General features: G+C 71.4%; 54 protein-coding genes (1 of these 54 cut by a window edge). 34 read left to right on the top strand and 20 right to left on the bottom strand.

The window, feature by feature from the left end:
- A protein-coding gene (locus IE263_RS43395) for a hypothetical protein (protein WP_189943645.1) crosses the window boundary here: on the top strand, positions 1-494 show its final stretch. It extends 1,021 nt beyond the left edge of the window; only the last 494 of its 1,515 coding nucleotides appear in the window; the start codon falls outside the window, past its left edge; the stop codon is at positions 492-494.
- Positions 495-703: 209 nt separating this feature from the next.
- Here the strand turns inward: IE263_RS43395 and IE263_RS43390 are convergent, their stop codons facing one another.
- Together IE263_RS43390 and IE263_RS43385 are read right to left on the bottom strand one after the other, a co-directional pair.
- Positions 704-2,050 carry a PH domain-containing protein gene (locus IE263_RS43390; RefSeq protein ID WP_189943644.1) on the bottom strand — a complete coding sequence of 449 codons (1,347 nt, stop codon included), beginning with the start codon at positions 2,048-2,050 and terminating at the stop codon, positions 704-706.
- A complete protein-coding gene (locus tag IE263_RS43385; protein WP_189943643.1) occupies positions 2,047-2,550 on the bottom strand; it encodes a PH domain-containing protein in 504 nt (167 codons plus the stop codon). Before IE263_RS43385 ends, IE263_RS43390 begins: the two co-directional genes overlap by 4 nt.
- Positions 2,551-2,581: 31 nt before the next feature.
- On the opposite strand from IE263_RS43385, the gene IE263_RS43380 reads away from it, so the two are divergent.
- Complete coding sequence (locus IE263_RS43380) at positions 2,582-3,733, top strand: NADH-quinone oxidoreductase subunit D (RefSeq protein ID WP_189943642.1); 1,152 nt, start codon at positions 2,582-2,584, stop codon at positions 3,731-3,733.
- Positions 3,734-3,744: 11 nt separating this feature from the next.
- On the opposite strand, the gene IE263_RS43375 is transcribed toward IE263_RS43380, so the two are convergent.
- Entirely contained in the window at positions 3,745-5,037 is a 1,293-nt protein-coding gene (locus IE263_RS43375) for an SAM-dependent methyltransferase (RefSeq protein WP_189943641.1), read from the bottom strand.
- A gap of 118 nt (positions 5,038-5,155) precedes the next feature.
- On the opposite strand from IE263_RS43375, the gene IE263_RS43370 reads away from it, so the two are divergent.
- The 3 genes from IE263_RS43370 (at position 5,156) to IE263_RS43360 (ending at position 7,781) form a co-directional block, all read left to right on the top strand.
- A complete protein-coding gene (locus IE263_RS43370; protein ID WP_189943640.1) occupies positions 5,156-6,358 on the top strand; it encodes a sensor histidine kinase in 1,203 nt (400 codons plus the stop codon).
- Positions 6,359-6,429: 71 nt separating this feature from the next.
- Complete coding sequence (locus tag IE263_RS43365) at positions 6,430-7,098, top strand: response regulator transcription factor (RefSeq protein ID WP_189943639.1); 669 nt, start codon at positions 6,430-6,432, stop codon at positions 7,096-7,098.
- Between the two features lie 50 nt (positions 7,099-7,148).
- Positions 7,149-7,781: an AAA family ATPase gene (locus IE263_RS43360; protein ID WP_189943638.1), complete on the top strand. Its 633-nt coding sequence runs from the start codon at positions 7,149-7,151 to the stop codon at positions 7,779-7,781.
- 83 nt (positions 7,782-7,864) lie between these two features.
- Here the strand turns inward: IE263_RS43360 and IE263_RS43355 are convergent, their stop codons facing one another.
- Positions 7,865-8,974: a DUF5937 family protein gene (locus IE263_RS43355; protein ID WP_189943637.1), complete on the bottom strand. Its 1,110-nt coding sequence runs from the start codon at positions 8,972-8,974 to the stop codon at positions 7,865-7,867.
- 159 nt (positions 8,975-9,133) lie between these two features.
- On the opposite strand from IE263_RS43355, the gene IE263_RS43350 reads away from it, so the two are divergent.
- Positions 9,134-9,349: a hypothetical protein gene (locus tag IE263_RS43350; RefSeq protein ID WP_189943636.1), complete on the top strand. Its 216-nt coding sequence runs from the start codon at positions 9,134-9,136 to the stop codon at positions 9,347-9,349.
- Here IE263_RS43350 and IE263_RS43345 read toward each other — a convergent pair.
- Positions 9,339-10,526, bottom strand: coding sequence for a threonine aldolase family protein (locus IE263_RS43345; RefSeq protein WP_189943635.1), 1,188 nt, complete (start codon positions 10,524-10,526; stop codon positions 9,339-9,341). The two genes, IE263_RS43350 and IE263_RS43345, sit on opposite strands and share 11 nt — an antisense overlap.
- Positions 10,527-10,709: 183 nt before the next feature.
- Here IE263_RS43345 and IE263_RS43340 point away from each other — a divergent pair, with 183 nt between their 5' ends.
- From IE263_RS43340 to IE263_RS43295, 10 genes are all read left to right on the top strand, one after another.
- Positions 10,710-11,639, top strand: coding sequence for a Rossmann-like and DUF2520 domain-containing protein (locus IE263_RS43340; protein WP_189943634.1), 930 nt, complete (start codon positions 10,710-10,712; stop codon positions 11,637-11,639).
- A complete protein-coding gene (panC, locus tag IE263_RS43335) occupies positions 11,636-12,628 on the top strand; it encodes a pantoate--beta-alanine ligase (protein WP_189943633.1) in 993 nt (330 codons plus the stop codon). The genes IE263_RS43340 and panC overlap by 4 nt, the downstream gene beginning before the upstream one ends.
- Positions 12,625-14,340 carry an L-aspartate oxidase gene (locus IE263_RS43330; protein WP_189943632.1) on the top strand — a complete coding sequence of 572 codons (1,716 nt, stop codon included), beginning with the start codon at positions 12,625-12,627 and terminating at the stop codon, positions 14,338-14,340. The genes panC and IE263_RS43330 overlap by 4 nt, the downstream gene beginning before the upstream one ends.
- 5 nt (positions 14,341-14,345) lie before the next feature.
- Entirely contained in the window at positions 14,346-15,347 is a 1,002-nt protein-coding gene (nadC, locus tag IE263_RS43325) for a carboxylating nicotinate-nucleotide diphosphorylase (RefSeq protein ID WP_189943631.1), read from the top strand.
- Positions 15,348-15,362: 15 nt separating this feature from the next.
- Positions 15,363-16,160, top strand: coding sequence for a type III pantothenate kinase (locus IE263_RS43320; RefSeq protein WP_189943630.1), 798 nt, complete (start codon positions 15,363-15,365; stop codon positions 16,158-16,160).
- Between the two features lie 703 nt (positions 16,161-16,863).
- Positions 16,864-17,559, top strand: a complete 696-nt coding sequence (locus IE263_RS43315) for a hypothetical protein (RefSeq protein WP_189943675.1) — start codon at positions 16,864-16,866, stop codon at positions 17,557-17,559.
- A 76-nt stretch (positions 17,560-17,635) separates the two neighbouring features.
- Positions 17,636-17,815: a hypothetical protein gene (locus IE263_RS43310; protein ID WP_189943629.1), complete on the top strand. Its 180-nt coding sequence runs from the start codon at positions 17,636-17,638 to the stop codon at positions 17,813-17,815.
- 142 nt (positions 17,816-17,957) lie between these two features.
- Complete coding sequence (locus IE263_RS43305; RefSeq protein WP_189943628.1) at positions 17,958-18,380, top strand: BlaI/MecI/CopY family transcriptional regulator; 423 nt, start codon at positions 17,958-17,960, stop codon at positions 18,378-18,380.
- A gap of 9 nt (positions 18,381-18,389) precedes the next feature.
- Positions 18,390-18,923, top strand: coding sequence for an amino-acid N-acetyltransferase (locus IE263_RS43300; RefSeq protein ID WP_189943627.1), 534 nt, complete (start codon positions 18,390-18,392; stop codon positions 18,921-18,923).
- A gap of 226 nt (positions 18,924-19,149) precedes the next feature.
- On the top strand, positions 19,150-19,485 hold the full coding sequence (locus tag IE263_RS43295) for a histone-like nucleoid-structuring protein Lsr2 (RefSeq protein WP_189943626.1): 336 nt from the start codon (positions 19,150-19,152) through the stop codon (positions 19,483-19,485).
- Here the strand turns inward: IE263_RS43295 and IE263_RS43290 are convergent.
- Positions 19,464-20,036 carry an SCO3374 family protein gene (locus tag IE263_RS43290; RefSeq protein WP_189943625.1) on the bottom strand — a complete coding sequence of 191 codons (573 nt, stop codon included), beginning with the start codon at positions 20,034-20,036 and terminating at the stop codon, positions 19,464-19,466. The genes IE263_RS43295 and IE263_RS43290 overlap by 22 nt on opposite strands.
- Before the next feature lie 430 nt (positions 20,037-20,466).
- On the opposite strand from IE263_RS43290, the gene IE263_RS43285 reads away from it, so the two are divergent.
- Positions 20,467-22,992 carry an ATP-dependent Clp protease ATP-binding subunit gene (locus IE263_RS43285; protein ID WP_189943624.1) on the top strand — a complete coding sequence of 842 codons (2,526 nt, stop codon included), beginning with the start codon at positions 20,467-20,469 and terminating at the stop codon, positions 22,990-22,992.
- Positions 22,993-23,086: 94 nt separating this feature from the next.
- Here the strand turns inward: IE263_RS43285 and IE263_RS43280 are convergent, their stop codons facing one another.
- Entirely contained in the window at positions 23,087-23,734 is a 648-nt protein-coding gene (locus IE263_RS43280) for an HAD family acid phosphatase (protein WP_189943623.1), read from the bottom strand.
- Positions 23,735-24,253: 519 nt separating this feature from the next.
- Between IE263_RS43280 and IE263_RS43275 the strand changes: the two genes are divergently transcribed.
- Positions 24,254-24,832 carry a M23 family metallopeptidase gene (locus IE263_RS43275; RefSeq protein WP_189943622.1) on the top strand — a complete coding sequence of 193 codons (579 nt, stop codon included), beginning with the start codon at positions 24,254-24,256 and terminating at the stop codon, positions 24,830-24,832.
- Between the two features lie 19 nt (positions 24,833-24,851).
- Here the strand turns inward: IE263_RS43275 and IE263_RS43270 are convergent, their stop codons facing one another.
- Complete coding sequence (locus tag IE263_RS43270) at positions 24,852-25,442, bottom strand: TetR/AcrR family transcriptional regulator (RefSeq protein WP_189943621.1); 591 nt, start codon at positions 25,440-25,442, stop codon at positions 24,852-24,854.
- 170 nt (positions 25,443-25,612) lie between these two features.
- On the opposite strand from IE263_RS43270, the gene IE263_RS43265 reads away from it, so the two are divergent.
- From IE263_RS43265 to IE263_RS43255, 3 genes are all read left to right on the top strand, one after another.
- Entirely contained in the window at positions 25,613-27,202 is a 1,590-nt protein-coding gene (locus tag IE263_RS43265) for an MDR family MFS transporter (protein WP_189943620.1), read from the top strand.
- Between the two features lie 131 nt (positions 27,203-27,333).
- Positions 27,334-27,828, top strand: a complete 495-nt coding sequence (locus IE263_RS43260; protein WP_189943674.1) for a helix-turn-helix transcriptional regulator — start codon at positions 27,334-27,336, stop codon at positions 27,826-27,828.
- Complete coding sequence (locus IE263_RS43255; protein WP_189943619.1) at positions 27,825-28,259, top strand: VOC family protein; 435 nt, start codon at positions 27,825-27,827, stop codon at positions 28,257-28,259. The genes IE263_RS43260 and IE263_RS43255 overlap by 4 nt, the downstream gene beginning before the upstream one ends.
- A gap of 36 nt (positions 28,260-28,295) precedes the next feature.
- On the opposite strand, the gene cseC is transcribed toward IE263_RS43255, so the two are convergent.
- The 5 genes from cseC to IE263_RS43230 all read right to left on the bottom strand — a co-directional run bounded on the left by cseC (position 28,296) and on the right by IE263_RS43230 (position 33,140).
- Entirely contained in the window at positions 28,296-29,639 is a 1,344-nt protein-coding gene (gene cseC, locus IE263_RS43250; protein WP_189943618.1) for a two-component system sensor histidine kinase CseC, read from the bottom strand.
- Positions 29,640-29,651: 12 nt separating this feature from the next.
- Positions 29,652-30,353: a two-component system response regulator CseB gene (gene cseB / locus IE263_RS43245; RefSeq protein WP_189943617.1), complete on the bottom strand. Its 702-nt coding sequence runs from the start codon at positions 30,351-30,353 to the stop codon at positions 29,652-29,654.
- Positions 30,354-30,597: 244 nt separating this feature from the next.
- The gene (locus IE263_RS43240; protein ID WP_189943616.1) at positions 30,598-31,260 is read right to left on the bottom strand and encodes a hypothetical protein; all 663 of its coding nucleotides are present in this window, start codon (positions 31,258-31,260) and stop codon (positions 30,598-30,600) included.
- A complete protein-coding gene (locus IE263_RS43235) occupies positions 31,245-31,787 on the bottom strand; it encodes a SigE family RNA polymerase sigma factor (protein ID WP_189943615.1) in 543 nt (180 codons plus the stop codon). Before IE263_RS43235 ends, IE263_RS43240 begins: the two co-directional genes overlap by 16 nt.
- A gap of 336 nt (positions 31,788-32,123) precedes the next feature.
- Entirely contained in the window at positions 32,124-33,140 is a 1,017-nt protein-coding gene (locus IE263_RS43230; protein WP_229911494.1) for an HhH-GPD family protein, read from the bottom strand.
- Between the two features lie 315 nt (positions 33,141-33,455).
- Here IE263_RS43230 and IE263_RS43225 point away from each other — a divergent pair, with 315 nt between their 5' ends.
- Complete coding sequence (locus IE263_RS43225; protein WP_189943614.1) at positions 33,456-34,307, top strand: hypothetical protein; 852 nt, start codon at positions 33,456-33,458, stop codon at positions 34,305-34,307.
- Positions 34,308-34,362: 55 nt separating this feature from the next.
- Here the strand turns inward: IE263_RS43225 and disA are convergent, their stop codons facing one another.
- Positions 34,363-35,487 carry a DNA integrity scanning diadenylate cyclase DisA gene (gene disA, locus IE263_RS43220; protein WP_189943613.1) on the bottom strand — a complete coding sequence of 375 codons (1,125 nt, stop codon included), beginning with the start codon at positions 35,485-35,487 and terminating at the stop codon, positions 34,363-34,365.
- An 81-nt stretch (positions 35,488-35,568) separates the two neighbouring features.
- Positions 35,569-36,978: a DNA repair protein RadA gene (gene radA / locus IE263_RS43215; RefSeq protein WP_189943612.1), complete on the bottom strand. Its 1,410-nt coding sequence runs from the start codon at positions 36,976-36,978 to the stop codon at positions 35,569-35,571.
- A gap of 253 nt (positions 36,979-37,231) precedes the next feature.
- Between radA and IE263_RS43210 the strand changes: the two genes are divergently transcribed.
- The gene (locus tag IE263_RS43210; protein WP_189943611.1) at positions 37,232-38,950 is read left to right on the top strand and encodes a hypothetical protein; all 1,719 of its coding nucleotides are present in this window, start codon (positions 37,232-37,234) and stop codon (positions 38,948-38,950) included.
- Positions 38,951-38,955: 5 nt separating this feature from the next.
- Here IE263_RS43210 and IE263_RS43205 read toward each other — a convergent pair whose 3' ends face one another.
- Complete coding sequence (locus IE263_RS43205; RefSeq protein ID WP_189943610.1) at positions 38,956-39,828, bottom strand: DUF3109 family protein; 873 nt, start codon at positions 39,826-39,828, stop codon at positions 38,956-38,958.
- Between the two features lie 95 nt (positions 39,829-39,923).
- On the opposite strand from IE263_RS43205, the gene IE263_RS43200 reads away from it, so the two are divergent.
- The 4 genes from IE263_RS43200 to ilvD all read left to right on the top strand — a co-directional run bounded on the left by IE263_RS43200 (position 39,924) and on the right by ilvD (position 44,235).
- Positions 39,924-40,856, top strand: a complete 933-nt coding sequence (locus IE263_RS43200; RefSeq protein WP_189943609.1) for a Ppx/GppA family phosphatase — start codon at positions 39,924-39,926, stop codon at positions 40,854-40,856.
- A 227-nt stretch (positions 40,857-41,083) separates the two neighbouring features.
- Positions 41,084-41,908 carry a sugar phosphate isomerase/epimerase family protein gene (locus IE263_RS43195; RefSeq protein ID WP_189943608.1) on the top strand — a complete coding sequence of 275 codons (825 nt, stop codon included), beginning with the start codon at positions 41,084-41,086 and terminating at the stop codon, positions 41,906-41,908.
- Positions 41,905-42,240 carry a TetR/AcrR family transcriptional regulator gene (locus IE263_RS43190; RefSeq protein WP_189943607.1) on the top strand — a complete coding sequence of 112 codons (336 nt, stop codon included), beginning with the start codon at positions 41,905-41,907 and terminating at the stop codon, positions 42,238-42,240. The genes IE263_RS43195 and IE263_RS43190 overlap by 4 nt, the downstream gene beginning before the upstream one ends.
- 141 nt (positions 42,241-42,381) lie before the next feature.
- Positions 42,382-44,235 (top strand): dihydroxy-acid dehydratase, encoded by a 1,854-nt coding sequence (ilvD, locus tag IE263_RS43185; RefSeq protein WP_189943606.1) that lies wholly within the window; start codon positions 42,382-42,384, stop codon positions 44,233-44,235.
- A 66-nt stretch (positions 44,236-44,301) separates the two neighbouring features.
- Here the strand turns inward: ilvD and IE263_RS43180 are convergent, their stop codons facing one another.
- Positions 44,302-46,431 carry a serine/threonine-protein kinase gene (locus tag IE263_RS43180; protein WP_189943605.1) on the bottom strand — a complete coding sequence of 710 codons (2,130 nt, stop codon included), beginning with the start codon at positions 46,429-46,431 and terminating at the stop codon, positions 44,302-44,304.
- A gap of 181 nt (positions 46,432-46,612) precedes the next feature.
- On the opposite strand from IE263_RS43180, the gene IE263_RS43175 reads away from it, so the two are divergent.
- From IE263_RS43175 to IE263_RS43165, 3 genes are all read left to right on the top strand, one after another.
- Positions 46,613-46,927: an SH3 domain-containing protein gene (locus tag IE263_RS43175; RefSeq protein ID WP_189943604.1), complete on the top strand. Its 315-nt coding sequence runs from the start codon at positions 46,613-46,615 to the stop codon at positions 46,925-46,927.
- A 46-nt stretch (positions 46,928-46,973) separates the two neighbouring features.
- Complete coding sequence (locus IE263_RS43170; RefSeq protein WP_189943603.1) at positions 46,974-47,498, top strand: EamA/RhaT family transporter; 525 nt, start codon at positions 46,974-46,976, stop codon at positions 47,496-47,498.
- 289 nt (positions 47,499-47,787) lie between these two features.
- Complete coding sequence (locus IE263_RS43165; RefSeq protein WP_189943602.1) at positions 47,788-48,558, top strand: class I SAM-dependent methyltransferase; 771 nt, start codon at positions 47,788-47,790, stop codon at positions 48,556-48,558.
- Here IE263_RS43165 and IE263_RS43160 read toward each other — a convergent pair.
- A complete protein-coding gene (locus IE263_RS43160; protein ID WP_189943601.1) occupies positions 48,522-49,994 on the bottom strand; it encodes a SulP family inorganic anion transporter in 1,473 nt (490 codons plus the stop codon). The genes IE263_RS43165 and IE263_RS43160 overlap by 37 nt on opposite strands.
- 241 nt (positions 49,995-50,235) lie before the next feature.
- On the opposite strand from IE263_RS43160, the gene IE263_RS43155 reads away from it, so the two are divergent.
- The 3 genes from IE263_RS43155 to proC all read left to right on the top strand — a co-directional run bounded on the left by IE263_RS43155 (position 50,236) and on the right by proC (position 52,799).
- Positions 50,236-51,051: an ABC transporter ATP-binding protein gene (locus tag IE263_RS43155; RefSeq protein WP_189943600.1), complete on the top strand. Its 816-nt coding sequence runs from the start codon at positions 50,236-50,238 to the stop codon at positions 51,049-51,051.
- Entirely contained in the window at positions 51,048-51,821 is a 774-nt protein-coding gene (locus IE263_RS43150) for an ABC transporter permease (RefSeq protein WP_189943599.1), read from the top strand. The genes IE263_RS43155 and IE263_RS43150 overlap by 4 nt, the downstream gene beginning before the upstream one ends.
- Positions 51,822-51,986: 165 nt before the next feature.
- The gene (proC, locus tag IE263_RS43145; protein WP_189943598.1) at positions 51,987-52,799 is read left to right on the top strand and encodes a pyrroline-5-carboxylate reductase; all 813 of its coding nucleotides are present in this window, start codon (positions 51,987-51,989) and stop codon (positions 52,797-52,799) included.
- Positions 52,800-52,815: 16 nt separating this feature from the next.
- Here proC and IE263_RS43140 read toward each other — a convergent pair whose 3' ends face one another.
- Positions 52,816-53,400, bottom strand: a complete 585-nt coding sequence (locus IE263_RS43140) for a cysteine hydrolase family protein (protein ID WP_189943597.1) — start codon at positions 53,398-53,400, stop codon at positions 52,816-52,818.
- Positions 53,401-53,475: 75 nt separating this feature from the next.
- Between IE263_RS43140 and IE263_RS43135 the strand changes: the two genes are divergently transcribed.
- Complete coding sequence (locus IE263_RS43135; RefSeq protein ID WP_189943596.1) at positions 53,476-54,495, top strand: GlxA family transcriptional regulator; 1,020 nt, start codon at positions 53,476-53,478, stop codon at positions 54,493-54,495.
- Here the strand turns inward: IE263_RS43135 and trpS are convergent.
- Entirely contained in the window at positions 54,435-55,460 is a 1,026-nt protein-coding gene (gene trpS / locus IE263_RS43130) for a tryptophan--tRNA ligase (RefSeq protein ID WP_189943595.1), read from the bottom strand. The two genes, IE263_RS43135 and trpS, sit on opposite strands and share 61 nt — an antisense overlap.
- Positions 55,461-55,978: the final 518 nt, after the last annotated feature.

The raw sequence follows: 55,978 nt of genomic DNA, 5'->3' as shown, positions 1-55,978 counted from the left end.
CAGGGGCTTCGCAGCCCGCCGAGCCCGCCGAGCCCGCCGAGCCCGCCGAGCCCACGGCCTCCGAGCCCGCCGAGCCCGCCGAGCCCACGGCCTCCGAGCCCGCCGAGCCCGCCGAGCCCACGGCCTCCGAGGCCGGCGCGCTCGTCCCGCGCCCCGCCTCCTCCCTGCAGCGCCCCTCCGGGCACTTCACCGTGCCGACCGCCGTGGCCGTCGTACCGGCCGCGCAGCCGGTGCGGCGTCCGGCGGCCGAGGGCGGGTTCGACTTCTTCGGTACGAAGCAGTCGTCGGCTTCCGACGCGCTCGAGGCGGTGCAGAACGAGGACCTCGCCGACGTCGTCGGCCAGGAGGCGCTCGCGCTGCACAAGGCCGAGTCCGAGGCGGAGTTCAAGCCGGCGGACGAGCAGGCACGCGCCACCGGTCAGGTGATCGACCTGACCGCGCACGACGAAACCGAGCAGATCGACCTCCAGGGGCTGCGCACCGCCGCCTCCTGAACGGTCCACAGGGCTTCCTGAACGTTCCGACAGGGCCTGCCCCGCCGCTTCTCGTACGGCGGGCAGGCCCTTCGTCATGAGTGTGCCCGATACAGGCGGGTACGGGCCGGCGAGCCGTCTCGTGAGGTCCCGGCCGGCCCTTGCACGGCGGCTGCCCGGCCGTCCCCTGAAGGCCGTCCCCTGAAGGCCGTCCCGCTCCGTCCGGCCGCCTAGGCCATCCACCGGTCGGGTCGCGCGTCCCGGCGCCCGGTCCGTGAGCGCTCCGCCTGGCCCCGCAGCAGGTCCTCGGCCTCCTGTACGTCCCGCAGACGGGCCGTCACCGTCCGGTCGGCCCCCGTGTCCACGTGCACGTCGGCGAGGCGCCAGAGCCGCTGCCAGGGCCCCTGCGCGAGCCGCACGCTCTGCACCTTGGCGTGCGGCACGAGCGCCAGGTTCCGGCGCAGCAGTCCGTGCCGGGCGGCGAACACCGCGTCCGTGACGGCGATGCCGTAGCCCCGCCACCACAGGGGGAAGCAGCGCCCGGCCCGGCGCGGGGGCCGGGACAGGGCGCCCGTCGTGGGGACGGCCACCCCCGGCAGCACGCGCGCGACGACGGCTTCCGCCGCCGCGCGCGGGGCGACCGGTACGAGCACCGAGTTGGCCGAGCCGGCCACGTCCAGCTCGACCCGCACCCAGCCGCGCCGCCGCCACAGCAACGGCTCGACGATCCGCACGGTCTGCACCCGCCCCGGCGGCACCGTCTCGTGCGTGCGGTCCAGCAGGCCGTGGTCGATCCGCAGTCCGTCCGGCGACTCGCCGACCGTCCAGTCGTACTCGCCGACGAACCGCCCCACGCTGCTCGCGCCCGCGGCACCCAGCAGGGGCACGCCGGTCGCGAGAACCGTCCACACGCTGTGGGTGGCCAGCCACAGCACCGGCAGTACGACGAGCGCGGCGGCGAGCGCGCCCCAGGTCGCGCCGGTCAGCAGCAGCGCGATCGCCAGCTCGCGCGCCGGCACGCGCACCAGTTCGCGCGCCGGCGCTTCACCGACTTCGTGCGCCGTCTCGGGTGCGAAACCGGCAGCGCGCGCGAGCAGCTCCGCTCGCAGCGCGCGCGCCTCCGCCTCGCCCAGGAAGGCGAGCTCGTCCTTCTTGTCCGCGCCGACGACGTCCAGCCGCAGCTTCGCCACGCCGGCGATCCGCGCGAGCAGCGGCTGGGTGACGTCGACGGCCTGGATGCGCTCCAGCCTGATGTGCGCGGTGCGGCGGAACAGCAGGCCGGTCCGTATGCGCATTTCGGCGTCCGTGACCGCGAAGTGCGTGAACCACCAGGACAGGAACCCGTACAGGGCGGCCGACGGGACGATCACGGCGAGCGCGATCAGCAGCGTCGTCGTGGTCAGCCGCGTCAGCTGCTCCTGCGTCTGGTTCGGGTCGTGCGCCGCCCAGCCGACGATCACCGCGACGGGCGCCCACGCCCGCCGGAACGGCGTGACGGGGTGCAGTCGGCGCTCGGTGACGACGGCCCGCTCCGGAAGTGCGCCGCGTACGCCGTCGTCGACGCCCGGCGCCGTCACAGCCCCGCCGATCGGGCCTCGCCGAGCTCGGTGAGCCGGTCGCGCAGCCGTTCCGCCTCGGCCGGATCCAGGCCCGGGATCGTCGCGTCGGTCGCGGCGGCCGCCGTGTGCAGCTGAACGCTGGCCAGCCCGAAGTGCCGCTCCACGGGACCGGAGGTCACCTCGACGAGTTGCATCCGCCCGTACGGTACGACCGTCTCCTCGCGCCAGAGCACGCCCCGGCTGATGAGCAGGTCGTCGGCGCGCTCGGCGTACCGCCAGGAACGCCAGTTGCGGCCCAGCATGACCCAGCCCCAGACGGCCCCCGCCAGCGGCAGCAGCGCGAACGCGGACCACGCCGGACCGGCGAGCAGGCCGAGCAGTACTCCGAGGCCCACGGCCGCCGGCCCCAGCCACACCACGAGCAACAGCCGGCGCATCCGCAGCAGCCCCGGCGGCAGTCCGATCCACGCCGCTTCGGTTCCCGTCGTCTCCGCGCCCCCCGGGCTCCCCGTTTCCATACGGCCAGCGTACGTAGGGGAGACTGGGGCCATGACTCCTACGACGGAGACCACGGTCGGGATCGGCGGTGCCGCGGAGAGCACCGACATGGTGCTCAACATCGGCCCCCAGCACCCCTCCACGCACGGTGTGCTGCGGCTGCGGCTCGTGCTGGACGGTGAGCGCATCAGGCGCGCGGAGCCGGTGATCGGCTACATGCACCGCGGCGCGGAGAAGCTGTTCGAGGCCCGCGACTACCGCCAGATCGTCATGCTGGCCAACCGCCACGACTGGCTCTCGGCCTTCTCGAACGAGCTGGGCGTGGTCATCGCCGTGGAGCGGATGCTCGGCATGGAGGTCCCCGCGCGCGCGGTGTGGACGCGCACGCTCCTCGCCGAGCTGAACCGGGTGCTCAACCACCTGATGTTCCTGGGCTCGTACCCGCTGGAGCTGGGCGGCATCACTCCGGTCTTCTACGCCTTCCGCGAGCGCGAGGTCCTCCAGAACGTCATGGAGGAGGTCTCCGGCGGGCGCATGCACTACATGTTCAACCGGGTCGGCGGCCTCAAGGAGGACCTGCCGGCCGGATGGGCCTCACGCGCGCGTGGCGCCGTTTCCGCCGTGCGCTCGCGGATGGACGTCTTCGACGACCTCGTGCTGGGCAACGAGATCTTCCGGGGCCGCACGCGCGGCGTCGGCATCCTCACGCCGGCGGCCGTGCACGCGTACGGCGTGAGCGGGCCGATCGCGCGCGCCTCCGGCGTCGACTTCGACCTGCGCCGCGACGAGCCGTACCTGGCGTACGGCGAACTGCAGGACACCCTGAAGGTGGTGAGCCGGTCCGAGGGCGACTGCCTCGCCCGCTTCGAGTGCCTCCTGGAGCAGACGCACAACGCGCTCGATCTCGCGGACGCCTGTCTGGACCGCCTCGCCGACCTCCCGCCCGGCCCGATCAACCAGCGGCTCCCCAAGGTCCTCAAGGCACCCGAGGGGCACACGTACGCGTGGACCGAGAACCCCCTCGGCATCAACGGCTACTACCTCGTCAGCAAGGGTGAGAAGACCCCGTACCGCCTGAAGCTGCGCTCGGCCTCGTACAACAACATCCAGGCGCTCACCGAGCTGCTGCCGGGCACGCTCGTCGCGGACATGGTGGCGATCCTGGGGTCGATGTTCTTCGTGGTCGGCGACATCGACAAGTAGCGAGAAGCAGGTCAGTCGGGCAGGCCCAGCGGGTTCGGAATTCCGACCGGCTGGACCAGCCACCCGAAGTCGCCCAACCCGCCGGGCGCCGTGAGCTCGGCGGCCTCTCCGGCGCGCGCAAGGGCGCGCACGTACGCGGAGGGGTCCGTGGCCGCGAGCGCGAGCGGGGGGCGCACGCCGGCGATCCCCAGCGCGCGCAGAGCGTCGCGCTGACTGAGCAGCCGCATGCCGGGAGGCGTGCATGCCGTCACGCCCGCCGTTCCGCCGCCTGCACCCGCCGGCGCACCGGCTTTCGCGCCCGCCGGCGCACCCGCCTCCGCGCCGGCTGAGGCGTCGTCGTCCGCGCCTGGGGGCGCGTCGGCCTCCGTGCCCGCTGGCGCATCGGCATTCGCTCCCGCCGGCGCACCCGCCTCGGCGCCTGACCCGGCTCCCCTCCCGGTCGCCGCGCTCGCCCGCACTCCCCTGCCCAGCGCTCCCGCCCCCGCTTCAGCGCACGCGTTCAGCACCGCACGCGCCCCCGCTTCCGCGCACGCATCCAGCGCCACATGCGCCGTGATGTCGCACGACCCGTCCGGCACGGGCGGTGTCTCGCGGCCCTCGCGGAAGCCGGTGAGCGTCCCGAACGGGGGGCGCACATCCGCCGTGTGCGCGTAGTCCACCGCCACGGCCAGTCCCCGCGCGACACGGGAGACGGCCAACGCCCACGCGGTGTCGCGGGGGAGGCCGATCTCCGCGCGCAGGCCCTCCTCGTGCGCCGGCGGCCACCAGCGGGCGAGCCATTCCGCCTCCGCGCCGGACACCGGCTCGCCGAGCCGCTCGGTCCCGTCGTCGCGGACGAGCACCAGCCGGGCCACGCCCGCGGAGTCGACCTCGGCGACCTCGACGGGCACGTTGTCCAGCCACTCGTTGGCGAACAGCAGCCCGGTGACCTGCGGCGGCGGCTCGTGCAGCCACTCGATCCGGCGAGCGAGGCCCACCGGGCGGGCGGCGATCTCGACGGCGTACGCGCGCGTGCGGGCGGCCACGTCGGCGGGGAGTGCGGCGAGGACGCCGGTGACCAGTTCGCCGCGTCCGGCGGCCATGTCGACGAAGTCGAGCGACGCGGGCCGGCCGAGCGCCTCGTCGACGCGGCACAGCAGCCGGGCCACGGCCTCGGCGAAGAGCGGGGACGCGTGCACGGACGTACGGAAGTGGCCGGCCGGGCCCTCGGGGCGGCGGTAGAAGCCGTCCGTTCCGTACAGGGCGGACTCCGTCGCCGCCCGCCAGCCGCGCCATTCGCCGGAGCCCGTCACCGTTTCCACCACCCGGCCAGCCTAGGCGTACGGGTGATCACGGCCTCCACCTTGCGGAGTACACGCGGCAGTCGCGGATCGGCCCTCCGGTTGACCCCTGCACGCATCGCGCTTCCCTACTCTGGGTTACGTGCAGCGCCTCTATGACTTCCTCCGCACCCACCCGACCGGGGTCGACGCCTTCTGGGCCGTCGTCCTGTTCGGGATCTCGCTCGTCGCGGAGACGACGAAGCAGGAGGCCACGGGCACGGACGCCCCGGCACTGACCATCCCGGTCGTGCTCCTGCTCTGCCTGGTGATCGCGCTGCGCCGCCGCATGCCCGAGAAGATGCTGCTGCTGGCCGGCGCGATCGGGCTGGCACAGCTGGTGCTGGACGTGCCGACGACGCCCGCCGACTTCGCCTTCGTGGTGATCGTCTACACGGTCGCCGCGACCGGCGCCCGCTGGGCCTCCCGGCTCGCACTGGGCGTGGGCCTGTGCGCCGCGAGCCTGGCGCAGCTGCGCTGGCCGGAGCAGGACTCGAGCATCGCGGGCAACATCGCGATCGTCGTCTTCCAGACGCTGCCGTTCGCCCTCGCCTGGGTGCTCGGCGACTCCATGCGCACCCGCCGCGCCTACTTCGCGCAGCTGGAGGAGCGCGCGGCGCGCCTGGAGAAGGAGCGCGAGGCGCAGGCGAAGGTCGCGGTCGCCGCCGAGCGCGCCCGCATCGCGCGCGAGTTGCACGACGTCGTCGCGCACAACGTGTCGGTGATGGTGGTCCAGGCCGACGGCGCCGCCTACGTCCTCGACGCCGCCCCCGACCAGGCGAAGAAGGCCCTGGAGACGATCTCCTCCACCGGCCGCCAGGCCCTCGCCGAGATGCGCCGCCTGCTCGGTGTGCTGCGCACCGGTGAGCACCAGGAGGGCGGCGAGTACGTGCCGCAGCCGGACGTCGAGCAGATCGAGGACCTCGTCGAGCAGTGCCGCGGCTCAGGACTGCCCGTGGACTTCAAGATCGAGGGCACCCCGCGCCCGCTGCCCAGCGGCGTCGAGCTCACCGCGTACCGCATCGTGCAGGAGGCGCTGACCAACACGCGCAAGCACGGTGGGCCGAACGCGGGCGCCAGTGTGCGCCTGGTCTACTTCGACGACGGCCTCGGCCTGCTCGTCGAGGACGACGGCAAGGGCGCCCCGCACGAGCTGTACGAGGAGGGCGGCGCCGACGGCCATGGTCACGGCCTGATCGGCATGCGCGAGCGAGTCGGCATGGTCGGCGGCACCCTGGACGCGGGCCCACGACCCGGCGGAGGATTCCGCATCAGCGCCCTGCTCCCGCTCAAACCGGCGCATTGACGCCGACGCACGCCCCCTGTTGACACCTGTCACGCCCCCAAGCCCCGCCAGAACCCACGGAAGAGGACCCGATGACGATCCGCGTGATGCTCGTCGACGACCAGGTGCTGCTGCGCACCGGGTTCCGGATGGTGCTCGCCGCCCAGCCGGACATGGAGGTCGTGGCGGAGGCGGGCGACGGCGTCGAGGCCCTCCAGGTCGTGCGCTCGACGGCGGTCGACGTCGTGCTCATGGACGTGCGCATGCCGAAGCTGGACGGCGTGGAGGCCACCCGCCGCATCTGCGCGGAGACCGACCCGCCGAAGGTGCTGATCCTGACCACCTTCGACCTCGACGAGTACGCCTTCTCCGCGCTGAAGGCGGGCGCCTCCGGCTTCATGCTCAAGGACGTGCCGCCCGGCGAGCTTCTCGCCGCCATCCGCTCCGTGCACAGCGGCGACGCGGTGGTCGCCCCCTCCACGACCCGCCGCCTCCTCGACCGGTTCGCACCGATGCTGCCCAGCACCGGCAAGGAGCCCCAGCACAAGGAGCTGGAGCGGCTCACCGAGCGGGAGCGCGAGGTGATGGTGCTGGTCGCCCAGGGCCTGTCCAACGGCGAGATCGCGGCCCGGCTGGTGCTGTCCGAGGCGACCGTCAAGACCCACGTGGGCCGCATCCTGACCAAGCTGGGGCTGCGGGACCGGGTGCAGGTGGTGGTCCTGGCGTACGAGACGGGTCTGGTGCGGGCCGGCGGGCACTGAACCGCGGGGAACGCGACCCGCGCGCACCCGGCGCGCACTAGGGTCTGCGCATGCTCCTGTGGATCAACGGCCCTTTCGGGGGCGGCAAGACACAGACCGCACACGAGATCCAGCGCCGCCTGCCCGGCAGCGTCGTCTGCGACCCCGAGCATGCCGGCTTCGGCCTGCGTCGCATGCTGCCGCCCGATCTCCGTGGGAACTTCCAGGACTTGACCTCCTGGCGGCAGGGTGTCGTCGAGGTCCTCGATCTCGCCCTCACCCGGCACGACGGCGTGGTGATCGCGCCGATGACGGTCACGGACTCCGGCTACTTCGAGGAGACCGTGGGCCGGTTGCGCGCACTCGGCCATGACGTACGGCACTTCGCCCTCCTCGCCGAGCGCGAAACCGTCCTGCGGCGGCTGCGCGAGCGCGGTTTCGGACACCTCCTTCAGTACGTCGCCGGGAAGAACGCCCCTCTGCGCAGGGAGAGCTGGGCCGTCCAGCAGCTCGACCACTGCCTGGAGCGGCTGCGTGAACCGGAGTTCGCCGAGCACCTGTGGACCGACCACTCGACCGTGCCGAAGACGGCGGACCGCATCGCCGTCCTGGCCGGCCTGACGCTGAGGCCGAACAACGAGGGAACGCTGCGGACGCGGCTGCGTCAGGCACGGGTGGGCCTGAAACACATCCGCTTCGACTGACGACCGCCCCGGAGCGCCACCCGGGAATCCCCGCGACGCCTGGCTGAGGGATCTGCCAGAGGTACCCGCGAATCCCCGCAGGCCTATCTGAGGATTCCCTCCAGGAAGTCGCTCCCGAGCCGCGCCACCGTCGACACGTCGAGCTGGTGCAGCACGTACCGCCCGCGTCGGCGGGTGGTGACCAGCCCCGCTTTCTTCAGGACGGCGAGGTGCCGGGATATCTCGGGGGCCGACATGCCGTGCACCTGGGCCAGCTCGGTGGTGGTGTAGGTGCTGCGGGCCAGGTGGCGGCAGATTCGCATGCGGACGGGGTGGGACAGGGCCGTCATCCGCAGCGTGAGTTGCTCGACGGACGGCGGCGAGGCCAGCTCGGGGGCGCCGACGGGATAGTGCAGCAGCGGCTGCCAGCCGTGACGGTGCAGCACGTTCAGATGTGGCCAGCCCAGGCTCGTCGGGACGAGGAGCAGGCCGCCGCCTGCGGTGGTGGTGCGGCCCTCGAGCAGCTTGTCGACGATGATTCGCCCGGCGGCCTCGTCCAGAGTGATCGCGGGGGAGACCGCGGCCAGTGCCTCCGCGAGTCCACGGTGCCGCAGCAGGTCCGTCTTGTGCCGGGCGTCCGCCGTCAGCTGGTGGCTCAGCCGGGACCAGGCCTCCGCGAAGAAGGCCTCGTCGCAGTCCTCCAGGAAGCGCCGCAGCCATCCGCGGACGGTCGGCGGATCGTCGAGCAGGCGCTGTGTGAACCGCACCTGCTGGGGGCCGCGGGAGGCGGCGACCTCCAGGGCGCGGCGGCGTACGACCTCGTCCGACAGGGCGCTCGGGGCGTAGGTGTCATAGGCGAGTGTGCAGGTGATGAACTCCAGGGCTGCGTCCGCGAACTGTTCGTCCGTCAGCTTGTCCAGGAGGTCCAGCTCCTCGGCGAGCGTGGCGCCCGGGAGTGTGCTTCCGCCGGGGATGCCGGCGTAGGGCAGGAAGATGTCCGAGAACGACGTGCGCCACAGGAAGTCGGCCTCGCACATCCGGTCGGCCAGGTGCGGGTCCAGGCGCGCGGTGACGCTGGTGACCCAGCCCTGCAGGCCGGGGTGGTGCCCCGGCTCGGACAGCGCGTGCAGCGCCATGCCGAGCTCGGCCAGGGGCGAGGGCACGATCGCGGCCCTCTCCGGCCGCAGCCCCGCGATGTCGATGCTCACGCTCATGCCCTCATGGTGCACCCCGCCACTGACAACGCCGTCGTCGATTGACGGCCGCCGTCAATCGACGCGACGCGGCGCACCGGCCGGGCGCAGCCTGAGGTGCCCGGGGCAACCGCGGAGCCTTCCGGATCTCTGTTCCCACGTTCCGAAGAGGAACCGGCCATGAGCATCACGCAGCAGTACGCCCTCGACGCCTACCGCGCCCGGCAGCACGGCGAGCCCGTTCCGCCCGCGCCCGGGGCCCACGACTGGCAGGTGATCCGGGAACTGCGCGACCGCCACCAGTTCCACGCGGTCCTCGCGGGCCGCCCGGCCCACGGACGGATCCGACGGGTCCTGGGCCGGTTGCTGCGCTCGCGTCCGCGCCCTACCTGCTGACCTCCGCCGTCACCTCGGTCACCCGTGCGACGAAGTCGGCGACCGCCGCCTTCACGTCACCCGCCGTCCACATCAGACCGTCGGCGCGCACGGTGACCTCGGTGACGCCGAGGCCCGGCCCGCCCCGGTCCCAGGGGGCGCCGAAGAGCAGCGTCCCCGTCCCCTCGGCCTGCCGCACCGCGGCCTCGCCGAGCACGTCCGTGTCGTACGGCAGCCACACCTGGAACTCGTGGGTGTGTGGCTCCTCGGGGTGCACGCGCGTCCACGGCACGCCCGCGTCGGCGAAGCCCTCGCGCAGCGCGGCGGCCACCACGCGCGCGTGGGCGACGTATTCCGGCAGCCGGGGCAGCTCCCGTTCCAGGCCGACGAGTGCCGACAGGACTGTGGGGAACTGCTGGAAGACCATGCCGCCGTAGCGGTGCCGCCAGGTCTTCGCCTCCTCGACCAGCGTCTTCGGGCCGGCGAGTGCGGCGCCGCCGATGCCGTCGAGGGACTTGTAGAACGAGACGTACACGCTGTCCGCCAGGCCCGCTATCTCGTCCAGGGGGCGGCCGAAGTGGACGGTGGACTCCCACAGGCGCGCGCCGTCGAAGTGCACCACCGCGTCGCGCTCGCGCGCCGCCTCCACGACCTCGGTGAGCTCCTCCCAGGAGGGCAGCAGGAAACCGGCGTCCCTGAGGGGCAGCTCCAGCATCAGCGCCCCGAAAGGCTCCGCGACGTCGCGCACCTCGTCGGCCGTCGGCGGCCGGGGCTCGCTGGTCACACGGACCGGATGCAATCCGCTGACCAGGCTGAACGCGTCCCGTTCGTGCACCTCCGGGTGGGCCAGCGCGTGCAGTGCGACGGTGGGGTTGCCGGTGCGTCCGGCCCAGCAGCGCAGGGCGATCTGCTGGGCCATCGTGCCTGTCGGGAAGAACGCGGCGGACTCCGTGCCCAGCAGCGTGGCGACGCGCTCCTCCAGGGCCTCCACGACCCGGTTGCCGTATATGTCACCGGGTTCGTCCAGGTCGTACACCCGCGGTGCCGCGTCCTGGAGCAGCGCCAGTTGTTCGCGGAGGGTTCTGCGGAAGCCCGCGCGCGACAGGACGCGCTCCGCCGTCCGGTGGGCGACCGACCGTCGCTCCCGCAGCCGCTCCTGCGCCGACTGTTCCGTGCTCTGTTCCGCCGTGTCCGTCATGCTCCGGATCATGCCGTGGCCCCCGCGCGCGGGGCACACCCGTTTCCCGAGGCGAGGGCCCGCCCGCCGTCCCCGGAAACCCACAGCCTGTGGACAACGGAACGCCCCGCGAACCGATCGCGTTAACATGACGAGAAATCGTCCGGTACCCAGAGCGGACTGGAACGGGAAGGCCTCCGTCGCGTGAGTACAGTCCAACAACCAGACCCCAAGGACCGCCCCGCGCGGCTCACCGTCGGCGTCGTCGGCGCCGGCCGCGTGGGCCCCGCGCTCGCCGCGTCCCTCCAGCTCGCCGGACACCGTCCGGTCGCCGTCTCCGGCGTCTCCGACGCCTCCCGGCGGCGGGCCGCCCTGATGCTCCCCGACGTGCCGCTCGTCCCGCCCGCCGAGGTCCTCCGGCGCGCCGACCTGGTCCTGCTCACCGTCCCCGACGACGCCCTGCCCGGACTCGTCGAAGGCCTCGCCGACACCGGCGCCGTTCGCCCGGGCCAGCTGCTCGTGCACACCTCCGGGCGGTACGGCGCGCGCGTCCTGGACCCCGCCCTGCGCGCGGGCGCGCTCCCGCTGGCCCTGCATCCGGCGATGACCTTCACCGGGACCCCCGTGGACGTCCAGCGCCTGGCCGGCTGCTCCTTCGGCGTCACCGCGCCCGAGGAGCTGCGGCTGGCCGCCGAGGCCCTCGTCATCGAGATGGGCGGCGAACCCGAGTGGATCGCCGAGGAGAACCGGCCGCTCTACCACGCGGCCCTCGCCCTGGGCGCCAACCACCTGGTCACGCTGGTCGCCCAGTCCATGGAGCTGCTGCGCGCGGCCGGCGTCGAGGCCCCCGACCGGATGCTCGGCCCGCTGCTCGGCGCCGCCCTCGACAACGCGCTGCGCTCCGGCGACGCGGCCCTCACCGGCCCCGTCGCGCGCGGGGACGCGGGCACGGTCGCCGCGCACGTCTCCGAACTGCGCAAACACGCACCGCAGACCGTGGGCGGCTATCTGGCGATGGCCCGGGCGACCGCCGACCGCGCGCTCGCCCACGGACTGCTCAAGCCGGAGCTCGCCGAGGACCTCCTCGGGGTACTCGCCAACGGGACCCACGGCGCCGAGGGAGATGCCGGATGACCACGACCCTGCTGCGCACCGCCGACGAACTGCACGTACGCACGCGTGCGGGCCGCCGGGCCGTCGTGATGACGATGGGCGCCCTGCACGAGGGCCACGCCACCCTGATCCGCACGGCCCGCGAGATCGCCGGACCGGACGGCGAGGTCGTCGTCACGGTCTTCGTCAACCCGCTGCAGTTCGGCAAGGGCGAGGACCTCGACCGCTACCCGCGCACTCTGGACGCCGACGTCAAGATCGCCGAACAGGCCGGTGCGGACGCCGTGTTCGCCCCGTCCGTGGACGCGGTCTACCCGGGCGGCGAGCCCCAGGTGCGCATCAGCGCGGGCCCCATGGGGGAGCGCCTGGAGGGCGCCTCGCGCCCCGGCCACTTCGACGGCATGCTCACCGTCGTCGCCAAACTGCTGCACCTCACCCGGCCGGACACGGCCCTGTTCGGCCAGAAGGACGCCCAGCAGCTCGCCCTGATCCGCCGCATGGCGCGGGACCTGAACTTCGGCATCGAGATCGTCGCGGTACCGACCGTGCGCGAGGACGACGGACTGGCCCTGTCCAGCCGCAACCGCTATCTGTCCCCCGCCGAACGGCGCACGGCGCTCGCGCTCTCCCAGGCGCTGTTCGCGGGCCGCGACCGCCACGCCGCGCAGGAGGCGCTGCGGGCACGCGCGCGTGAGGTGCCCGCCACGCACGCGCGTGCCGAGGCGCTCAGCGCCATAGGCGAGTCCCGCGCGGCCGCCGACGCGCACGCCGTCGCCAAGGCCGTGCCCGGCGCCGCCGCGGCCGTCCGCGCCGCCGCCCGCCTCGTCCTCGACGAAGCGGCCCGCCTGAACCCGCCGCTGGAGCTGGACTACCTCGCGCTCGTCGACCCGTCCGACTTCACCGAGATCGGGGACGACTTCACCGGCGAGGCCGTCCTCGCCGTCGCCGCCCGGGTCGGGACGACCCGGCTGATCGACAACCTTCCCCTCACGTTCGGAGCCGCCTCGTGACCAGCACAGGCATACGACTGCACGCGCCCGCGCCCGGGTGGTCCATCTCCGCGGACGTCGTGGTCGTCGGCTCCGGAGTCGCCGGCCTGACCGCCGCCCTGCGCTGCGAGGCCGCGGGCCTGACGACGGTCGTCGTCACCAAGGCCCGCCTGGACGACGGCTCCACCCGCTGGGCGCAGGGCGGCATCGCCGCCGCCCTCGGCGAGGGCGACACGCCGGAACAGCACCTGGACGACACCCTGGTGGCGGGCGCGGGCCTGTGCGACGAGGACGCCGTGCGGATCCTGGTCACCGAGGGCCCCGACGCCGTACGCCGGCTGATCGAGACCGGCGCCCACTTCGACGAGTCCTCCGAAGGAGGACTGGAGCTCACCCGAGAGGGCGGCCACCATCGCCGCCGCATCGCGCACGCCGGGGGTGACGCGACCGGCGCGGAGATCTCCCGTGCGCTCGTCGAGGCAGTACGCGCGCGTGGCCTGCGCACGATCGAGAACGCGCTCGTCCTGGACCTCCTCACCGACGCCGACGGCCGCACCGCCGGTGTGACCCTGCACGTCATGGGCGAGGGCCAGCACGACGGCGTGGGCGCCGTGCACGCCCCCGCGGTCGTCCTCGCGACCGGCGGCATGGGCCAGGTCTTCTCCGCCACCACCAACCCGTCCGTGTCCACGGGCGACGGCGTGGCGCTCGCCCTGCGAGCGGGCGCCGAGGTCAGTGACCTCGAGTTCGTCCAGTTCCACCCGACCGTGCTGTTCCTCGGTCCCGACGCGGAGGGCCAGCAGCCCCTCGTCTCCGAGGCGGTGCGCGGCGAGGGCGCCCACCTGGTCGACGCCGACGGCGTGCGCTTCATGCTCGGGCAGCACGAGCTGGCCGAACTCGCCCCCCGTGACATCGTCGCCAAGGGCATCATGCGGCGCATGCAGGAGCAGGACGCCGAGCACATGTTCCTCGACGCCCGTCACTTCGGCGCCGCCATGTGGGAGCACCGCTTCCCGACGATCCTCGCCGCCTGCCGCGCCAACGGCATCGACCCGGTCACCGAGCCCGTCCCGGTCGCCCCGGCCGCCCACTACGCCTCCGGAGGCGTGCGCACCGACTCCCACGGCCGCACCACCGTCCCGGGCCTGTACGCGTGCGGCGAGGTCGCCTGCACCGGCGTGCACGGCGCGAACCGGCTCGCCTCCAACTCCCTCCTGGAGGGCCTCGTCTACGCCGAGCGCATCGCCGCCGACATCGCGGCGAGTGGGGCGGACGACGGCCTCCACGCGCGCGTGCCCGCACCGGTCGAGCAGCCCGAGAGGCCCGCGTACCCGCTCCTCACCCCCGAGGCCCGCTTCGCGATCCAGCGGATCATGACCGAGGGCGCCGGCGTCCTGCGCTCCGCCGAGTCCCTGGAGAAGGCCGCGGACCAGCTCCAGCGGCTGCACACCGAGGCCCGCGACGCCCTCGACGAGAACGGCAAGACCGCCGAGCCCGGAGTCGACACGTGGGAGGCCACCAACCTCCTGTGCGTGGCCCGCGTCCTGGTCGCCGCCGCGCGGCTGCGTGAGGAGACCCGCGGCTGCCACTGGCGCGAGGACCACGCCGAGCGCGACGACACCGACTGGCGCCGTCACATCGTCGTACGGCTGAATCGGGACCGGACGCTCGCCGTACACACCACCGATACCGCAGACTTCCCCCCGACCCGGCAGCACCACCAGGAGCAGTGACAGAAGTGAGCACCCCCGAGGACCTTCCCCTCGTCCAGAGCGGCGGCTGCGGCGACGGCTGTGCCTGTGGCGCCGACGCCGGCATCGACGGCGACGAGGGATACACCGAAAACGCGGAGTGCGGGCTCGACCCCGCGCTCGCCGAGCTCCTGGCCGACGCCGGGCTCGACCCGCTCGAGGTCGAGGACATCGCCAACGTCGCCATCCAGGAGGACCTGGACCACGGAGTGGACGTGACCACGGTCGCGACCATCCCCGAGGACGCCGTGGCCACCGCCGACTTCACCGCGCGCGAGGCGGGCGTGGTGGCGGGCCTCAGAGTCGCCGAGGCGGTGATCTCGGTCGTCTGCACGGACGAGTTCGAGGTCGAGCGGCACGTCGAGGACGGCGACCGCGTGGAGGCCGGCCAGAAGCTGCTGTCGGTCACCACGCGCACGCGTGACCTCCTCACCGCCGAGCGCAGCGCCCTGAATCTGCTGTGCCGCCTGTCGGGCATCGCCACCGCCACGCGCGCGTGGTCGGACGTCCTGGAGGGCACCAAGACACGCGTGCGTGACACCCGCAAGACCACGCCGGGCCTGCGCTCGCTGGAGAAGTTCGCCGTCCGCTGCGGCGGAGGCGTCAACCACCGCATGTCGCTCTCCGACGCGGCCCTGGTCAAGGACAACCACGTGGTCGCCGCCGGCGGCGTCGCCCAGGCCTTCCAGGCCGTACGGGAGGCCTTCCCGGATGTGCCGATCGAGGTCGAGGTCGACACCCTGCACCAGCTGCGCGAGGTCGTGGACGCCGGTGCTGATCTGATCCTGCTGGACAACTTCACGCCCAACGAGTGCGCGGAGGCCGTCGGCATCGTCGGCGGGCGCGCGCTGCTGGAGGCGTCCGGCCGGCTCAGCCTGGACAACGCCAAGGCGTACGCCGACACCGGGGTCGACTTCCTGGCCGTCGGCGCCCTGACCCACTCCTCGCCGATCCTCGACATCGGCCTGGATCTGCGAGCGGCGGAGTAGGAGCGGGAACCGGCCATGCTGCTGACGATCGACGTGGGGAACACGCACACCGTGCTCGGCCTGTTCGACGGTGAGGACATCGTCGAGCACTGGCGGATCTCGACGGACGCCCGCCGTACGGCCGACGAGCTCGCGGTCCTCCTCCAGGGCCTGATGGGCATGCACCCCCTCCTCGGGGTGGAGCTGGGCGACGGCATCGACGGCATCGCGATCTGCGCGACCGTCCCGTCCGTCCTGCACGAGCTGCGCGAGGTCACCCGCCGCTACTACGGCGACGTCCCCGCCGTGCTCGTCGAACCCGGCGTGAAGACGGGCGTACCGATCCTCTTCGACAACCCCAAGGAGGTCGGCGCCGACCGCATCATCAACGCGGTCGCCGCGAACGAGCTCTACGGCGGCCCCGCGATCGTCGTCGACTTCGGCACGGCGACGACGTTCGACGCGATCAGCGCGCGCGGGGAGTACGTCGGCGGCGTCATCGCCCCCGGCATCGAGATCTCCGTCGAGGCCCTGGGCGTCAAGGCCGCGCAACTGCGCAAGATCGAGGTGGCCCGCCCGCGCAGCGTGATCGGCAAGAACACGGTCGAGGCGATGCAGGCCGGCATCGTCTACGGCTTCGCGGGCCAGGTCGACGGCGTCGTGAGCCGGATGGCGCGGGAGCTCTCGGACGACCCGGACGACGTGACGGTGATCGCGACGGGCGGCCTGGCGCCGATGGTGCTGGGCGAGTCCTCGGTGATCGACGAGCACGAGCCGTGGCTGACGCTGATCGGGCTGCGGCTGGTGTACGAGCGGAACGTGTCGCGCATGTGAGCAGGAGGCGCGGGCACGCCGGCTGAACGCACGCGTGCCCGCGCGAACCCTGCGCAGGTAAGAGCGCCGAAGCCCCTGCGGTACGCCCGCATGAACCAGCGTGGGTAGGCGGCAGGAACCCGGCGCGGGCAGGGCGCACAACCGGCGTGGGTGAGCTGCAAGGGCCCGTGCAGGTGGGTTGCAGTGGGCCGGACGGATAGGGCCGTGCCGGTCGGCTGTGAAAGCGCATGGGTCCAGGGCGTGGCCTGCGCGAGTGCGCTGGCGCGCCTCGCCCGGCGCAAGCAAGGCGCACAACCGCGCGTGGGTGAGCCGCGCGAGCCCACGCAGGTGGGGCGCACTGGCCCGGGCGGATAAGCCGCGCGAGCCCACGCAGGTGGGGCGCACTGGCCCGGGCGGGTAAGCCGCGCATGCCCGCGTGCGGAAGCTACGTGAGCCCGCGCGCGAAAAGCCGCGCAAGCCCGCGCGAGCGCGTCGACCGCGCCCCGCCCGGCGCGGTCAGGCGCACAACCCCGCGTGCCCGAGGCGCGCAACCCCGTTCACCTGAGGCACGCAACCCCGCGTGCCCGGCGCGCGAGCCCGCGCGGGTGAGGCGGCGCGGGCCAGGGGGCGGAATCGGCCGCGCCACACCCGTCCCTTATGTCGAATTTGTCTGATTAGCGCGTATCGTCGCCGCATGCCCACGCCATACGGATCCCGCGGCGGCATGGTGTTCGGCGCGGAGGAGCTGCGTGTGCTCCGCCGCGCCCTCGCCCTCGCCCTCCACCCCGGTCCCGCCTCGGCCGAGGATGTCCAGGACTGTCATCGCCTCGCCGAGTCCCTCGACGAGGCGATGCGCGAGGCCGCCCGGCTGCGGGCCTTCCTGGTGGCCGACCTCGCCCGGTACCGCGCCGCTCTCCCCGGCACCGCAGCCGGCTACCTCACGCTCCTGGAGGAGGTGCTGGGCGCCGGCCACCGGCCCGGCCCCGACGACCTCGCCGCTCTGCGTGCCCTGCGCGGCAATCCGACGGCCGCCGCTCTCCTGGACCGCTGCCAGGTCCTCGCCGAACAGGACGTACGCGCCCGTCTCGCGCGCCGTACGGCTCACCGGGACACCCCGGCGGCGCCCGTGGTGCCGGCGTCCCGTACGCGCCTCCTGGCCCTGCCCGGAGGCCTCTCCGGCGCCGCGGACGGGGAGACCGTGGGTCATGTCGCCGTCGCGACCGAGGGGCCGGCGGAGGAACCGAAGAAGAAACCCGCCGAGAAACCGGCCGCACCCCGCCCCGGTCCCGGCCCCGTCCCCGTGAAGCCTTCGGAGCCCCAGCCCGCGCGCCGGCCCATCCCCACCCCGGGTGAAGTCTTCCCGCGCCGCAAGCCGAGCCCGCCGCCCGCAAACCCCGACCAGCGGCTCGCGGTCGGCTGAGAGGCCGCCGGCAGGGCGTCCTCCCGCATCCCGACCCCGCCCCGATGTCCCCTTCCGCCGTGGCTACCCTGGATCCATGGACTACGTCTCCGCGCTCGTGCCCCCGGTCGTCATGGCCGTGTTCTTCATCGGCGTGATCAGGGTGATCGTGAAGACCCAGGGCGGGGTCAACAAGGCCAAGGAGGACGCGGCCGTCGACGCCGCCCTCGCGCGCGCGGACGGCGTCCGCCAGACCTCCCCGGACACCGACGCCTGATCCCAGTCCCGCGCTCCAGGGCGTACGGCTCCCGCAGTCCGGGAGCCGTACGCCCCTTTTGTTCGTGTTCGCAGAGGAATGTGCCCGTTCGGCACGCCATTGGCGGGATCTACCACTATTGTTCTGAGATGTGCCTCGCCCATTGGGAGAACTCGAAGACGCGGTCATGACGCGGGTGTGGAAGTGGAACCGCCCGGTGACCGTTCGAGAAGTTCTGGAAGACCTTCAACGGGAACGGTCCATCGCGTACACCACGGTGATGACCGTTTTGGACAATCTCCATCAGAAGGGCTGGGTGCGCCGTGAGGCGGAAGGCCGGGCCTATCGATATGAGGCCGTCTCCACCCGGGCCGCCTACGCCGCCGCCCTGATGAACGACGCCTGGGCGCAGAGCGACAACCCCGCCGCCGCTCTCGTCGCGTTCTTCGGGATGATGAGCGACGAACAGCGACAGGCCCTCCGCGACGCGGTACGCATCGTCCAAGGTCCGGAAACATCCGAAGCCGCACAAGCGGGGAGTCCCGGCGAGAACCCCGGCTCGGCAAGGGAGACCGGCGGGCGATAGCGTCCGCACATGTCAGCACAGAGCCCCGAAGTCAGCGCTAAAGCCATCACCGTCCGCCGGGCCCGGACCAGCGATGTCCCCGCCGTGCGCCGTCTCCTTGACGCGTACGTCCGTGACGGCATCCTGCTCGACAAAGCGACGGTGACGCTTTACGAGGACATCCAGGAGTTCTGGGTCGCCGAACGTGACGACAACGCCGAGGTGGTCGGCTGCGGAGCCCTGCACGTGATGTGGGAAGACCTCGCGGAAGTGCGCACTCTCGCGGTGAAGCCGGGCCTGAAGGGCGCCGGCGTCGGTCACCAGTTGTTGGAGAAGTTGCTGCACACCGCGCGCTGGCTCGGCGTTCGGCGCGTTTTCTGCCTGACCTTCGAAGTGGACTTCTTCGGCAAGCACGGCTTCGTGGAGATCGGCGAGACGCCGGTCGACACCGATGTCTACGCGGAGCTCCTTCGTTCCTATGACGAGGGCGTCGCGGAGTTCCTCGGACTCGAACGAGTGAAACCGAACACCTTGGGCAACAGCCGGATGCTTCTGCATCTGTGATCGTCGAGTCCATTCCGGACCGACCGGCCTTGTCCGAGTGCCCTATGTCCGAAACGCGTACGTTTCCGGACGCGGGCCCGGCCACAGGCCTCTCCCGAGGGTTTGTGTTTTTCCAGCAAAAGCGGTTTGCTTTCCGACGTACTGCAGTACTGCATATAACAAGGGGCGGCGAAACGGCGGACGCCGCAGACCCCCGGCCCTCACGTTATCGATGAAAGGAAATCCGGTGGCACAGAAGGTTCAGGTCCTTCTTGTCGACGACCTCGACGGCGGCGAGGCGGACGAGACCGTGACGTTCGCGCTGGACGGCAAGACCTACGAGATCGATCTCACGACGGCCAATGCGGACAAGCTGCGCAGCCTTCTCGACCCCTATGTGAAGGGCGGTCGTCGTACCGGAGGCCGTGCTTCGGGCGGACGCGGAAAGGCGCGCGCCGCTACCGGTGGCAGCCAGGACACCGCACAGATCCGCGCGTGGGCGAAGGAGAACGGTTACGAGGTCAACGACCGTGGCCGCGTTCCCGCGTCCATTCGCGAGGCTTACGAGAAGGCCAACGCCTGAGCGCACACGCGCCGCAGCCGGACACGGTGACAGTGCGTCGCCAGCGTGTCCACCAGCCGCACGAGATCGGGGGCGCCCCCACCGCCCCCCAAGGCCGACACCGTCGGCAGCGAGGCCTCGACCTCACGCCCGGCCACGGGGGGCCGCACCCACACGGCGGCCCCCTGCGCACCCCCTGAGGACTCCGGACCCGGAGGCAAGGGCGCCTCGATGACGCCGCCCGCGCCGATCGCCGTCAGGTCCAGCGGCAGCGCCCCCCACTCCAGCCACCGCAGGATCCCCGGCAGCTCCTCCGCGCTGCCCGCGGCCACCAGCAGCCGCATCCGATCTCCCCGAACGGCCACCGGAGAGCCCGGCGCCAGGCGCCGCAGCGCCGCGTGGCCCGCCTCGGCCGGCACGTCCAGGACGTCGAAGCGCACGCCCGCCAAAAGTCGTACCGGCTCCCCGGGCACCGTCGCCCACCCCAGTTCGTTCTCGTACCAGCCGCGGACCCGGCCGGCCGGATCATCCGGGTCGAGCGGCCGACGGGGGAGAGGGACTGAGCCAACCATGCCGAGTGCAACGGCCCGAGGGACCGAGAGTTACGCTGAGTGTTCCCGCGTGCGCGCAGAGTGCCGGAAGGGGGGCGTGTGGGCGTACGCGGAGGCGCAAGGTTGTTCGCCCGTAGCTGAGGGAACCGGTGCGCGCGGCATGGAGTGTCAGTCCCAGCGGGTAAGACATCCCTAGTGGGAGGGGGCGACACGCAGGACAGGGCGTCTCACGTTCGCCATCGGCGTAGTGATGGTGAGGGTAACCACCTGGCCTGCGGGAACATCGTCTCGCACCATCGGGTTGGAGCAGATGTCGGCGTTAGCGGGGTCAGGAGGCCATCGACGGTGTCGGCAGTTGGAATGAGCGGTCCCCGCTTGCGGGACTAAGCTGCGGAAGGACAGGGAGGGGAAGTTCCCCCCACTGCCTGACCGCTCTGAGGAGCGATTAACGATGTTCGAGAGGTTCACCGACCGCGCGCGGCGGGTTGTCGTCCTGGCTCAGGAAGAAGCCCGGATGCTCAACCACAACTACATCGGCACCGAGCACATCCTCCTGGGCCTGATCCACGAGGGTGAGGGTGTCGCCGCCAAGGCCCTTGAGAGCCTCGGGATTTCGCTCGAGGCGGTCCGCCAGCAGGTGGAGGAGATCATCGGCCAGGGCCAGCAGGCTCCCTCGGGCCACATCCCCTTCACCCCCCGTGCCAAGAAGGTCCTGGAGCTGTCGCTCCGCGAGGCCCTTCAGCTGGGCCACAACTACATCGGCACGGAGCACATCCTGCTCGGCCTGATCCGTGAGGGCGAGGGCGTCGCCGCCCAGGTCCTGGTCAAGCTGGGCGCAGATCTGAACCGGGTGCGGCAGCAGGTGATCCAGCTGCTCTCCGGTTACCAGGGCAAGGAGACCGCCACCGCCGGCGGGCCTGCCGAGGGCACGCCCTCGACGTCCCTGGTTCTCGACCAGTTCGGCCGGAACCTCACCCAGGCCGCTCGTGAGTCCAAGCTCGACCCGGTCATCGGGCGCGAGAAGGAGATCGAGCGGGTCATGCAGGTGCTGTCCCGCCGTACGAAGAACAACCCGGTCCTGATCGGTGAGCCCGGCGTCGGCAAGACCGCCGTCGTCGAGGGTCTCGCCCAGGCCATCGTCAAGGGCGAGGTGCCCGAGACCCTCAAGGACAAGCACCTCTACACCCTGGACCTCGGCGCGCTGGTCGCCGGCTCCCGCTACCGCGGTGACTTCGAGGAGCGCCTGAAGAAGGTCCTCAAGGAGATCCGCACCCGCGGCGACATCATCCTGTTCATCGACGAGCTCCACACGCTGGTCGGTGCGGGTGCCGCCGAGGGCGCCATCGACGCGGCCTCCATCCTGAAGCCGATGCTGGCCCGCGGTGAGCTGCAGACCATCGGTGCGACCACGCTGGACGAGTACCGCAAGCACCTGGAGAAGGACGCGGCCCTGGAACGCCGCTTCCAGCCCATCCAGGTCGCGGAGCCGTCCCTGCCGCACACGATCGAGATCCTCAAGGGTCTGCGTGACCGGTACGAGGCGCACCACCGCGTCTCCATCACCGACGAGGCGCTGGTCCAGGCCGCCACCCTGGCCGACCGGTACATCTCGGACCGCTTCCTGCCGGACAAGGCGATCGACCTCATCGACGAGGCCGGTTCCCGGATGCGTATCCGTCGGATGACCGCGCCGCCGGACCTGCGCGAGTTCGACGAGAAGATCGCCGGCGTCCGCCGCGACAAGGAGTCCGCGATCGACTCGCAGGACTTCGAGAAGGCCGCTTCCCTGCGCGACAAGGAGAAGCAGCTCCTGGCCGCCAAGGCCAAGCGGGAGAAGGAGTGGAAGGCCGGCGACATGGACGTCGTCGCCGAGGTCGACGGCGAGCTGATCGCCGAGGTCCTCGCCACGGCCACCGGCATCCCGGTCTTCAAGTTGACCGAGGAGGAGTCCAGCCGCCTGCTCCGCATGGAGGAGGAGCTGCACAAGCGGGTCATCGGCCAGAACGACGCCGTCAAGGCGCTGTCCAAGGCGATCCGCCGTACGCGTGCCGGTCTGAAGGACCCGAAGCGTCCGGGTGGTTCGTTCATCTTCGCCGGCCCGTCCGGTGTCGGTAAGACCGAGCTGTCCAAGGCGCTCGCCGAGTTCCTCTTCGGTGACGAGGACGCGCTGATCTCCCTCGACATGTCGGAGTTCAGCGAGAAGCACACGGTGTCGCGTCTCTTCGGTTCGCCTCCCGGTTACGTGGGCTACGAAGAGGGCGGCCAGCTGACCGAGAAGGTCCGCCGCAAGCCGTTCTCCGTCGTCCTCTTCGACGAGGTGGAGAAGGCCCACCCGGACATCTTCAACTCGCTGCTGCAGATCCTGGAGGACGGTCGTCTGACCGACTCCCAGGGCCGGGTCGTGGACTTCAAGAACACGGTCATCATCATGACGACCAACCTCGGCACCCGGGACATCTCCAAGGGCTTCAACCTCGGCTTCGCGGCCGCGGGCGACACGAAGTCCAACTACGAGCGCATGAAGAACAAGGTGTCGGACGAGCTCAAGCAGCACTTCCGCCCCGAGTTCCTCAACCGCGTCGACGACGTGGTCGTTTTCCCGCAGCTGACGCAGGAGGACATCCTGCGGATCGTCGACCTGATGATCGGCAAGGTGGACGAGCGTCTGAAGGACCGGGACATGGGCATCGAGCTCTCCCAGTCCGCCAAGGAGCTGCTGTCCAAGAAGGGTTACGACCCGGTGCTGGGTGCGCGTCCGCTGCGTCGCACCATCCAGCGCGAGATCGAGGACTCGCTCTCGGAGAAGATCCTCTTCGGTGAGCTGCGTCCCGGTCACATCGTGGTCGTGGACACCGAGGGCGAAGGCGACGCCAAGACCTTCACCTTCCGCGGTGAGGAGAAGTCGGCGCTGCCGGACGTCCCGCCGATCGAGCAGGCGGCCGGCGGTGCCGGGCCGAACCTGAGCAAGGACGCGTGACCTTCCGCGGGTTCGCCTGAGGAAGCCTCGTAGAAAGGGGCCGGTGCTCTTCTGAGCACCGGCCCCTTTCGCATGCCTGAGGAACGCTCACGCGTTACGACAACTGCCCGTCGTAGTCCGGCAGTTTGAAGGTCTTCTCGGCGTGACCGCCCGACAGGTCGGTGGCGCTGTTGCCGATGTTCGCGATGATCGTGTAGCCCTTGGACTCGATGTCGACGCGCTGTGCGGTCTTGTACGCGGCGACGTCCTTGAAGAGGTCGAACAGGCCGCGTACGTAGAGGCCGGAGACCTTGTAGCCGACGTACTTGAGGTTGTAGTCGGTCACCCCGGCGATGATGCCCGGGCGGGCGGTGACGAAGAACAGCGAGACGCCGTGGTCCTGGGCGTACTTGGCGACGTCGAGGACCGGCTTGTTGGCCGGCTGCGGGTAGCTGAAGCCGAAGTCGGTCTCCAGCGTGGTGTTGTCGATGTCGAGGACGATCGCCTGCTTCTCGCCCGGCTTGGTCGCGGCGATGCGCTGCTTCAGGTACGGCAGCGCCTGGTTCATCAAAGCCTGGCAGTCCGCCTGCCAGGTGTCGTAGTCGACGTCCTCAGCGGCAGCGGTGGTGGTGGCCGTGGCGACGGTGGACGTGCTGGTGGCCGTCGCGGCCTGGGCGCCTGCCGGGACGGCCATCGCGGTGACGGCGGCCGTGGCCACGGCGGTCATGGTGATGCGGCGCGTCCAGGTGCCTCTCGGGGTCATGGTGTGGGGGTCCTCTCGCGTCCATGGCGCTACGGGTGTCGTGGGCATGCTCATCGGTGGGGATGGCCTGAGGGGAACCAGCGGGTTACTGGACGGTAGTTGAGCATGAGAGGTCCATCACAGCCCCGTGCAGCCGTTATGGCGCGGGTCACAACTCCCAAAGCAGGGGCGGAAGTAGCCCCCGTCACATTTCCAAGCCCTTTGGATGGGGCGCCCGGTGACATGCCGCACAGGCGATTTGTCCGTTACTAGGTGGAATAGTGGCGATCACGATTTTCGCAAAACGGACTTAAGGTGCGAGATTGCGCGGACGCTTCACGTCAACTGCGTGGATCGGCGGGAATAGCGATGAAAGTGTGGACTGTCAAGAAGTAGTCCGTTTTGGGGTGTAGGTACTAGCTTCTGTCGTAGGTCACACGTTTGGGGCAATGTGAGCCCAGGGGTTACCAAGGGATGGCCCATCCGGCGGACGTCCGTACGTCGGGTGGTTTTCTCCGTCCCCAGCCCCATGAGGTTTCGATGTTCCAGCGCGTCACGTCCCGTTCCTCCCGTACGTCCCTGCTCCGCACCCGCGTGGCCGTCGGGGCCGCCGCTCTCGGCGCCTCGGTCGTGCTGGGGAGCGGGGTGGCGTCCGCCGTCCAGCCGGCCGCCCAGCCCGCCGCGAAGACCGCCTCCGCCACCTCCTGGGTCAAGCCGGTGGCGCACTACACGAAGTCCGCCAGCTTCGCCCAGGCCGGCGGCATGTGGCAGTCCACCCACAGTGGGCAGGACTTCGCTGTGCCGAGCGGCACCAAGGTCGTGGCCGCGCACGGCGGCACCGTGGTCAAGGCCGGCGGCAACGGCGCAGGTGACGGTCCGGCCTACGGCAACGCCATCGTCATCAGGCACGGCAACGGCACGTACTCCCAGTACGCCCACCTGTCGGAGGTCGACGTGAGGATCGGTCAGATCGTCAAGACCGGTCAGCGCATCGCCCTGTCCGGCAACACGGGCAACTCCAGCGGCCCGCACCTGCACTTCGAGATCCGTACGACCGCGAACTACGGCTCGGCGATCGACCCGGTCAAGTTCCTGAGGGGCAAGGGTCTGACCGTCTGAGTACGGACGGGTCCGGCTGTCAGGGCTTGCCCTGATGGGCCTGGGTGACCAGATCGACGGCGACCTCCAGGACGGCTTCACGCTTGTCCTCGGGGTCGCCTTCGAGGTCCTGCAGGAAGAACATGCCGGCGTGCAGCGTGAAGAGGGCGCTGACGCAGCGGACCTGGTCGGTGAGGGGGGCGTCCGGGTCGATGATGATGTCGCGCAGGCCGCGCATCCGGTCCTTGAAGGAATCGCCGATCTGCAGCTCCCGTATCGTCGCCTGGTTCTCCTGCATGAAGCGGAAGAGCGGGGCGGCCTCGGTGAGCGCCTGGCTGTAGCGCCGTACGAGCTCGTGCTTGGTCTCGAGGGTGTGCGGCTGTTCCCTGCCCCACTCGATCAGGTCTTCGATCGGCTTCGTCAGGTCCGTGAAGATGCTGACGATGATCTCTTCCTTGGTCTTGAAGTGGTAGTACAGGGCCGCCTTCGTGACCTCCAGGCGCTCCGCGATCTCGCGGAGCGAGGTCTTCTCGTAGCCCTGCTCGGCGAAGAGTTCGAGCGCCACGTCCTGGATGCGCTGGCGGGTGTTGCCGCGGCGCTGCTGCTTGGTGCCGTCCATGGTGACGTCCATCCTCGTACTCTCTCGCGCTCCCACGAAGCGCGGATGCCGTTCGGTAAGAAAAACTTACCTGCCGCCCGGTCAGAACTTACTTGACGCCCGGCTAGTGACGGGTCTACGTTCCCAGTGTAGTGAACTAGCCGGGCGGCAAGTAAGTAGCCCGCCCTGGGGGAGTGGGAACGATGGCGGACACCGGAACCGTTGAGACGGCCACAAGCGCACCGGAGAAACAGGCGAAGAGCGTGCGGGTCGTGATGCTCGCACTGATGATCACGATGATGCTCGCGATGCTCGACAACATGATCGTGGGCACGGCGATGCCGACGATCGTGGGCGAGCTCGGGGGCCTGGAGCACCTGTCGTGGGTGGTGACGGCGTACACCCTCGCGACCGCCGCCTCCACCCCGATCTGGGGCAAGCTCGGCGACATGTACGGGCGCAAGGGCGCCTTCCTGAGCTCGATAGTGATCTTCCTGATCGGGTCGGCGCTGAGCGGTATGGCCCAGGACATGGGCCAGCTGATCGCCTTCCGTGCCGTTCAGGGCCTGGGCGCCGGCGGTCTGATGGTCGGCGTCATGGCGATCATCGGTGACCTGGTTCCGCCGCGGGAGCGCGGCAAGTACCAGGGCATGATGGCCGGCGTGATGGCGATCGCCATGATCGGCGGACCGCTCGTCGGCGGCACCATCACCGACCACTGGGGCTGGCGCTGGGCCTTCTACATCAACCTGCCGCTCGGCGTGGCGGCCCTGGGCCTCATCACCGCCGTACTGCACCTGCCGAAGAAGCGGTCCGAGGCGCGCATCGACTATCTGGGCGCCGGGCTGCTGACCGTCGGCATCACCTCCATCGTGCTCGTCACCACCTGGGGCGGCACGGAGTACGCCTGGGGCTCCGCGCGGATCATGGAGCTGATCGGCATCGGTGTCGCCGCGCTCGTCGGGTTCGTGTTCTGGCAGACCAGGGCCGCCGAGCCGATCGTCCCGCTGCACATCTTCCGCAGCCGCAACTTCACCCTGATGTCGGTCATCGGCTTCATCACCGGCTTCGTGATGTTCGGCGCGACCCTCTTCCTGCCGCTGTACCAGCAGTCCGTGCAGGGCGCGTCCGCGACCAACTCCGGGCTGCTGCTCCTGCCGATGCTCGGTGCGATGCTCGTGACCTCGATGGTCGCGGGCCGGATCACCACCAGCAGCGGCCGCTACAAGATCTTCCCGATCGTCGGCGGCGCCCTGATGACCGTCGGGCTGTACCTGCTGTCGACGATGGACACCGGGACCTCACGGTTCACGTCCGGCGTGTTCATGGCCGTCGTCGGTCTCGGCATGGGCTGCCTGATGCAGATCACCATGCTGGTCGCGCAGAACAGCGTCGAGATGAAGGACATGGGCGTCGCGTCCTCGTCGGCCACCCTCTTCCGGACGCTCGGCTCCTCCTTCGGTGTCGCGATCATGGGCGCGCTGTTCAACAGCCGGGTCCAGGACGTGATGGCCGAGCGGGCCGGCGCGCTGGGCTCGCAGGTCACCGAGCAGTCCGCGCAGCTGGACGCGGCCGGCCTGGCCAAGCTTCCGGCGGCGGCACGGGAGGCGTACCAGTACGCCGTGTCCGACGGCACACACGCGGCGTTCGTCCTCGGAGCCGCGGTGGCGGTGGTCGTCGTGGTGGCGGCCGTCTTCGTCAAGGAGGTCCCGCTGCGGGGAGCCGGGCCGAAGCCGGAGGGGCCGACGGATGGGACCGACGCGCCGAAGGCACCGGTGGCGGAGACCGTCTGAGCTGCGGTGCGAAGGGCCGCCGCCCGCTGGTGAGGGGCGGCGGCATCCCGTGGCAGAAGTGAAGGCCCCCGGTCGGTGTCCGCCCCGGGGGCCTTGTCACTGGTCCGTGCCACCATCGGCCCATGGACAAGATGCGGCAGTTGCGGCTGGCCAAGGACGCCATGGATCGCGACTGGTCCGATCCGGAGCTCGACCTGGACGCCGTGGCCGCCCACGCCGGCTACTCCCGCTACCACTTCGTCCGCGCCTTCAAGGAGGCCTACGGCGAGACGCCCGGCCAGTACCTGACCCACCGCCGTATCGAACGGGCCGAGGAGATGCTCCGCAGCGCCGACCTGTCGGTGACGGAGATCTGCCACCTCGTCGGCTTCAGCAGCCTCGGCACCTTCTCCACCCGCTTCAAGGCGCGCACCGGGCTCACACCCAGCGAGTACCGGACCAAGCACGTCGGCCGCGGTGCCGCGCTCATCCCCGGGTGCTACGCCATGCTCTGGGCCGGCGGCTTTCCCAGCGCAACTTTGAAGAAGCGCCCCGAACCAGTGCCTGCCTACGGTGACGAACAGGAACCGACCCGGACGGAACCGAGTCCGTCCGACCCGACCCCCGACGGGAGAGCAGAGCCATGATCAAGGGCCTGGGCATCACCACCGTGTGGACCTTCGACCAGCAGCGCACCAAGGCCTTCTTCACCGAGAAGCTCGACTTTGAGGTACGTACCGAGCTCGCCATGGGTGACATGCGCTGGGTCACTGTGGGCGCCAAGGACCAGCCGGAGGTCGAGCTCGCCCTGATGAGCCTGGACGGCCCGGGCCTCGACCCCGAGTCCGCCGAGGCGCTGAAGAAGCTGGTCAGCAAGGGAGTCCTCGGCGCCGGGGCCTTTCGCACGGACGACTGCCGCGGAGACTACGAGACCTTCAAGGCGCGCGGCGTGGAGTTCGTCCAGGAGCCGCAGGAGCGCCCGTACGGCATCGAGGCGATCTTCCGTGACGACAACGGCAACTGGTACTCGCTGACCGAGCGCAGCGAGGAGCTCGACTTCTCGAAGGACTTCGGCTGAGCCGCTTCCCCGACCCGCCAGGGCAGCACCGACCCGTCAGGGCAGCATCGGATAGCTCCCCGTGTTCGTCGGCGCGTGCTCCGGCAGCCACAGGACGGCGACGGCGCCCTCGGCGGGTATGTGCTCCGGCGCCCCGGCCGGCCGTACGTTGCGGAAGGTCAGCCGGGCGCCCAGGACGCGGGCCTGGCCCGCGGCGATGGTCAGACCGAGCCCGTGGCCGTGGCCGGCGCGGTCCCTGCTGCCGGTGCGGAAGCGGCTCGGCCCCTCGGCGAGCAGGTCCTCGGGGAAGCCGGGGCCGTGGTCGCGGACCCGGATGACCCGGCCCTCGACGGTGACCTGGATCGGCGGTTTGCCGTGCCGGGCGGCGTTGGCGAGCAGGTTGAACAGCACGCGCTCCAGGCGCCGGGGATCGGTGGTGACCATCGACTCGTGCACCACGCGGACCTCGACCTCCGGGTCCTTGGCCGCCACACGCCGGGCGACGAACTCGCCCAGCAGGATGTCCTGCAGCTCGGCGCGCTCCGAGGCGCCGTCGAGGCGGGCCACCTCCAGGACGTCCTCGACGAGGGTGCGCATGGCCTTCGCCCGGTCCAGGACCAGCTCCGTGGGCCGGCCGGGCGGCAGTAGTTCGGCGGCGGTCAGCAGTCCCGTCACGGGCGTGCGCAGTTCGTGCGCGATGTCGGCGGTGACCCTGCGCTCGGCCTCCAGGCGCTGCTGCAACGCGTCCGCCATGGCGTCGACAGCGCTCGCCAGGTCGTCGGTCTCGTCCCGGACGACCCCGCCGATGGCGTCCCGCACCCGGACGTCCGGCTCACCCTTGGCGACCTGGTTCGCGGCGGTCGCCGCCTTGCGCAGCCGGCGTGACAGCTGCCCGCCGATGAGCACGCCGAGCGCGCTGCCGCCGAGGACGACCGCGATGGAACCGATCACCAGGGCCTGGTCGAGGTCGTTGAGGATGTCCGTACTGCGGTCGGTGAAGCCGGTGTGCAGGGAGAGCACATGCCCGTCCTTGACCGGTACGGCCGCCCAGATGTCCGGCACGCCGCCCGCGTGGTCGGAGACGAACGTCGCCCGGCGGCCCTTCTCGACCTTCTCCCGCAGCTCCCCCGGCAGGCCCGGGTCATCGATCTTGATGTTGGGGAAGTTCGGCCGCCCGGACAGCTCGTAGTTGCGCTGGGCGATCCGGACGCGCTCGTCCGCGAGGTCGCGCGCGTTGTCCAGCATGGACACGCGGGCCGCGTTGTGCACGACCAGGCTGAGCACGATCGCCACCAGAGCGCCGACCAGCGCGATGGCCGCGCTCAGCTTCCACCGCAGGCCGGTGCGGATGCCCGCGCGCTCCACGCGGGCGGGAACCAGGTGCCGCAACATCCCCCGCATACCCCTGTCCGCTCAGGCCTTCAGCTTGTAGCCGAAGCCGCGGACCGTTTCGATGCGGTCCTGGCCGATCTTGGTCCGCAGCCGCTGCACATGGACGTCGACGACGCGGGTGTCACCGCCCCAGCCGTAGTCCCACACGCGCTCCAGCAGCTTGTCCCGCGACAGGACCGTGCCCGGTGCGGAGGAGAACTCCAGCAGCAGACGCATCTCGGTCGGGGTGAGGGCCACCGGCTGTCCGGCCTTGCGCACCTCCATGCCCTCGGTGTCGACCTCCAGGTCGCCGAAGGTCAGCACACCGCCCGTGGTGGTGGCGCCCGGTTCGGTCCGGTCGCCGCCGCCCGCGTGGCCGAAGCGGCGCAGGACGGCGCGGATCCGGGCGACCAGGACGGCGCCGTCGAACGGCTTGGTCACGTAGTCGTCGGCACCGGCCTCCAGACCGAGCACGACGTCGATGGAGTCGGCCCGCGCGGAGAGCATGATCACCGGCACGGTGGACTCGTCACGGATGCGTCGGCACAGGCTCACGCCGTCCAGGCCGGGCACCATGACGTCCAGCAGCGCGATGTCGGGGCGGTCGGCCCGGAACGCCTCCAGGCCGGACAGGCCGTCGGGCATCGCGGTGACCACGAAGCCGTCCCGCTCCAGGGCGAGCTGGGTGGCCTCGCGGATGACATCGTCGTCCTCGACGAACAGGACGTGGGTCTGGTCTGCCATCCCGGTGCTCTCAGTCCTCGTGGGTGATCGGTCGTATGACCGTCGATCTTCAGTCGGTCGTGGTCGTCGGTCGTCGGTCTGTCGGGCGTAAGTCTGTCGGTCGTTTGTCTGTCTGTCGTTTGTCTGTTCGCTGTCAGGGTGTCCCTTGATGGGACGCTTCGAGCGTGTGCTGCGTTCACTCGTTCATCGGTCCGGACGGCCGGAACGGTTCACGGGACGGGAGATTTTTTTCGAGCGCGGTCGGTCAGCCGCTCTCGGGCTCCGGCGTGGCCTCCTCGCCGACGACACCGCTGTAGTCGTTGTGCCAGCTGTATTCCTTGACGAAGCGGCCCGCGGCCCAGCGGTACGTGATCACGTTCTCGCCGGAGGGGCTGGAGACCGGGTCACCCTTCTCGTACACCTGTTTGGTCACCACCAGGTCGCCGCGGTCTATCTCCGCGTAGATCGGGGGTTCCTCGGCCTTGAAGACGTTCTGGTACCGGCCGTCCGCCCGCCGGTACACGTACGAGCCGACGCCGACCGCGTCGCCGCAGGTCAGCACGTTCACCACGAGGTCGCTGTCGGAGCCGCCGGTGAGGTCGCCGTAGGACACGTCGACCGGGTACTCGTCGCCGGCGCACGGCTGCAGCTCGCGCTTGACCTCCGCCGAGACCGCCGGGTCGTCCTTGACGATCCGGACCGCGTCCACGCGTTCGGGGGTGTGGGTGGGGGCGGCCGACTGCGAGGGCGGGGCGGCGCCCGCGACCGCGTCGGAGTGCGCCGGACCCTCGTCACGGGCACCGGTGCCACCGGTGGCGCACGCGGAGGCGAAAAGGGCGAGGGCGGCGAGCACGGCCGTCGCCGTGATCACCGCCTGGAAGTACCCTCGGGCCGGTGTGGGCCCGGCCTCGGTCAGGCCGCCGCGCAACGCTCCCGCTCCTCACGCTCCAGCGCGCGTGCGTCCAGATCGCGGGCCTCCAGCTCCTCGCGGAGCCGGGCGAGCGCCCGGTGCAGCGTGCTCTTGACCGTTCCGGCCGACATGCCGAGGGCGGCGGCCGTCTCCTCCGTGGACATCTGCTCCCAGTGTCGCAGCACCACGACACTGCGCTGCTTCGGAGCGAGCACCTTCATCGCGTCCATCAGCAGGGCGCGGTCCGCGTGCTGCTCGGTGGAGTCGTCCACGGAGGCGTCCGGGAGCTGCTCGGTGGGCACCTCCTCCAGCTTGCGGGCCCGCCACCACTCGGTCCGCGTGTTGATCATGACGCGGCGCAGGTAGGCGTCGGCCAGCCGCTTGTCCGCGATCCCCTCCCAGCGGCCGTACGTCCGCGCCAGCGCCGTCTGGAGCAGGTCCTGCGCGTCGACCGGGTCCGGCACCAGCCGGCGGGCGCTGCGCAGCAGCGCGTCCTGCCGGGTGCGGACGTACTCCTCGAACTCGAGCACCTCGCCCTGCGCCATGATCAACCGCCTCCGTGTCCCCGTCCGGCAGACGGGTCGTCCGCCGGTTTCCTGCTTCTGGTCTGTGGCCCTCGTGCCCTTGCCGGGCACGCAAAAGAAGCTACGGAGGTGTTGTCACGGCACTGTCCGAGAGAGCCTGCGGCTAGCACTCGGCTGTCCGTCGGTTGTGTAACAGAAGGGGGTTCGGGGTAAAGGCGTGAGCCGTATCGCTCGCCTATGGGGTGTTCTGTCCGGTGAGTGGCTGTGACGAAAGCTCGGCGTGGGCTGTGAGAGAAGCCGTCCGCCTGTGAAGTGACCGTGTGTCAGAGGCCGTCGGGGGCCTCTTTGTCAGGGGTGTCAGGTCAGCGGCAGGCGGTACAGACCGCCCGGCAGCGGCTCCACCAGACCGTCCGCGACAAGGCCGTCCAGGGCACGCGCGCGTTGCACCGGCTCGTGCCACACCCGGTCCAGGGCCGCCTGCGGCACGGGCGCGTGCGCGTCCCTCAGGACCGCGAGCAACTTGCCGCGCACCTGCCGGTCCGTACCGGCGTACGTCTGGCCCCGGCGCGGCGGACCGTCGTGCTCCGGTTTGCCCGCGAGCCGCCAGGCGCACTGGGCTGAGATCGGGCAGCGTTGGCAGGTCTCGTTCTTGGCCGTGCACACGAGCGCGCCGAGTTCCATGGACGCGGCGGCCCAGCGCGCGGCGGTCTTCTCGTCCTCCGGCAGCAGGGCGCGGGCCAGTTTGCGCTCGGCGGCCGTGGTGGCGTTCGGCGGGTACTGCACGCCGGTCACCGCGCGCGCGAAGACCCGGCGGACGTTGGTGTCCAGGACGGCGTGCCGCTGGCCGTAGGCGAAGGAGGCGACGGCGGCGGCCGTGTACTCGCCGATGCCGGGCAGCGCCAGCAGCTGAGCGTGGTCGGCCGGTACGTCGCCGCCGTGCCGTTCCGTTATGGCCACCGCGGCGCCGTGCAGGCGCAGGGCGCGGCGCGGGTAGCCGAGCCGGCCCCACGCGCGTACGGCTTCGCCGGGGGCCTCGGCGGCCAGGTCGGCGGGGCGCGGCCAGCGGGCGAGCCACTGCTCGTAGACCGGCAGCACCCGGTTGACCGGCGTCTGCTGGAGCATGAACTCGCTGACCATCACACCCCACGCGCCGGCCTCGGGGCGGCGCCAGGGCAGGTCGCGGGCGTGGTCGTCGAACCAGTCGATGACGGGGGAGTGCAGGTGGGCGCCGGAGGCCTGCCCGGCGAGGGGGCCGTCGGTGGTTCCGGCAGTGGTTCCGTCGGTGGTTTCGGGGAGCTGCTCTCCGAGGAGGGCGCTGGAGACGGCGTCGGCGGGGGCGGGGCTGCTGTGCGGGGGCTTCGTGGGCGCAGTCATGGCTCTTCCGATCCTGCCATGCGCACCGGCGCACGCGCGTGTACCGCCGCCCGGCGGCGTGGGGCATCGGAGCGACCTGGTGCGTGCGCTCCGTAGCCATGGCCAGAGGTGCAAGCAGCGCGAATGCGAAACGTCGGCACGGTCACGGACCGTGGGCGATGGCCGCTGCGTCGTCACGTCCTGCGACCGCCCGCGGCCATGAGGGGCGCAAGTCGGGGGCGGGGCCGCCGTGTCCGGGATGATGATCCGGAAAAGTTGTGGTCCTGGCGGCGGGTGGGGCCAGGGAACGCGGCGATCTCTCGTACAGTTTGCGCCGTGGGATCTCTGCGCAATCCGGTCGGGCCGCTTCCCTCCTCCATCTACTGGCGACGGAGGGTTGTACTGCTGTCCGTGGTCGCCCTGTTGGCGCTGCTGATCACCTGGATCGTCACCTCGGGCGGGGGCGGCGGCAAGAACGGCGCGGACGAGGGCAACGGCAAGAACCCCGCGTCCTCCATCACGCCGGGGCCGTCCGGATCAGGTCCCGCGATCAGCGAAAACCCGGGCGGGCGCGACGAGTCGGGCGACGAGGACTCCGGCGGGTCCGGTTCCGGATCGGACACGGGATCGGGCGACGGCTCGGGAACCGGTGACACCGGCGGGGGCAGCGGGGGCGGTACGGCGGGGTCCGGTGGCTTGGACGACGGTGCCAACGGCGATGGCGCCAACGGCGACGGTGTCAACGGCAGCGGTTCCTCCACGACGCTGCCGGCGGGGACCACGCTGCCCAACTGCACTGCCGGCGCGGTCACGTTGAGCCTGCGCAGTGTGCGCAACACGTACTCGCCGGACGAGACGCCCACCTTCCAGTTGACGGCGAAGAACTCCTCGGGGAGCGACTGCAAGGTCGATCTCGGGCCGAAGACCGCGGTGTTGACGATCACTCAGGCGGGCGCCGAGGACGACTACTGGTCGTCCGCCGACTGTCCCAAGGTGTCCAGGAGTCTGCTGTACCGGGTGCCGGCCGGCGGCAGCTTCACGTACACCCTGAAGTGGGACCGGAAGCCGAGCGCTCCGGAGTGCGCGACGCCTCCGGCGGGTGCGGCCGGAGCCGGGACGTACCTGGTGGAGGCGAAGACGCCGGGATTCGCGAAGGCGCAGACGTCGTTCGTGCTGGAAGCCGACTGAGGCAGCAGGAGTACCTCGGCGGCCGGTGCTGGTGCCCGCAGCCTGCGAGCAGCAGCTAGACGTACCGCTCCAGGATCGACGACTCGGCCAGTCGCGACAGCCCCTCACGAACGCTGCGCGCCCTCGCCTCGCCCACGCCGTCCACGGTCTGGAGGTCGTCGACGCTGGCGGCGAGGAGCTTCTGGAGGCCGCCGAAGTGTTCCACCAGGCGGTCGATGATCGCGCCGGGGAGGCGGGGCACCTTGGCCAGGAGGCGGAAGCCGCGGGGGGACACCGCCGAGTCGAGGGCCTCGGGGGAGCCGGTGTAGCCCAACGCGCGGGCCACCGTGGGCAGTTCGAGAAGCTCGGCGTGGGTCAGGGCGTCCAGCTCGTACAGCGCCTCGTCGACCGTACGGGAGCGCTTGGCCGTGGGCTCGGGGACGTAGTCCCGGACGACCAGTGAGCGCTCCGGCTCCACGCCCGCGATCAACTCGTCGAGCTGGAGGGCGAGGAGACGTCCGTCAGTGCCCAGTTCGACCACGTATTCGGCGATTTCGGTGGCGATGCGGCGCACCATCTCCAGGCGCTGGGCCACCGCGGAGACGTCCCGGACCGTCACCAGGTCCTCGATCTCCAGTGCTGACAACGTTCCCGCGACCTCGTCCAGGCGGAGCTTGTAGCGCTCCAGGGTCGCCAGTGCCTGGTTCGCGCGGGACAGGATCGCCGCCGAGTCCTCCAGGACGCGGCGCTGGCCGTCGACGTAGAGCGCGATCAGGCGCATCGACTGGGAGACCGAGACGACGGGGAAGCCGACCTGCTTGCTGACGCGGTCCGCCGTGCGGTGGCGGGTGCCCGTCTCCTCCGTCGGGATCGTGGGGTCCGGCACCAGTTGGACGCCGGCCCGCAGGATCTTCGACAGGTCGGAGGAGAGCACGATGCCGCCGTCGAGCTTGCACAATTCGCGCAGGCGCGTGGCCGTGAACTCGACATCCAGGACGAAACCACCTGTGCACATCGCCTCGACCGTCTTGTCGGAGCCCAGCACGATGAGTCCGCCGGTGTTGCCGCGGAGAACCCGCTCGAGGCCGTCGCGCAGGGCCGTGCCGGGAGCCACCGCGCTCAGCGAGGCGCGCATCAGGCCGTCGGCACCGGAACTCCCACCGGACTTTCCGGGAGCTGCCGCCCGGTCGTTGGCTGCCACTGCACTCCTCCGGTCGCAGGTTCTGGGGCGCTCCCGTTTCGCGCACTCGGTTCGTACGGACGGGCGAGACCTGGGCAAAGTCTACCGGCGCTCCTCCTCGTCCCGTGGGGCGTCTCGGCGACGGGAACGCGGCAGGACCCGCAGGGCGTCCCCTATGTCCGCGACTTCCAGGACCTTCATTCCGGAAGGGATCTTGCCCGGGTCGCCCGGGACGAGCGCGTGCGTGAAGCCCAGACGGTGTGCCTCGGCGAGCCTGCGCTGGACGCCCGTGACCCGTCTGACCTCGCCCGCAAGGCCGACTTCGCCGATCGCGACGAGGTTCTTGGGCAGCGGGGTGTCGCTTGCCGCGGAGGCCAGCGCGAGGGCGATCGCCAGGTCCGCCGCTGGCTCGGAGAGCTTCACTCCGCCCACCGTCGCGGAGTAGATGTCCCGCTTGCCGAGGGCGCTGATCCTGCCCCGCTGCTCCAGGACCGCGAGCATCATCGACACGCGGGACGTCTCCAGGCCGGAGGTCGTCCGGCGGGGGGACGGGATCTGTGAGTCGACGGTGAGCGCCTGGACCTCGGCGACCAGGGGGCGGCGGCCCTCCAGGGTGACCGTCAGGCAGGTACCGGGTACCGGTTCGTCACGACGCGTCAGGAAAAGTCCGCTTGGGTCGGCAAGGCCCGTGATGCCCTCGTCGTGCAGTTCGAAGCAGCCGACCTCGTCGGTGGCGCCGTAGCGGTTCTTGACGCCCCGTACGAGGCGCAGGCGCGCGTGCCGGTCGCCCTCGAAGTGCAGGACGACGTCCACGAGGTGCTCGAGGAGGCGCGGGCCGGCGATGGCGCCGTCCTTGGTGACATGGCCCACAAGGAGGGTGGACATGCCACGCTCCTTGGAGGCGCGGATGAGGGCGCCGGCGACCTCGCGGACCTGGGCCATGCCGCCGGGCGCTCCGTCGATCTCCGGGGAGGCCACCGTCTGCACCGAGTCGAGGATCAGCAGTGAGGGCTTCACAGCGTCCAGGTGGCCCAGGACCGCGGCCAGGTCGGTCTCCGCGGCGAGATACAGATGGTCGTCGATGGCGCCGATGCGGTCCGCGCGCAGGCGGACCTGGCTCGCGGACTCCTCGCCCGTGACATAGAGCGTGCGGTGCTCGTCGCTCGCCGACTTGGCGGCCACGTCGAGCAGCAGCGTGGACTTGCCGACGCCCGGCTCGCCGGCGAGGAGGACGACCGCGCCGGGGACCAGCCCGCCGCCGAGGACACGGTCCAACTCGGGCACACCGGTGGGGCGGGCGGTGGCCTGACGGCCGTCGACCTCGCCGATGGGCAGGGCGGAGGTGGTGACGCGCCCCGGCGTCGTCGTACGGACAGCGGGCGCGCCGTACTCCTCGATCGTGCCCCAGGCCTGGCATTCGGGGCAGCGGCCGAGCCACTTGGCCGTCTGCCAGCCGCATTCCGTGCAGCGGTAGGACGGGCGGTCCTTGGTGGTCTTCGTACGGGCAGCCATGGGGAAACCGTAGCCGCCGGGACTGACAACGGGCCGAGCCTGTGGATGAGGGGGGTCCGGCCGAGGCCGGGTTGCGCGCTCGGCGGGGTGGACGCCCGGCACACGCACCCCCTGTGAATCAGCCACCGCCCATCGTGAACGAGCCACGGAATCATCCGTTCCTGTCCCCTTATGAGGGATCGTTTCACCCGTACGGATTAAATGGCCTGAAGGGGGCAGAAGAGGTCGTTCCGCTCCGCCTACGGTCGCACGGGTGATGAGCAGCAGTCCGGAAACCTCGACCCGCACGACCGGCGCACACCGGGCGCACCGGGAGGCGCGCGACCGCGCCGGGGCGCGCACGCCGGCGCAGCGGCTGCCCGCGCGCTACGAGCCGTATGTGGACGGCTTGTTCACCTACTGCCTGTCCGTCCTGTGCGACCACGACGCGGCCACGGCGGCGCTCGCGGACGCCCTCGCGCTCGCCGAGCGGCGCGGGCCGCGCGTCCCCGACGTCGTCGGCGAGCGCCGGGCCTGGCTGTACGCGCTGGCCCGCTGGGCCTGCCTGCGCAAGCTGGCCGAGGCCAAGCAGAAACGTCAGGCCACCCACGCGGCCGGGCGCTCCGGCGCGCACCGGGCGACCGGTGCGAAAGCCGACGGCGCGCCCGTGCCCGACGAGGTCCAGGAGCAGCGGCGGCGCGAACTCTCCCTGCTCGCCTGGCCGGAAGCCGCCGGCACCACCCCGGAACAGCGCGAGGCGCTCGAACTCGCCGTACGCCACCACCTCGCCGCCCATGAGGTCGCCGCCGTCCTCGGGCTGGGCCTCGCCACCGCCCGTGAGCTGCTCGCCTCCGCCGCCTGCGAGGTCGAGCGCACACGCGCGGCCCTCGCCGTCGTCGAGACCGGCGGCTGCCCCGGTGTGGCCCGTCTCACCGGCGACCACCAGCTCGTGCTCAGCGCCGCCCTGCGCCGCGAGCTCGTGCGGCACGTCGACGACTGTCCGCGCTGCCGCAGGGCCGCCGAGCGCGCGGTCCCCGGCCGCTGGCCCGGCGCCGGCGTCACACCCGCCGAGCTGCCCGTCCTGGAAGCGCCCCGCGCGGACCTGCGCGTCGTCATGGCGCACCTCCCGCGCGCGCGGGGTGCCGCCGCGCCCCGCTTCGACCGGCGCGGCTTCCCCATGGACCCCAAGGACCGCGCCGCCCGCCGGGACCGCCTCCGCGCGCGTGCCGTCACGACGACCGTCGTCGCCACCGTCATCGCCGCCCCCGTGCTCGCCCTGTGGGCCGCCTACCGGGGCACGCCCACCGCCGAGGGAGCCGAGGGCCGCTCGGCCACGGCCAGCGAGGCGCACGACCGCGACAGCCTCGACGCCGAGGCACCCGGCGGCTACCAGAACGCCGGGAACGCCGACACCCGCCCCGGCGCAGGCTTCACCAAGGGCAACGAGCCGGACGTCTCCGTGGCGGTCATCAGCGTCAAGGGGCTCGGCAGGAACGGCGCGGACCGCCTCACCGTGACCGCCCGCAACAGCGGCGACACCACCCTGATCACCCTCACCGCGGCCACGGACGCACCCGAGCCGGTCCGCTGGACCGCGTCCACCGGAGCCCCCTGGCTCTACCTGAGCCGCTCCACGGGCACGCTCGCCCCCGGCGAGTCGACGACGATCAAGGTGTACGTCGACCATCTGCGCGAGCCCTCCGGCCACTGGCGCGCGCGCGTGGCGATCTCCCCCGCGGCCGCCCTCGTCTCCATCGACGGCTACGGCACCGCACCCGCCCCCACGGACCCCCGCCCCGGCACCCCCACGGACCCGCCCACCCCGGCGGACCCGGACCCGACCCCCACGGCCTCGGCCTCCACCGACCCCACGCCGAGCGATCCACCGTCCTCGCCCGACCCGGAGCCCACGCCCAGCGCCTCGACGCCGTCCGATCCGGGGGGCTCGGAACCGCCGTCCGGCGGCGGTGCCCCGAGCCCGTCCTCGTCGTGAGCCGCTCAGACGGTCGGATCCGGATCCGCCGGGTGCGGTGCCAGCAGCGGCAGCTGCGAGGCCAGCCGCTCCTCGCACAGCTCGACCAGACGGTCGTAGCCGGCCTTGCCCATCAGCTCGGTCAGCTCCGCCCGGTAGGAGACGTACACCGGCTCACCCGCGCCGTGCGCCGAGGTGGCCGACGTGCACCACCAGTGCAGGTCGTGGCCGCCCGGGCCCCAGCCGCGCCGGTCGTACTCGCCGATCGACACCTGCAGCACGCGGGTGTCGTCGGGCCGGTCGATCCAGTCGTAGGTACGCCGCACCGGCAGCTGCCAGCAGACGTCCGGCTTGGTCTCCAGCGGCTCGCGGCCCTCCTGGAGAGCCAGGATGTGCAGCGAGCAGCCGGCGCCGCCCGCGAAGCCCGGACGGTTCTGGAAGATGCACGAGCCGTTGAACGGGCGGGTCTGGCGGGATCCCTCCTCGTCCTCCGAGACCCAGCCGCCGCGTGTGCCCTCGTCGTGGTGCTGCCAGATGTCGGGTGTGAGCCGTGCCACATGTTCGGCCACCCGCTTCTCGTCGTCCTCGTCAGAGAAGTGGGCGCCCAGCGTGCAGCAGCCGTCGTCCGCGCGGCCCGCCTGGATGCCCTGGCAACCGCTGCCGAAGATGCAGTTCCAGCGAGAGGTCAGCCATGTCAGATCGCAGCGGAACACCTGCTCGTCGTCCGCCGGATCAGGAAACTCCACCCACGCGCGCGCGAAATCGAGGCCCTTCTCGTCCGCGACCAGGGCCTTCCGCGACTTCGTCGATGACTTCACCTGCGAAGAACCCTTGGTGGATTTGGCCGTCTTGGCAGCCTTGTCGGCCTTTTCGTCCTTCGCCTTTTTCGTCTTTGGCACGCGTCCAGGGTAAGTCGCCCGCGTCTGCTTACAGCACCGTCTCAGGTTGCGCATCGGAGACGGAGGGCAGCCCGACGGGCAGTAGCGTTCCTCACATGAGACTCGGTGTCCTCGACGTGGGATCGAACACGGTGCATCTGCTGGTGGTGGATGCACACCCCGGCGCGTGTCCGCTGCCCGCGCACTCGCACAAGGCGGAGTTGCGCCTCGCCCAACTCCTCGACGCGAGCGGGGCGATCGGCTCCGAGGGCGTCGACAAACTGATCACCGTCATCCAGGAGGCCCTCCAGGCCGCCGAGGACAAGGGCGTCGAGGACATGCTGCCGTTCGCCACCTCCGCGGTGCGCGAGGCCAGCAACGCCGACGACGTCCTCGCGCGCGTGCAGGCCGAGACCGGCGTCGAGCTCCAGGTCCTCACCGGTGCGGAGGAGGCCCGGCTCACCTTCCTCGCCGCCCGCCGCTGGTTCGGCTGGTCGGCCGGCAAGCTGCTCGTCCTGGACATCGGCGGCGGCTCCCTGGAGATCGCGTACGGCATCGACGAGGAGCCCGACGCTGCCGTCTCCCTCCCGCTCGGCGCGGGCCGGCTCACGGCCGGCTGGCTGCCCGGGGACCCGCCGGACCCCGAGAACATACGGGCGCTGCGCCGGCACGCGCGCGCGGAGATCGCCCGCACGGTGGGGGAGTTCAGCCGCTTCGGCACCCCCGACCACGTCGTCGCCACGTCGAAGACCTTCAAGCAGCTCGCCCGCCTCGCCGGCGCCGCCCGCTCCGCCGACGGCCCCTACGTCCAGCGCGAGCTCAAGCGGGAGTCCCTGGAGGCCTGGGTGCCGCGTCTGGCCGGCATGACCGCCGACCAGCGCGCGGAGCTCCCGGGGGTCTCCGAGGGCCGCGCGGGCCAGCTCCTGGCGGGCGCGCTGGTCGCCGAGGGGGCGATGGACCTGTTCGGGGTGGAGACGCTGGAGATCTGCCCCTGGGCGCTGCGGGAGGGCGTGATCCTGCGTCGACTCGACCACATGGGTTCGCCGTAGTGCCCCCGAAGGGGCGCGGGGCTGTGACATGTACGGCAGTGCCCCCGAGGGGGCACGGGACTGTGGCATGTACGGCAGTACCCCGAAGGGGCGCAGGGCTGTGACATGTACGGCTTCGCCGACTGGGCGCGAGCAACCGCACACAGGCCGCACCCGCCCGTGGCGAACACCACAACGGCGGTCGGGCGCCCCGCAGCTCACCCACCGCACCCCGTAATCTGTCCCCCATGGCAGAGCCCGTCGTGCGCATCCCGGATGCGAAGGTCGCCCTGTCGACGGCCTCGGTCTATCCGGAGTCGACGGCGACGGCCTTCGAGATCGCCGCGCGCCTCGGGTACGACGGGGTCGAGGTCATGGTGTGGAACGACCCGGTCAGCCAGGACATCGACGCGCTGCGCAGGCTCAGCGACTACCACCAGGTCCCGATCCTGGCCGTTCACGCCCCCTGCCTGCTCATCACGCAACGGGTGTGGTCGACCGACCCGTGGGTGAAGCTCCAGCGGGCGCGCGCGGCGGCCGAGCAGCTCGGAGCGACCACCGTCGTCGTCCACCCGCCCTTTCGCTGGCAGCGCCAGTACGCGCGCGACTTCGTCCAGGGGATCTGGCGGATGGCGGACGAGACGGACGTACGGTTCGCCGTCGAGAACATGTACCCCTGGCGCTACCGGGACCGCGAGATGCTCGCGTACGCGCCGGACTGGGACGTGACCAAGGACGACTACCGGCACTTCACGATCGATCTCAGCCATGCCGCGACGGCCCGTACGGACGCGATCCACCTGCTCGACCGCATGGGCGACCGCCTCGGGCACGTGCACCTCGCCGACGGCAGCGGCTCCAACAAGGACGAGCACCTGGTCCCCGGCCGCGGCACACAGCCCTGCGCCGAACTGCTGGAGCGGCTCGCGCTGAGCGGCTTCGACGGGCATGTCGTCATCGAGGTCAACACGCGGCGCGCGATGTCCAGCGTCGAACGTGAGGCCGACCTCGCGGAGGCCCTGGCCTTCACGCGCCTGCACCTGGCGTCGGCGCTGAAGGTGCCCCGCCGGTGACCGACACCGGGGCGCCGCGCCGCGGCCGGCCCCCGCGCACCGACTCGGCCGACAGCCGCGACCGCATCCTCACCGCGGCCCGCGAGGAGTTCTCCGTGCGGGGCTACGAGAAGGTCTCCGTGCGGGGCACCGCGAAGGCCGCCGGCGTGGACCCGGCGCTCGTGCACCGCTGCTTCGGCATCAAGGGGCAGGTCCTTGTGGCGGCCGTAGAGGCCGCCTTCGCGCCCGCGATGCGGTACGTGATCAACCTGGAGCCGCTCGCGTCGGCGGACCCGGAGCGGAGCGCCGAGCGGGTGGCGCCGGTGGGGCAGGGGCACCTCACCGGGCCATGAGCCGCAGGCGCCGGCGCATCCCCGCGAGACCGGCGCATCCCCACGAGACACGCATCCCGCATTTCGGACACCTCATCCCGCCCCCTGGATGACCGGCGTACGCTCGACAACAGTCAGATCTGTCTGAAGGAGCGAGCGACGATGCCCGAGCTGAGGTCCCGCACAGTCACCCACGGCCGCAACATGGCGGGCGCCCGCGCCCTTATGCGCGCCTCCGGTGTACCCGGTGCAGACATCGGCCGGAAGCCGATCATCGCGGTCGCCAACAGCTTCACGGAGTTCGTGCCGGGTCACACCCACCTCCAGCCGGTCGGCCGCATCGTCAGCGAGGCGATCGTCGAGGCCGGCGGCATCCCGCGCGAGTTCAACACCATCGCCGTCGACGACGGCATCGCGATGGGCCACGGCGGCATGCTCTACAGCCTGCCCTCCCGCGACCTGATCGCGGACAGCGTGGAGTACATGGTCGAGGCGCACTGCGCCGACGCCCTGGTCTGCATCTCCAACTGCGACAAGATCACCCCGGGCATGCTGAACGCCGCCCTGCGGCTGAACATCCCCACGGTCTTCGTCTCCGGTGGCCCCATGGAGTCCGGCCGCGCCACCCTCGTCGACGGCACGGTCCGTACGCTCGACCTGGTCGACGCGATCTCCGACGCCGTGAACGACAAGATCTCGGACGAGGACATCCTCCGTATCGAGGAGAACGCCTGTCCGACCTGCGGCAGCTGTTCCGGCATGTTCACGGCCAACTCGATGAACTGCCTGACCGAGGCGATCGGGCTCTCGCTGCCGGGCAACGGCTCGGTCCTGGCCACCCACACCGCGCGCAAGCAGCTCTACGTCGACGCCGCCCGCACGGTCATGGACATCACCCGCCGCTACTACGAGCAGGACGACGAGACGGTCCTGCCGCGCAACATCGCCACGTTCTCCGCGTTCGAGAACGCGATGGCCCTGGACATCGCGATGGGCGGCTCCACCAACACGATCCTGCACCTGCTGGCGGCGGCCCAGGAGGCGGGCGTCCCCTTCGGCCTGAACGAGATCGACGCGGTCTCCCGCCGCGTCCCGTGCCTGGCCAAGGTGGCCCCGAACGTCGCCAAGAACCGCACGTACTACATGGAGGACGTGCACCGCGCCGGCGGCATCCCGGCCCTCCTCGGCGAGCTGCACCGCGCGGGCCTGCTCAACGAGGACGTGCACGCGGTCCACAGCCCGTCCCTGGCGGACTGGCTGAAGACGTGGGACGTCCGCGGCGGCTCCCCGTCCCCCGAGGCGGTCGAGCTGTGGCACGCGGCCCCCGGCTGCGTCCGCTCCGCCGAGGCCTTCTCCCAGTCGGAGCGCTGGGCGGACCTCGACGAGGACGCCGAGGGCGGCTGCATCCGCTCCGTCGAGCACGCCTACTCCAAGGACGGCGGCCTGGCGGTCCTCAAGGGCAACCTCGCCGTCGACGGCTGCGTGGTCAAGACGGCCGGCGTCGACGAGTCGATCTGGACCTTCGAGGGCCCGGCGGTCGTCTGCGAGTCGCAGGAGGAGGCCGTCCAGAAGGTCCTCACCCAGCAGGTCAAGGAAGGCGACGTGGTCGTCATCCGCTACGAGGGCCCCAAGGGCGGCCCCGGTATGCAGGAGATGCTCTACCCGACCTCGTACCTGAAGGGCCGCGGCCTGGGCAAGGCCTGCGCGCTGGTCACGGACGGCCGTTTCTCCGGTGGCACCTCGGGTCTGTCCATCGGCCACGCCTCCCCCGAGGCGGCCGCCGGCGGCACGATCGCGCTCGTCGAGGACGGCGACCGCATCCGCATCGACATCCCGAACCGCACGATCGAGTTGCTCGTCGACGAGGCGGAACTCGCGCGCCGCGAGCAGTCGTTGAACGGGGCGTACGCCCCGAAGAACCGCGACCGCAAGGTCTCCGCCGCCCTGCGTGCCTACGCCGCGATGGCCACGAGCGCCGACAAGGGCGCGGTGCGGGACGTGTCGAAGCTGGGCTGACGCCCACGTTCGCCGCTGGGGCCGCCTCCTGGGGCGGCCCCTTGGCGTGTCATGGGGCTCCCGGGGTCACCAGCCCGAGGGATCGGATCCGTCCACCGCGAAGACGGTGCCGTCCGGAGCGCCGGCGTAGACGCGGCCGCCGACCGCCCCGGGCGCGGGCAGGGCGGTCACCACCTTGTCGGAGTCGGCGCCGAGCCGCAGTGCCGTCTGCCCGATGAGCTTCCCCGCGTCGGCGTCGACGGCGAGGAGACGGCCGTCGGGGGCGCTGAAGTACACATGCTCGCCGTCGGCCGTCGGCACCGACCCCCGGCTCACGGCTGTCTGCAGGGACCACAGCCGCTTCCCCGCGAGCGTGTCGACGGCGACGAGCGAACCGTCGAACGTCAGGAGGTAGACGCGGTCCCCGTGCACCGCCGCGCTCGCCTGCTGCAGCGCGACGCTCAGCGCCACCCGCCGTGACACCTTGGTCTCGGGATAGAAGCGGACCACGGCGTCGGCCTTGCCGTACTCGCCGCTGCCGGACAGCAGGACGAGGCTGTCGCGGGCGGTGCCCACCGGGGTCAGTTCGCCGTTGAACCGCTCGTCCCAGCGCACGTCACCGGTGGCGGGGTCCACCGCCGTGATCCGTGTACGCCCGTCGCCGGACGTGGTCGTCACATACGCCAGCGGGTCGCCGGGGAACGACACGAAGTACGGCTGGCCGGCCCCGGGCATCCGCCGGCTCCACCTGGTCCGTCCCGAGGCGGCGTCCACGCCGGTCACCGTGCCGTCGGCCGCGGTGAGCAGGAGCGTTCCGCCGACGTACCGGATCCCCGGATACGCCGACACCTCCCGCTGCCAGCGCGTCTTGCCGGACGACGGATCAAGGGCCTCCACACGCTTGCCCGAGTGCGTCAGCACATGCGCCAGCCCGCCCGCGAGGACCGGTGCCTCGCCGGGTTTGTCGCCGGCGGACAGCGCATGCCGCCACACCACGCGCCCGTCGGACGCGTCGAGCGCGGACACCAGCTCCGACTGGGCGCAGATCAGCCGCTTCGCGTCGTACGCGCACTGGGGCATGCCGCCGGCTCCGCCCGTGGCCGGCCGCGTCGCCCAAGGAGTGAACGCATCCGCCGCCGACCGGGAGGCGCCCGTGTTCCGCCCGGTGCTGTCCGCGTCGCCTCCGCCGAGCAACCGCGCGGAGACGAGTCCTGCCCCCACGACGAGGACCAGGGCCCCGACGGCGAGGGCGACGCGTCCGCGCCGACTCCGCCGTGGCCCGCTCGCTCGCGCCGCCTCCGCGTCCTGCTCCTGCGGCGGCTTCGGCGCGTCCGGCTGCGGTGCGTCCATCGACCGCTGCGTCGGTATGAACGCCTGCGTGTCGTACGAGGCCGCGACCGACCGCAGCTCCCGCATCAACTCGTCCGGCGTGGGCCGCTCCTCGGGCTCCTTGGCCAGACAGCGCAGCACCAGCGGCGCGAGGTTCTCCGGCACGCCCGTCAGATCGGGCTCGTCGTGGACCACCTGGTAGGCGACGACGTACGGGCTGTCGGAGTCGAACGGCCCCCGCCCGGTCGCCGCGTGGACGAGCACGGATCCCAGCGCGAAGATGTCGGCGGCGGGCCCGACCTCCCGCGGGCGGCGGAACTGCTCCGGCGCCATGAACGGCGGGGTGCCGATCAACTTGCCCGTCTCGGTGCGCAGTTCGCTGTCCTTCGGCCGGGAGATGCCGAAGTCGATGACCTTCGGACCGTCCTCGGCGAGCAGCACGTTGCTGGGCTTCAGATCACGGTGCACGACCCCGACCCGGTGGATGTCGCGCAGCGCCTCCGCGAGGCCGGCCATCAGCCGCCGCAACTCACCCGCCCCCATGGGCCCGTTCCGCTTCACGTGCTCCGACAGGGTCGGGCCCGGGATGAACAAGGTGGCCATCCAGGGCCGTTCGGCTTCCGGGTCGGCGTCGACGACGGGTGCGGTGAAGGCACCGCTGACTCTTCGCGCGGCCGCGATCTCCTGCCGGAATCGCCCCCTGAACTCGGGATCCCTGGCGAACTCGGCGTGGACGACCTTCACCGCGAGCTTCATCCCGGAGGTGCTGCGGGCCAGGTGGACAACGCCCATGCCGCCGGAGCCCAGGCAGGACTCCAGATGGTAGTGACCGGCGTATTCCGGAAGTTCCGCTTCCGCGCCCGCCCCGGTGTTGCGCTGTGGCGTCATGGACCACCCCCGTGCTGTTCGGCCGCGCGCGCGACGCACGGAGCCTAGTCGATGACTCGAACGAGACCGAGGCGGCTTGCTAGCCTCCACGTGCGAGTTGCGTACATGTGTTTCATGTCGTGATTCAGGGGAAGGAACGTGTCCCCATGGCAGTCATGGGGTTCAACGGGGGAGGTTTTTCATGTCTGTCGAGCATGTCGAAGAGGCCGAGAACAGCGACGAGGCGGAGGCCGTAGCGGCGGCGTCCCTGACGTACTACCCGGTCGCGCCCGGCGTCCGCCTGAACGTCCGCAGCGGCCCCGGCACCAGCTACCCGGTCGTCAAGGTCCTGCCCGAGGGCACGAGGGTGCCGATCTTCTGCCAGAAGGCGGGCACCACGGTGACCGGCCCGTACGGTACGACGAATATCTGGGACAACATCGCCGACAGCCAGTTCGTCTCGGACGCGTACGTCCGCACGGGCAGCGACGGCTACATCGCACCGCGCTGCGCCTGACGCACCCCCCGGGGAGCCCGCCCCCACCCGGAGCCATAATCGTCCCGTGAGCGACGAAATCGGCACCCCGGACGCCTCGGCGGGCTCCCCCGGCCAGGGCGGCAGCCCTACCGGCCCCCGCCCCGAGCCCCTCCGCTTCTTCGGCACCACCTGGGTGAACCACGACCGCGGCTACACGGCCCGCCGCATCGCCGTCGCCGTCGGCTCTCTCACCGCCGCGGCCGTCTCCTGCCTCGTCCTGCGCTTCGCCTACGAGGGCCTCGCGATCGCCGACATCGGCAGCTTCGTGACCCTGCTGGTCGTGGTGATGTTCGCGATCTGCAGCGCCCTGGCCTTCCGGCACACCTGGGAAAGCTTCGCCAAGCGCCCCGACCCCGAACGCCAGGCCTCCCTGCGCGGCCTGCTGGCCATCGGCTTCGTCGGCTCCCTCCTCGCCCACTTCTTCCGCTCCCTCATCGAGGCCCCGGGCGAGAAACTCCACCGCGAGGAGTACGAGACGGCCCGCGAACAGTACGAACGCCGCACCGCCCGCCGTACTCGCAACCCCTCGAAGAAGCGCCGCCGCTCCTGAACGACGGCACGAACGACGCACCGACGCGGAGCCCGCGCCACCGAACGTTCGACCGGCCCTTCCCCGTCTCACGGCCGTGCGACGCATCAGCCGGACCAGGTACGCGACGCCGACCGCCACCACGCTCACACCCTCACCGCCCCGAACGGCGACACGCCCCTCCTCCATGCCCAGCCCCCCGGCCGGCACCGCGAAACCCACAGCTCCGCTTCTCCGCGTCCAGCCTCTCCCCAGCCAACCTCCACCACATCCGTTTACCTCCCCACCCGACCCCCGCCACGATGACCTCATGACGGCCCCCTCCCCCATCACCCGAGCCCACTCCTTCAACTCCGCCGCAGCGCAGTACGCCGCCAGTCGCCCCTCCTACCCGGCCGCGCTCTTCGACGCGGTCGAGGACCTGGCAGGCCGCCCCCTCGCCGGCGCCCGCGTCGCCGACATCGGCGCGGGGACGGGCATCGCGACCGCCCTGCTGCGCGCCCGCGGCGCCGACGTCCTCGCCGTCGAACCCGGGGACGGCATGGCGGCGCAGTTCCGCCGTGCCCTGCCCGACGTGCCGATCGTCCGCGGCGACGGCAACCACCTCCCCCTCGCCGACGCCTCCCTCGACTTCCTCACCTACGCCCAGTCCTGGCACTGGACCGACCAGGCCCGCTCGGTCCCGGAGGCCCTGCGTGTGCTGCGCCCGGGCGGCGCCCTGGCGCTGTGGTGGAACACCAGCGCCGTCGATGTGCCGTGGATCGACGCGCAGTTGAAGCGCATCCAGGGCCACTTCGGCATCGACCAGGTCGTCGGGACGAACGGCGACGGCACCCACACCGCCCTCGGCGAACCCACCGGCCTCCTCGACTTCGCCCGCCGCCGGGTCCGCTGGAGCCGCCGCGTCCCTCTCGACACGCACCTGGCCAACATCGGCAGCCGTTCGGTCTTTCTGGCCCACGGCAAGGAGAGCGCCGCCGCCTTCCTCGCCGAGGAACGCCGCCACCTCCTGGCCGCCTTCCCGGACGGCACCGTCGAGGAGACCTACGACGTCGAGTTGCTGCTCGCCACTCGCCCCTGATCCTCCCCCTGACGGTGCGGACCGCGCCGTCCCCGCGCGGCGGCCCACCCCTCCAAGGCCGCCGCGCAGGCGTGGTCCACATGCCGAAGCCCGCCCAGGTCCAACCGCACCTCCCGATCCCGCGCCGACACCTCCAACGCGTCCAGCGCGTCCAACAGCTTCGGCAGCCGCAGAAACGTCGCGTGCCCCACCACCCGGACGACGATCCCGGTGTCCCCGCAGTCCTCGGTCTCCACCTGCACATGGCTGATCTCCCACGCCGTCTTGGCCACGGCCAGCGCCAGCCCGATCAGCACCCCCTCGAACAGGTTCCCGACGACGATCGCCACCGCCGTCACCCCCAGTACCAGCACCTCACCCCGATGCCCGCGCCACAGCTTCCGCACCTCCCGCACCGGCACGAGCTTGCAGCCGGCGTACACGAGCAACGCGGCCAGCGCCGCGACCGGGATCACTCCGAGCACCGCGGGCACGACGGCCGTGAACAGCAGCAGCCACACGCCGTGCAGCACCCGCGAGGCCTTGGTCCGCGCCCCGGCCTGCACGTTCGCCGCGCTCCGCACGATGACGGCCGTCATCGGCAGCGCGCCCAGCAGCCCGCACACGGCGTTCCCCGCGCCCTGCGCCATCAACTCCCGGTCGTAGTGCGTTCTCCTCCCCTGATGCAGCCGGTCCACCGCCGCCGCGCTGAACAGCGACTCCGCCGAAGCGATCAACGCGAACGCCACAACGGTCCCGATCACCCCCACTTCCGTCAGCCGCCCGAAGTCCGCCGCCTGCGGCACCCGCACGGCCTCCCACAGCCCCTGGACCTGCACCCGCCGCACGTCCAGGTCGAACACCCCGGTCACCGCCGCCGCCAGGGCCACCGCCACGAGGGGCGCCGGAACCAGCCGCGCACCCCGCCGCCACCGCCCCCACAGCAGCGACACGACCATGGTGGCACCCCCCACTGACAACGCCATCGGATCCACCCGCCCCGGCAGCGACACCAGCCCGGCGAGCTTCCCGAGCCCGCCCGCCGGCGCGGCCGCGTCCCCGAGGGCGTACACCTGCCCGGCGACCAGCACCAGCCCGATGCCGGCGAGCATCCCCTGCACGACGGCCACGGACACGGCCCGGAACCACCGCCCGAGCCGCAGCGCCCCGAGCCCGAGCTGCACCAGCCCGGCGCTGAGCACGAGCACCCCGAGCGCCTCCAGGCCGTACGCGCGCACGGCCTCGTGGACGAGGACGGTCAGCCCGGCCGCCGGCCCGCTCACCTGCAGACTGCTGCCGGGCAGCGCCCCGGCGACGAGCCCGCCGACGATCCCGGTGACCAGCCCCAGTTCGGCGGGTACACCGGAGGCCAGGGCGACGCCCACGCACAGGGGCAGCGCGACGAGGAAGACGACGAGTGAAGCGAACAGATCGGCCTTGTGGACACCACGGCGCATGACGACAGCACCTCCGGTCGGAAACGGGAGATGCGTGGGCGCCGCGACGGGGGAGGCAGCGGCGAACTGAATCCCATTGTCGACAGGCGGAACGAATCCGCGCAGCCGAAACGGGGTGTCACTGGATGGACAGGGAGGCACGCGAACCGGACCGTCCGCCTCCCCTTCGCGCCGCCGTGCGCCTGCGCCACACCACGCACTCCACTTGACGGCCCCCCACCCCGGAGAGATTGTTCACCGCATGATGAATTACAGTGCCCGGCCACCCGACAAGGACCCCCGCCCCGACGACGAAACCCCCGCCGTACGCGCCCGTGCCCTCTCCGTCGTCCGAGGCCCCCGCACGGTCCTCCACGCCCTCGACTTCACCGTCCCGCGCGGCCAGATCACCGGCCTCCTCGGCCCCTCGGGCTGCGGCAAGTCGACGCTGATGCGCGCGATCGTCGGCACCCAGGCCAAGGTCACCGGCACCCTCGACGTCCTCGGCCACCCCGCAGGCCACCCCACCCTCCGCACCCGCGTCGGCTACGTCACCCAGGCCCCCTCCGTCTACGACGACCTGACGGTCCGCCAGAACCTCGACTACTTCGCCGCGATCCTCGATCCTGGCCGCACCGCCGCCGAACGCCGCCACGAGAACGTCACCCGAGCCATCGCCGACGTCGACCTGACCAGCCACGCCGACGCCCTGGCCGGCAACCTCTCCGGCGGCCAGCGCAGCCGCGTCTCCCTGGCGGTGGCCCTGCTCGGCACCCCCGAACTCCTCGTCCTCGACGAACCGACCGTCGGCCTGGACCCGGTCCTCCGCCGCGACCTGTGGAACCTCTTCCACGCCATCGCCGACTCCCGCGGCGCTACCCTCCTCGTCTCCTCCCACGTCATGGACGAGGCCGAGCGCTGCCACCGCCTCCTGCTGATGCGCGAAGGCGAGATCCTCGCCGACGACACCCCCGACGCCCTGCGCACCCGCACCGGCTCCGACACGGTCGAGGCGGCCTTCCTCCACCTGGTCGACGAGGCGACCGAGGACGCCCGCGAAAGGGAGAACACCCGATGACCACGCGCACACGCTCCGCACCCACCACCCCCTTCAACCTCTCCCGCACCACCGCCACCGCCGCCCGAGTCCTGCGCCAACTCCGCCACGACCCCCGCACGATCGCCCTGATGATCCTCATCCCGTGCGTGATGCTGTTCCTGCTCCGCTACGTCTTCGACGGCAACCCGCGCACCTTCGACAGCATCGGCGCGTCCCTCCTGGGCATCTTCCCGCTGATCACGATGTTCCTGGTCACCTCCATCGCCACCCTGCGCGAACGCACCTCGGGCACCCTCGAACGCCTCCTCGCCCTCCCCCTCGGCAAGGCCGACCTGATCGCCGGCTACGCCCTCGCCTTCGGCACCCTCGCGATCATCCAGTCCGCCCTCGCCACCGGCCTCGCGCTCTGGTTCCTCGACCTGGACGTGACGGGAAGCCCCTGGCTCCTCCTCCTGGTCGCTCTCCTCGACGCCCTCCTGGGCACCGCCCTCGGCCTCTTCGTCTCAGCCTTCGCGGCCTCCGAATTCCAGGCCGTCCAGTTCATGCCGGCGGTGATCTTCCCCCAAATCCTCCTCTGCGGCCTCTTCACCCCACGGGACGCCATGCACCCGGTCCTGGAAGGCCTCTCCAACGCCCTCCCCATGTCCTACGCCGTCGACGGCATGAACGAGGTCCTCAACCACACGGACATGACCGCCACCTTCCTCCGCGACGTCCTGATCGTGGCGGGCTGCGCACTGCTGGTACTGGGCTTGGGAGCGGCCACCCTGCGACGCCGAACCGCGTGAGCGGGGGCGCAGCCCCCAGGGACGGGAAAGGCGAGGGCGGAGGGGGAGAAACCCTGGACGGCAACCCACCAACCCACGTCCGCCCACCGGACACCCAAGCCACACCCCACCCTCCGATGCGAGGATGACGAAGGACGACGCAAACCCCCGGAGGGCACCCCAGCCATGACCCAGAAAGTCGCAGTCCTCGGCACCGGCAAGATCGGCGAAGCCCTGCTCAGCGGAATGCTCCGAGGCGGCTGGCCCCCCGCCGACCTCCTCGTCACCGCCCGCCGCGCCGACCGCGCCGAAGAGCTCCGCACCCGCTACGGCGTCACCCCCGTCACCAACGCCGAGGCCGCCAAGACCGCCGACACCCTCATCCTCACGGTCAAGCCGCAGGACATGGGCACCCTCCTCGACGAACTCGCCCCCCACGTCCCCGCCGGCCGCCTGGTCATCAGCGGGGCCGCCGGCATCACCACCGCCTTCATCGAGGACCGCCTCACCAGCGGCGTCCCGGTCGTCCGCGTCATGACGAACACCCCCGCCCTCGTCGACGAGGCCATGTCCGTCATCTCCGCCGGCAGCCACGCCAGCGAGGCCGACCTCGCCCACACCGAGGAGATCTTCGGCGCCGTGGGCAAGACCCTCCGCGTCCCCGAGTCCCAGCAGGACGCCTGCACCGCCCTGTCCGGCTCCGGCCCGGCGTACTTCTTCTACCTGGTCGAAGCCATGACGGACGCCGGCATCCTGCTCGGCCTGCCTCGCGACAAGGCCCACGACCTCATCGTCCAGTCCGCGATCGGCGCCGCCACGATGCTCCGCGACAGCGGCGAACATCCGGTCAAGCTGCGCGAGAACGTCACCTCACCGGCCGGCACCACCATCAACGCCATCCGCGAACTCGAGAACCACGGCGTACGAGCCGCCCTCATCGCCGCCCTCGAAGCCGCCCGCGACCGCAGCCGCGAACTGGCCTCCGGCACCAAGGACTGACGCCCGCCGGGGGCGGTCACTTCGCCGCGCTCACCACCTCCTCCGTGGTCACCACCCGCGCGAACCCGCCCCCGTGCAGCGACACCGCCGACGCCTGCGCCACCTCCTCCGCGCTCCGCCGCCAGCCGAACGGCCCCTCCAGGTCGAAGGTGTACGTGGCGTCGTAGGCGACCACGACCTCGTACCCCAGATTCCCGCCCATCCGCGCGGTCGTCTCCACGCACATGTTGGTCTGGATCCCGGCCACCACGACCTGCGAGACCCCTTCCGCCCTCAACCAGGCGTCCAGATCCGGCGTCCCGTAGAAGGCCGAGTTCACGGTCTTCGTGACGAACAGCTCCGGCCCGGCCCCCTTCCCACGCCGCTCCTCCACGTACTCCTTGAAGCCGTTCCCCTCGTACCCAGCCCGCAGCGGCGACTCCGGCTTCGACGAGTCGTGCCGTACGAAGACGACCGGCCGCCCCGACGCCTGCCACACGTCGATGAGCGAAGCGATGTTGTCATCGGCCCCGGGGTTGTTCCGAGGCCCCCAGAAGCCGGCCTCGTCGAAGCCCTTCTGCACGTCCACGACCAGCAGTGCCGCGTTCTGTGAAATCTCCATGCCCACGATCCTGCCGCCGCACCGGCAGCCTCCCCAGAGGGCAGAAAGACAGCGATCGATGGTTTACTGCCACTCATGCCGCTCCTGGAGGAAGCCCGGAAGACCCCGTATCGCGTAGCCCTCGTCGCCTTCCCCGGCATCCGCGCCTTCGACGTCTCCGTCATCACCGAGGTCTGGGGCGCCGACCGCACCGACCGCGGCGCCCCCGCCTTCGACCTGCGCCGCGTCGCCACCGACACCACCACACCCATCCCCATGCGCGGCGGCCTGGCCCTCCACCCCGACCGCACCCTCTCCTGGCTGCCCAAGGCCGATCTGATCCTGATCCCCGGACTCGACGACCACCTCACCCCCGCACCCGCCCCCGTCCTCGACGCCCTCCGCCGCGCCCACGCCCGCGGCACCACCATCGCCGCCCTCTGCGGCGGCGCCTTCACCCTCGCCCAGGCCGGCCTCCTCGACGGCCGCCGAGCGATCACCCACTGGAACCTCATCGCCCTCCTCCGCGCCCACCACCCCCATGTCACCGTCGTCCCCGACGCCCTCTTCATCGAGGACGACAACATCTGGACCGCCGCCGGCACCGCGGCCGGCATCGACCTCTGCCTCCACCTCGTCCGCACGGCACACGGCGCCGAGGCGGCCGCCACCATCGCCCGCTCGATGGTCACCGCCCCCTTCCGCACAGGCACCCAGGCCCAGTTCATCGAGCACCCCACCCCTCACACGGACCGCGACGCCGACACCCTCGCCGCCGTACGCGAACACACCCTGCGCCATCTCCACGAACCACTCACCGTCGCCGACCTGGCGGCACACGCCGGTATGTCCCCACGCAGCTTCGCCCGCCACTTCACGGCAGCCACCGGCACCACCCCCCTCCGCTGGCTCCTCGACCAGCGCCTCGCCGCAGCCCAGAAACTCCTCGAACGCACCGACCTCCCCATCCCCGAGGTCGCCCGCCGCGCCGGCTTCGGCAGCGAGGTCACGATGCGTCAGCACTTCGCATCGCGCCTCGCCACCAGCCCTCGCGCCTACCGAGCCGCGTTCAGCACCGGCTCCGCCACCGGCGGCAGCAGCCCGATCGCGCGATAAGCGGCATCCACGACCGGCCGGGCCATCGCCCGCGCCTTCTCCGCACCCTCCCGCAACACCCCCTCCACATACACCGGGTCAGCGCACAACTCCTGGTGCCTGACCTGCACCGGCCTGAGGACCTCCACCACAGCCTCCGCCGTGTCCTTCTTCAGATCGCCGTACGACTGATATACGACCGCCAGCTCCTCCGGGTTCCCACCCGTACACGCGGCGAGGATCTCCAGCAGATTCGCGACCCCGGGCCGTCCCTCCCGGTCGTAGACGACCTCCCGCCCGCTGTCGGTCACGGCCCGCATGACCTTCTTCCGCACCACGTCCGGCTCATCCAGCAGATAAACGATGCCCGGCCCGAAGTCCTCGCTCTTCCCCATCTTCGACGTCGGTTCCTGCAGGTTCATCACCCGCGCCGCCACCGGCGGGTGCGTGGCCCTCGGCACCACGAACGTCTGCCCGTACCGCTGGTTGAACCGCAGCGCGAGATCCCGGGTCAGCTCCACGTGCTGCGCCTGGTCGTCCCCCACAGGCACCTCATCCGTCCCGTACGCCAGGATGTCCGCCGCCATCAGCACCGGATAGGTCAGCAGCGACAGCCGCACACTCCCACCCCGCTCGCGCTCCCGCGCGGCCTTCTCCTTGTACTGGATCATCCGCCGCATCTCGCCGTCGGTGGCCACACACTCCAGCAGGTACGACAGCCGCGCGTGCTCATCCACATGACTCTGCACGAACAGCGTGCACAGCTGCGGATCCAGCCCCGCCGCCAGCAGCAACGTGGCCGTCTGCCGACTGAGCCGACGCACCCGCGCCGGATCGTGATGGACGGTCAGCGCATGCAGATCGACGACACAGAACAGCGCGTCCGCCCGGTGCTGATCGACCGCAGCCCACTGCCGCATGGCCCCCAGGTAGTTCCCCAGCGTCAGATGCCCGGTCGGCTTGACCCCGCTGAAGACCCGCTTCATCTCTCCACCTCCTGGTCGAGGCCGCCGCACCCGGCCGGCCGACCCTCAGGAGGGAGAAACGAGAACGGCCGCCGAGGCGGCGGCCGTTGAGTGCATACGTGAGTCCGGCCGCCGTCAGGCGGCCCACCACTGCTGGGTGCACGTACGCGTAGTCATGTCCCCCAGAGTACGCCTCAGGGGTGCCCTCGGGACGAGAGTTGACACACCCAGGACAGATACGTAGTGTTCTCCGGGTTGTCCGACGTGAGCGCCGACCACGGTCGGTCCCCGGGCAGCCATTCCGCAAGTACCAACCACTCCTCGACGAGCAGTCGATTCGGCTGCCGTCGTGTCATTGGCGTGCGTATTCGCGAAATGAGGAATCCGCGTTCGAAAGGACGCAGGCCCCGATTGGCTTCGGGAGCCGGGAATCCGCTAAAGTCTCACTCGTCGGAACGGCCCAGCGGCCGGGAGGACAACCCCCTCTGACGGGGAATCAGCGCCGAAAGGATCTGATAGAGTCAGAAACGCCGGAAAGG

Source organism: Streptomyces aurantiogriseus (assembly GCF_014649375.1).
Taxonomy (GTDB): domain Bacteria; phylum Actinomycetota; class Actinomycetes; order Streptomycetales; family Streptomycetaceae; genus Streptomyces; species Streptomyces aurantiogriseus.
The sequence above is the reverse complement of the archived record's forward strand: the minus strand, read 5'-3'. Positions and strand labels throughout refer to the sequence as shown.

Excerpts from the sequence above, each read along its gene's own strand:
- IE263_RS43140 (WP_189943597.1), bottom strand. The coding sequence starts at position 53,400 with ATGGAGATTTCACAGAACGCGGCACTGCTGGTCGTGGACGTGCAGAAG.
- IE263_RS43275 (WP_189943622.1), top strand. The coding sequence starts at position 24,254 with ATGTTCCAGCGCGTCACGTCCCGTTCCTCCCGTACGTCCCTGCTCCGC.
- IE263_RS43195 (WP_189943608.1), top strand. The coding sequence starts at position 41,084 with ATGGCAGAGCCCGTCGTGCGCATCCCGGATGCGAAGGTCGCCCTGTCG.
- IE263_RS43160 (WP_189943601.1), bottom strand. The coding sequence starts at position 49,994 with ATGCGCCGTGGTGTCCACAAGGCCGATCTGTTCGCTTCACTCGTCGTC.
- IE263_RS43315 (WP_189943675.1), top strand. The coding sequence starts at position 16,864 with ATGGTGTTCGGCGCGGAGGAGCTGCGTGTGCTCCGCCGCGCCCTCGCC.
- IE263_RS43255 (WP_189943619.1), top strand. The coding sequence starts at position 27,825 with ATGATCAAGGGCCTGGGCATCACCACCGTGTGGACCTTCGACCAGCAG.
- IE263_RS43165 (WP_189943602.1), top strand. The coding sequence starts at position 47,788 with ATGACGGCCCCCTCCCCCATCACCCGAGCCCACTCCTTCAACTCCGCC.
- IE263_RS43285 (WP_189943624.1), top strand. The coding sequence starts at position 20,467 with ATGTTCGAGAGGTTCACCGACCGCGCGCGGCGGGTTGTCGTCCTGGCT.
- IE263_RS43360 (WP_189943638.1), top strand. The coding sequence starts at position 7,149 with ATGCTCCTGTGGATCAACGGCCCTTTCGGGGGCGGCAAGACACAGACC.
- IE263_RS43180 (WP_189943605.1), bottom strand. The coding sequence starts at position 46,431 with ATGACGCCACAGCGCAACACCGGGGCGGGCGCGGAAGCGGAACTTCCG.
- IE263_RS43385 (WP_189943643.1), bottom strand. The coding sequence starts at position 2,550 with ATGGAAACGGGGAGCCCGGGGGGCGCGGAGACGACGGGAACCGAAGCG.
- panC (WP_189943633.1), top strand. The coding sequence starts at position 11,636 with ATGACCACGACCCTGCTGCGCACCGCCGACGAACTGCACGTACGCACG.
- cseB (WP_189943617.1), bottom strand. The coding sequence starts at position 30,353 with ATGGCAGACCAGACCCACGTCCTGTTCGTCGAGGACGACGATGTCATC.
- IE263_RS43320 (WP_189943630.1), top strand. The coding sequence starts at position 15,363 with ATGCTGCTGACGATCGACGTGGGGAACACGCACACCGTGCTCGGCCTG.
- IE263_RS43175 (WP_189943604.1), top strand. The coding sequence starts at position 46,613 with ATGTCTGTCGAGCATGTCGAAGAGGCCGAGAACAGCGACGAGGCGGAG.
- IE263_RS43135 (WP_189943596.1), top strand. The coding sequence starts at position 53,476 with ATGCCGCTCCTGGAGGAAGCCCGGAAGACCCCGTATCGCGTAGCCCTC.
- IE263_RS43290 (WP_189943625.1), bottom strand. The coding sequence starts at position 20,036 with ATGGTTGGCTCAGTCCCTCTCCCCCGTCGGCCGCTCGACCCGGATGAT.
- IE263_RS43270 (WP_189943621.1), bottom strand. The coding sequence starts at position 25,442 with ATGGACGTCACCATGGACGGCACCAAGCAGCAGCGCCGCGGCAACACC.
- IE263_RS43280 (WP_189943623.1), bottom strand. The coding sequence starts at position 23,734 with ATGACCCCGAGAGGCACCTGGACGCGCCGCATCACCATGACCGCCGTG.
- IE263_RS43155 (WP_189943600.1), top strand. The coding sequence starts at position 50,236 with ATGATGAATTACAGTGCCCGGCCACCCGACAAGGACCCCCGCCCCGAC.
- IE263_RS43235 (WP_189943615.1), bottom strand. The coding sequence starts at position 31,787 with ATGGCGCAGGGCGAGGTGCTCGAGTTCGAGGAGTACGTCCGCACCCGG.
- IE263_RS43380 (WP_189943642.1), top strand. The coding sequence starts at position 2,582 with ATGACTCCTACGACGGAGACCACGGTCGGGATCGGCGGTGCCGCGGAG.
- IE263_RS43150 (WP_189943599.1), top strand. The coding sequence starts at position 51,048 with ATGACCACGCGCACACGCTCCGCACCCACCACCCCCTTCAACCTCTCC.
- proC (WP_189943598.1), top strand. The coding sequence starts at position 51,987 with ATGACCCAGAAAGTCGCAGTCCTCGGCACCGGCAAGATCGGCGAAGCC.
- IE263_RS43265 (WP_189943620.1), top strand. The coding sequence starts at position 25,613 with ATGGCGGACACCGGAACCGTTGAGACGGCCACAAGCGCACCGGAGAAA.
- IE263_RS43230 (WP_229911494.1), bottom strand. The coding sequence starts at position 33,140 with ATGACTGCGCCCACGAAGCCCCCGCACAGCAGCCCCGCCCCCGCCGAC.
- IE263_RS43345 (WP_189943635.1), bottom strand. The coding sequence starts at position 10,526 with ATGACGGACACGGCGGAACAGAGCACGGAACAGTCGGCGCAGGAGCGG.
- ilvD (WP_189943606.1), top strand. The coding sequence starts at position 42,382 with ATGCCCGAGCTGAGGTCCCGCACAGTCACCCACGGCCGCAACATGGCG.
- IE263_RS43350 (WP_189943636.1), top strand. The coding sequence starts at position 9,134 with ATGAGCATCACGCAGCAGTACGCCCTCGACGCCTACCGCGCCCGGCAG.
- cseC (WP_189943618.1), bottom strand. The coding sequence starts at position 29,639 with ATGCGGGGGATGTTGCGGCACCTGGTTCCCGCCCGCGTGGAGCGCGCG.
- IE263_RS43355 (WP_189943637.1), bottom strand. The coding sequence starts at position 8,974 with ATGAGCGTGAGCATCGACATCGCGGGGCTGCGGCCGGAGAGGGCCGCG.
- IE263_RS43310 (WP_189943629.1), top strand. The coding sequence starts at position 17,636 with ATGGACTACGTCTCCGCGCTCGTGCCCCCGGTCGTCATGGCCGTGTTC.
- radA (WP_189943612.1), bottom strand. The coding sequence starts at position 36,978 with ATGGCTGCCCGTACGAAGACCACCAAGGACCGCCCGTCCTACCGCTGC.
- IE263_RS43200 (WP_189943609.1), top strand. The coding sequence starts at position 39,924 with ATGAGACTCGGTGTCCTCGACGTGGGATCGAACACGGTGCATCTGCTG.
- IE263_RS43365 (WP_189943639.1), top strand. The coding sequence starts at position 6,430 with ATGACGATCCGCGTGATGCTCGTCGACGACCAGGTGCTGCTGCGCACC.
- IE263_RS43260 (WP_189943674.1), top strand. The coding sequence starts at position 27,334 with ATGCGGCAGTTGCGGCTGGCCAAGGACGCCATGGATCGCGACTGGTCC.
- trpS (WP_189943595.1), bottom strand. The coding sequence starts at position 55,460 with ATGAAGCGGGTCTTCAGCGGGGTCAAGCCGACCGGGCATCTGACGCTG.
- IE263_RS43300 (WP_189943627.1), top strand. The coding sequence starts at position 18,390 with ATGTCAGCACAGAGCCCCGAAGTCAGCGCTAAAGCCATCACCGTCCGC.